Origin of the sequence: Mesorhizobium sp. BR115XR7A, from assembly GCF_020165315.1 — a bacterium.
In the GTDB taxonomy this organism is placed as follows: Bacteria; Pseudomonadota; Alphaproteobacteria; order Rhizobiales; family Rhizobiaceae; genus Mesorhizobium; species Mesorhizobium australicum.
In genome coordinates, this window is the sequence record NZ_JAIUHW010000005.1 from 389871 (window position 1) to 445359 (window position 55489).

At 63.8% G+C, this 55489-nt stretch carries 58 protein-coding genes, 1 tRNA gene and 1 other RNA gene (2 of these 60 only partly in view); 19 read left to right on the forward strand and 41 right to left on the reverse strand.

All coding sequences use genetic code 11. From position 1 onward, the window contains the following. A protein-coding gene (locus LB557_RS13675) for a DUF1772 domain-containing protein (RefSeq protein WP_224530937.1) crosses the window boundary here: on the forward strand, positions 1-294 show its 3' portion. It extends 183 nt beyond the left edge of the window; the window shows 294 of its 477 coding nt (coding positions 184-477); its start codon lies beyond the left edge, outside the window; its stop codon occupies positions 292-294. A 31-nt stretch (positions 295-325) separates the two neighbouring features. Here LB557_RS13675 and LB557_RS13680 read toward each other — a convergent pair whose 3' ends face one another. The 3 genes from LB557_RS13680 to LB557_RS13690 form a co-directional block, all read right to left on the reverse strand. Next, entirely contained in the window at positions 326-646 is a 321-nt protein-coding gene (locus tag LB557_RS13680) for a SelT/SelW/SelH family protein (RefSeq protein ID WP_140662620.1), read from the reverse strand. A gap of 16 nt (positions 647-662) precedes the next feature. Further along, positions 663-1412 (reverse strand): YebC/PmpR family DNA-binding transcriptional regulator, encoded by a 750-nt coding sequence (locus tag LB557_RS13685; protein ID WP_015315237.1) that lies wholly within the window; start codon positions 1410-1412, stop codon positions 663-665. Between the two features lie 220 nt (positions 1413-1632). Further along, complete coding sequence (locus LB557_RS13690; RefSeq protein ID WP_140616621.1) at positions 1633-1956, reverse strand: ArsR/SmtB family transcription factor; 324 nt, start codon at positions 1954-1956, stop codon at positions 1633-1635. Positions 1957-2007: 51 nt separating this feature from the next. Between LB557_RS13690 and LB557_RS13695 the strand changes: the two genes are divergently transcribed. Genes LB557_RS13695 through LB557_RS13705 form a run of 3 tightly spaced genes read left to right on the forward strand, consistent with a single transcriptional unit; the run spans position 2008 to position 3361 of the window. After that, a complete protein-coding gene (locus tag LB557_RS13695) occupies positions 2008-2490 on the forward strand; it encodes an SRPBCC domain-containing protein (RefSeq protein ID WP_224642153.1) in 483 nt (160 codons plus the stop codon). A gap of 16 nt (positions 2491-2506) precedes the next feature. Beyond that, positions 2507-2869, forward strand: coding sequence for a hypothetical protein (locus tag LB557_RS13700; protein WP_224642152.1), 363 nt, complete (start codon positions 2507-2509; stop codon positions 2867-2869). A gap of 24 nt (positions 2870-2893) precedes the next feature. After that, the gene (locus LB557_RS13705; protein ID WP_140662614.1) at positions 2894-3361 is read left to right on the forward strand and encodes an SRPBCC family protein; all 468 of its coding nucleotides are present in this window, start codon (positions 2894-2896) and stop codon (positions 3359-3361) included. Positions 3362-3382: 21 nt separating this feature from the next. On the opposite strand, the gene LB557_RS13710 is transcribed toward LB557_RS13705, so the two are convergent. From LB557_RS13710 to ssrS, 4 genes are all read right to left on the reverse strand, one after another. Beyond that, positions 3383-4150, reverse strand: coding sequence for a TerC family protein (locus LB557_RS13710; RefSeq protein ID WP_140712561.1), 768 nt, complete (start codon positions 4148-4150; stop codon positions 3383-3385). A gap of 68 nt (positions 4151-4218) precedes the next feature. After that, the gene (locus LB557_RS13715) at positions 4219-5043 is read right to left on the reverse strand and encodes a YmdB family metallophosphoesterase (protein ID WP_015315231.1); all 825 of its coding nucleotides are present in this window, start codon (positions 5041-5043) and stop codon (positions 4219-4221) included. Between the two features lie 63 nt (positions 5044-5106). Further along, positions 5107-5694 carry a 5-formyltetrahydrofolate cyclo-ligase gene (locus LB557_RS13720; protein ID WP_041163649.1) on the reverse strand — a complete coding sequence of 196 codons (588 nt, stop codon included), beginning with the start codon at positions 5692-5694 and terminating at the stop codon, positions 5107-5109. A gap of 96 nt (positions 5695-5790) precedes the next feature. Beyond that, positions 5791-5946: non-coding RNA, 6S RNA (gene ssrS / locus LB557_RS13725), on the reverse strand. Between the two features lie 136 nt (positions 5947-6082). Here ssrS and LB557_RS13730 point away from each other — a divergent pair. From LB557_RS13730 to msrB, 4 genes are all read left to right on the forward strand, one after another. Further along, complete coding sequence (locus LB557_RS13730; RefSeq protein ID WP_224642151.1) at positions 6083-6922, forward strand: AAA family ATPase; 840 nt, start codon at positions 6083-6085, stop codon at positions 6920-6922. An 82-nt stretch (positions 6923-7004) separates the two neighbouring features. Then, a complete protein-coding gene (locus LB557_RS13735) occupies positions 7005-7451 on the forward strand; it encodes a GNAT family N-acetyltransferase (RefSeq protein ID WP_015315228.1) in 447 nt (148 codons plus the stop codon). Between the two features lie 6 nt (positions 7452-7457). Continuing rightward, a complete protein-coding gene (locus LB557_RS13740; protein ID WP_224642150.1) occupies positions 7458-8648 on the forward strand; it encodes a vWA domain-containing protein in 1191 nt (396 codons plus the stop codon). Positions 8649-8751: 103 nt separating this feature from the next. Then, entirely contained in the window at positions 8752-9156 is a 405-nt protein-coding gene (gene msrB, locus LB557_RS13745; RefSeq protein ID WP_015315226.1) for a peptide-methionine (R)-S-oxide reductase MsrB, read from the forward strand. 63 nt (positions 9157-9219) lie between these two features. On the opposite strand, the gene LB557_RS13750 is transcribed toward msrB, so the two are convergent. The 13 genes from LB557_RS13750 to LB557_RS13810 all read right to left on the reverse strand — a co-directional run bounded on the left by LB557_RS13750 (position 9220) and on the right by LB557_RS13810 (position 24107). Next, complete coding sequence (locus LB557_RS13750; protein WP_140616614.1) at positions 9220-9519, reverse strand: hypothetical protein; 300 nt, start codon at positions 9517-9519, stop codon at positions 9220-9222. After that, a complete protein-coding gene (locus LB557_RS13755; protein ID WP_140719970.1) occupies positions 9520-9960 on the reverse strand; it encodes a hypothetical protein in 441 nt (146 codons plus the stop codon). It lies immediately after the preceding gene. A gap of 49 nt (positions 9961-10009) precedes the next feature. Then, the gene (locus tag LB557_RS13760) at positions 10010-10270 is read right to left on the reverse strand and encodes a DUF2312 domain-containing protein (RefSeq protein ID WP_015315223.1); all 261 of its coding nucleotides are present in this window, start codon (positions 10268-10270) and stop codon (positions 10010-10012) included. A gap of 159 nt (positions 10271-10429) precedes the next feature. Continuing rightward, positions 10430-13888, reverse strand: coding sequence for a pyruvate carboxylase (gene pyc / locus LB557_RS13765; RefSeq protein WP_224642149.1), 3459 nt, complete (start codon positions 13886-13888; stop codon positions 10430-10432). A 285-nt stretch (positions 13889-14173) separates the two neighbouring features. Next, positions 14174-15292: a branched-chain amino acid ABC transporter substrate-binding protein gene (locus LB557_RS13770; protein ID WP_015315221.1), complete on the reverse strand. Its 1119-nt coding sequence runs from the start codon at positions 15290-15292 to the stop codon at positions 14174-14176. Positions 15293-15429: 137 nt separating this feature from the next. Next, positions 15430-15777: a DUF6867 family protein gene (locus LB557_RS13775; protein ID WP_140697456.1), complete on the reverse strand. Its 348-nt coding sequence runs from the start codon at positions 15775-15777 to the stop codon at positions 15430-15432. Positions 15778-15793: 16 nt separating this feature from the next. Further along, positions 15794-16522, reverse strand: coding sequence for an ABC transporter ATP-binding protein (locus LB557_RS13780; protein WP_015315220.1), 729 nt, complete (start codon positions 16520-16522; stop codon positions 15794-15796). Beyond that, on the reverse strand, positions 16522-18003 hold the full coding sequence (locus tag LB557_RS13785) for an ATP-binding cassette domain-containing protein (protein WP_140793061.1): 1482 nt from the start codon (positions 18001-18003) through the stop codon (positions 16522-16524). The genes LB557_RS13780 and LB557_RS13785 overlap by 1 nt, the downstream gene beginning before the upstream one ends. Next, the gene (gene livM / locus LB557_RS13790) at positions 18003-19598 is read right to left on the reverse strand and encodes a high-affinity branched-chain amino acid ABC transporter permease LivM (protein WP_140712547.1); all 1596 of its coding nucleotides are present in this window, start codon (positions 19596-19598) and stop codon (positions 18003-18005) included. The genes LB557_RS13785 and livM overlap by 1 nt, the downstream gene beginning before the upstream one ends. Before the next feature lie 4 nt (positions 19599-19602). Then, positions 19603-20505, reverse strand: a complete 903-nt coding sequence (locus LB557_RS13795; RefSeq protein ID WP_015315217.1) for a branched-chain amino acid ABC transporter permease — start codon at positions 20503-20505, stop codon at positions 19603-19605. 335 nt (positions 20506-20840) lie between these two features. Further along, entirely contained in the window at positions 20841-21842 is a 1002-nt protein-coding gene (locus LB557_RS13800; RefSeq protein ID WP_224642148.1) for a 4-hydroxyproline epimerase, read from the reverse strand. A 14-nt stretch (positions 21843-21856) separates the two neighbouring features. Further along, positions 21857-23194: an NAD(P)/FAD-dependent oxidoreductase gene (locus LB557_RS13805; protein WP_224642147.1), complete on the reverse strand. Its 1338-nt coding sequence runs from the start codon at positions 23192-23194 to the stop codon at positions 21857-21859. Between the two features lie 19 nt (positions 23195-23213). Beyond that, complete coding sequence (locus LB557_RS13810) at positions 23214-24107, reverse strand: dihydrodipicolinate synthase family protein (RefSeq protein ID WP_224642145.1); 894 nt, start codon at positions 24105-24107, stop codon at positions 23214-23216. Positions 24108-24176: 69 nt separating this feature from the next. Here LB557_RS13810 and LB557_RS13815 point away from each other — a divergent pair, with 69 nt between their 5' ends. Continuing rightward, on the forward strand, positions 24177-24869 hold the full coding sequence (locus LB557_RS13815) for a GntR family transcriptional regulator (RefSeq protein WP_224642143.1): 693 nt from the start codon (positions 24177-24179) through the stop codon (positions 24867-24869). 25 nt (positions 24870-24894) lie between these two features. Here the strand turns inward: LB557_RS13815 and LB557_RS13820 are convergent, their stop codons facing one another. Together LB557_RS13820 and LB557_RS13825 are read right to left on the reverse strand one after the other, a co-directional pair. Further along, on the reverse strand, positions 24895-25200 hold the full coding sequence (locus LB557_RS13820; RefSeq protein WP_015315212.1) for a hypothetical protein: 306 nt from the start codon (positions 25198-25200) through the stop codon (positions 24895-24897). Positions 25201-25436: 236 nt separating this feature from the next. Further along, entirely contained in the window at positions 25437-26933 is a 1497-nt protein-coding gene (locus LB557_RS13825) for a CoA-acylating methylmalonate-semialdehyde dehydrogenase (RefSeq protein WP_015315211.1), read from the reverse strand. A gap of 159 nt (positions 26934-27092) precedes the next feature. Between LB557_RS13825 and LB557_RS13830 the strand changes: the two genes are divergently transcribed. From LB557_RS13830 to LB557_RS13840, 3 genes are all read left to right on the forward strand, one after another. Beyond that, positions 27093-27974 carry a LysR family transcriptional regulator gene (locus tag LB557_RS13830; RefSeq protein ID WP_140662594.1) on the forward strand — a complete coding sequence of 294 codons (882 nt, stop codon included), beginning with the start codon at positions 27093-27095 and terminating at the stop codon, positions 27972-27974. 189 nt (positions 27975-28163) lie between these two features. Continuing rightward, on the forward strand, positions 28164-28607 hold the full coding sequence (locus LB557_RS13835; RefSeq protein ID WP_140662592.1) for a hypothetical protein: 444 nt from the start codon (positions 28164-28166) through the stop codon (positions 28605-28607). After that, the gene (locus LB557_RS13840) at positions 28604-30748 is read left to right on the forward strand and encodes a phospholipase D-like domain-containing protein (protein WP_140662591.1); all 2145 of its coding nucleotides are present in this window, start codon (positions 28604-28606) and stop codon (positions 30746-30748) included. The genes LB557_RS13835 and LB557_RS13840 overlap by 4 nt, the downstream gene beginning before the upstream one ends. Before the next feature lie 60 nt (positions 30749-30808). Here the strand turns inward: LB557_RS13840 and LB557_RS13845 are convergent, their stop codons facing one another. From LB557_RS13845 to rsfS, 10 genes are all read right to left on the reverse strand, one after another. Further along, positions 30809-32065 carry a D-amino acid dehydrogenase gene (locus LB557_RS13845; RefSeq protein WP_140662589.1) on the reverse strand — a complete coding sequence of 419 codons (1257 nt, stop codon included), beginning with the start codon at positions 32063-32065 and terminating at the stop codon, positions 30809-30811. Between the two features lie 123 nt (positions 32066-32188). Next, positions 32189-32731: a nucleoside-diphosphate kinase gene (locus LB557_RS13850; protein ID WP_140790032.1), complete on the reverse strand. Its 543-nt coding sequence runs from the start codon at positions 32729-32731 to the stop codon at positions 32189-32191. A 14-nt stretch (positions 32732-32745) separates the two neighbouring features. Beyond that, entirely contained in the window at positions 32746-33168 is a 423-nt protein-coding gene (gene rnk, locus LB557_RS13855) for a nucleoside diphosphate kinase regulator (RefSeq protein WP_140662585.1), read from the reverse strand. Between the two features lie 272 nt (positions 33169-33440). Next, a complete protein-coding gene (alr, locus tag LB557_RS13860; protein WP_140662584.1) occupies positions 33441-34580 on the reverse strand; it encodes an alanine racemase in 1140 nt (379 codons plus the stop codon). A gap of 97 nt (positions 34581-34677) precedes the next feature. Continuing rightward, on the reverse strand, positions 34678-35199 hold the full coding sequence (locus LB557_RS13865; RefSeq protein ID WP_140662582.1) for an RNA pyrophosphohydrolase: 522 nt from the start codon (positions 35197-35199) through the stop codon (positions 34678-34680). A gap of 45 nt (positions 35200-35244) precedes the next feature. Continuing rightward, positions 35245-36417, reverse strand: coding sequence for a divergent polysaccharide deacetylase family protein (locus LB557_RS13870; protein ID WP_224642141.1), 1173 nt, complete (start codon positions 36415-36417; stop codon positions 35245-35247). Positions 36418-36599: 182 nt separating this feature from the next. Continuing rightward, positions 36600-37931, reverse strand: a complete 1332-nt coding sequence (locus LB557_RS13875) for a S41 family peptidase (RefSeq protein WP_015315201.1) — start codon at positions 37929-37931, stop codon at positions 36600-36602. A gap of 1 nt (position 37932) precedes the next feature. Then, positions 37933-39282, reverse strand: a complete 1350-nt coding sequence (locus tag LB557_RS13880) for a murein hydrolase activator EnvC family protein (RefSeq protein ID WP_224642139.1) — start codon at positions 39280-39282, stop codon at positions 37933-37935. 157 nt (positions 39283-39439) lie between these two features. After that, positions 39440-39922: a 23S rRNA (pseudouridine(1915)-N(3))-methyltransferase RlmH gene (gene rlmH, locus LB557_RS13885; protein ID WP_224642137.1), complete on the reverse strand. Its 483-nt coding sequence runs from the start codon at positions 39920-39922 to the stop codon at positions 39440-39442. Between the two features lie 27 nt (positions 39923-39949). Next, on the reverse strand, positions 39950-40327 hold the full coding sequence (rsfS, locus tag LB557_RS13890; RefSeq protein ID WP_015315198.1) for a ribosome silencing factor: 378 nt from the start codon (positions 40325-40327) through the stop codon (positions 39950-39952). A gap of 242 nt (positions 40328-40569) precedes the next feature. On the opposite strand from rsfS, the gene LB557_RS13895 reads away from it, so the two are divergent. Beyond that, the gene (locus tag LB557_RS13895) at positions 40570-41421 is read left to right on the forward strand and encodes a mechanosensitive ion channel family protein (RefSeq protein WP_224642134.1); all 852 of its coding nucleotides are present in this window, start codon (positions 40570-40572) and stop codon (positions 41419-41421) included. Here the strand turns inward: LB557_RS13895 and LB557_RS13900 are convergent, their stop codons facing one another. From LB557_RS13900 to obgE, 5 genes are all read right to left on the reverse strand, one after another. Next, positions 41422-42720 (reverse strand): MFS transporter, encoded by a 1299-nt coding sequence (locus LB557_RS13900; RefSeq protein ID WP_015315196.1) that lies wholly within the window; start codon positions 42718-42720, stop codon positions 41422-41424. 71 nt (positions 42721-42791) lie between these two features. Further along, positions 42792-43379, reverse strand: a complete 588-nt coding sequence (locus LB557_RS13905) for a nicotinate-nucleotide adenylyltransferase (RefSeq protein ID WP_411909941.1) — start codon at positions 43377-43379, stop codon at positions 42792-42794. A gap of 72 nt (positions 43380-43451) precedes the next feature. Beyond that, positions 43452-44738, reverse strand: a complete 1287-nt coding sequence (locus tag LB557_RS13910; protein ID WP_224642132.1) for a glutamate-5-semialdehyde dehydrogenase — start codon at positions 44736-44738, stop codon at positions 43452-43454. Between the two features lie 3 nt (positions 44739-44741). Next, complete coding sequence (proB, locus tag LB557_RS13915) at positions 44742-45878, reverse strand: glutamate 5-kinase (RefSeq protein ID WP_224642129.1); 1137 nt, start codon at positions 45876-45878, stop codon at positions 44742-44744. Between the two features lie 4 nt (positions 45879-45882). After that, entirely contained in the window at positions 45883-46914 is a 1032-nt protein-coding gene (gene obgE / locus LB557_RS13920; protein WP_140616594.1) for a GTPase ObgE, read from the reverse strand. A 132-nt stretch (positions 46915-47046) separates the two neighbouring features. Between obgE and LB557_RS13925 the strand changes: the two genes are divergently transcribed. Beyond that, entirely contained in the window at positions 47047-47916 is an 870-nt protein-coding gene (locus tag LB557_RS13925; protein WP_015315191.1) for an endonuclease/exonuclease/phosphatase family protein, read from the forward strand. Positions 47917-48015: 99 nt separating this feature from the next. Here the strand turns inward: LB557_RS13925 and LB557_RS13930 are convergent, their stop codons facing one another. The 3 genes from LB557_RS13930 to LB557_RS13940 form a co-directional block, all read right to left on the reverse strand. Next, positions 48016-48603 (reverse strand): GNAT family N-acetyltransferase, encoded by a 588-nt coding sequence (locus tag LB557_RS13930; RefSeq protein ID WP_140712513.1) that lies wholly within the window; start codon positions 48601-48603, stop codon positions 48016-48018. A gap of 118 nt (positions 48604-48721) precedes the next feature. Beyond that, positions 48722-48991 (reverse strand): 50S ribosomal protein L27, encoded by a 270-nt coding sequence (rpmA, locus tag LB557_RS13935; RefSeq protein ID WP_015315190.1) that lies wholly within the window; start codon positions 48989-48991, stop codon positions 48722-48724. A 100-nt stretch (positions 48992-49091) separates the two neighbouring features. Further along, a complete protein-coding gene (locus tag LB557_RS13940; protein ID WP_224642128.1) occupies positions 49092-49763 on the reverse strand; it encodes a 50S ribosomal protein L21 in 672 nt (223 codons plus the stop codon). Positions 49764-50089: 326 nt separating this feature from the next. Here LB557_RS13940 and LB557_RS13945 point away from each other — a divergent pair. From LB557_RS13945 to LB557_RS13960, 4 genes are all read left to right on the forward strand, one after another. Next, a tRNA-Ser gene (locus LB557_RS13945) sits at positions 50090-50179 on the forward strand. 161 nt (positions 50180-50340) lie between these two features. Next, on the forward strand, positions 50341-50664 hold the full coding sequence (locus LB557_RS13950; RefSeq protein ID WP_224642126.1) for a hypothetical protein: 324 nt from the start codon (positions 50341-50343) through the stop codon (positions 50662-50664). 139 nt (positions 50665-50803) lie between these two features. After that, on the forward strand, positions 50804-51130 hold the full coding sequence (locus LB557_RS13955) for a low affinity iron permease family protein (protein ID WP_015315187.1): 327 nt from the start codon (positions 50804-50806) through the stop codon (positions 51128-51130). A 1-nt stretch (position 51131) separates the two neighbouring features. After that, positions 51132-52475: a phospholipase D-like domain-containing protein gene (locus LB557_RS13960; RefSeq protein ID WP_224642124.1), complete on the forward strand. Its 1344-nt coding sequence runs from the start codon at positions 51132-51134 to the stop codon at positions 52473-52475. Positions 52476-52537: 62 nt separating this feature from the next. Here LB557_RS13960 and recQ read toward each other — a convergent pair whose 3' ends face one another. After that, positions 52538-54370 carry a DNA helicase RecQ gene (gene recQ / locus LB557_RS13965; protein ID WP_224642122.1) on the reverse strand — a complete coding sequence of 611 codons (1833 nt, stop codon included), beginning with the start codon at positions 54368-54370 and terminating at the stop codon, positions 52538-52540. A 237-nt stretch (positions 54371-54607) separates the two neighbouring features. Here recQ and LB557_RS13970 point away from each other — a divergent pair, with 237 nt between their 5' ends. After that, positions 54608-55489, forward strand: the 5' portion of a protein-coding gene (locus LB557_RS13970) for a coniferyl aldehyde dehydrogenase (protein ID WP_224642120.1). 540 nt of this gene lie beyond the right edge of the window; 882 of the gene's 1422 nt are visible here — the first part of the coding sequence; the start codon lies at positions 54608-54610; its stop codon lies beyond the right edge, outside the window.

Genomic DNA, 55489 nt, shown 5'->3' on the forward strand with positions numbered 1-55489 from the left:
CTGTTCGGCACCGGCCTCATCTGCCTCGTCCTCATTGCCGCCGCTCTCTTGGGCTGGAGCCAGTCGGGCACCTACTGGTTGCTTGCCGGCGCGGTGATCTATCTGGTCGGCAACCCTATCGTGACCATGGTCTTCAACGTGCCGCTCAACGATGCGCTCGCCGCCGTCGATCCGGCCAGCAGCAACGGCGCCGCCGTGTGGGCAAACCACCTGAGCCAATGGGTGGTGTGGAACCACGTCCGTACCATTACCGCCATCGTGGCGATGGCGTGCTTTATCTTCGCATTGCTCTGAAGAGGTCTAACGAGACGCAGAAAAACTCCGCTCAGGCGGGGTTTTTCTGCGTGTCACCCTTGTGGCCTTTGCGGTCGGCGTGACCGAGATCCCGATCCGGATCGATCACGTCGCGGACCAGTTGCTTGAGTTTGGCCGCGTCAGGGAAGCCGCCGTCGCGCTTGCGATCCCAGACCAGCACTTCATTGCAGGAGATGGTGAAGATGCCGCCGGTGCCCGGCACCAGCGTCACCTCGCCGAGATCGGTGCCGAAGGTGGAGAGCAGCTCCTGCGCCATCCAGCCGGCACGCAGCAGCCACTGGCACTGCGTGCAATAGGTGATGCGGACGGCCGGCAACTCAGCTTTGCTCATGTCGGACGACCTTCGCTCACGCCGCGCTGAGCTTGGCCATCGTCTCGTCGTCGACTTCGAAGTTGGCGTACACGCTTTGCACGTCGTCATCGTCCTCGAGCGTGGCAACCAGCTTCATCAGCGACTGCGCCCGCTCTTCGTCGACCGGGACATTGTTCTGCGGCTTCCAGATCGCCTTGACCGATTCGGCCTCGCCGAGCGAGGTTTCAAGCGCCTTGGACACCTCGCCGAGAGTCTCGAAGGAGCAATAGATCGTGTGGCCTTCCTCGTCCGATTCGACATCGTCGGCGCCGGCTTCGATCGCCGCATCCATGATCTTGTCGGCGCTGCCGGCCGAGGCCGGATAGTAGATTTCGCCGGCGCGGTCCCACATGAACGACACCGATCCGGTTTCGCCGAGCGCGCCGCCGGCCTTGGTGAAGGCGGCGCGCACATTGGACGCCGAACGGTTGCGGTTGTCGGTCAGCGCCTCGACGATCACGGCGACGCCACCAGGCCCATACCCTTCGTAGCGCACCGCTTCGTAGTTTTCGGCGTCGCCCATCGAGGCCTTGTTGATGGCGCGCTGGATGTTGTCCTTGGGCATCGACACCGCCTTGGCGTTCTGGATCGCCAGGCGCAGGCGCGGGTTCATCGATGGGTCCGGCGTTCCGCTCTTGGCGGCGACGGTGATTTCGCGCGCCAGCTTGGAAAACATTTTCGACCGCACCGCGTCCTGACGGCCCTTGCGGTGCATGATGTTCTTGAACTGTGAATGGCCAGCCATGGCACCCCTGTCGTGTTCGGCTAGAGCGTCTTGCCGCGAGATGCGTCATCTCGCCTTTGCAAAAGGCTCGAATTCAATTTCAGAGCGTCCCGATGCGTCCGGGTGAACGTACGGCGCCCTGTGTCGGAATGGCCGGCTTATAGATAAATCGGCTCAATTCGTCCAGCCGCGCCGCGTTGCCGGGGCACTCGGCATGCGGCGGCCCGGCAAGCAGGCTGTCCTACCCTTCCAGATCGGACTTCAGCCGGTCAATGATGCTGAGCGCATGGCCGGCATACTGGCTGATCCAGCGGTCGTGAATCTGCTTGATTGGCAACGCATTGAGATGGTTCCAGCGCTCGCGTCCGTCGCGGCGCGCGACGATCAGGTCCGCCTCCTCCAGCACCTTGAGATGCAGCATGACCGTGCAGCGGTCGATGTCGGGAAAGGCTTCGCACAGCATGCCGGTGGTCTTTGGCTCGTCTTTCAACCGATCCAGCATTTCGCGCCGGCGCGGATGCGCCAGCGCCTTGAAAACATTGTCGTCCTGCGATCGGCTTGACATGTTATGTTTCTATAACATATCGTCGCCTCATTCAAGCAAGGAGCTGTGGATATGTCTCTTGGATTCAGCGTTGCAGGGCGCATCGGCAAACCGGTCGCCGAAGTCTTCGACGCGGTCGTCAACCCGAAGAAGCTGAGCGGCTATTTCACCACCATCGGCGGTACCAGCGCGCCATTGGTCGCCGGTTCGGGTGTCGTCTGGTGGGGCAAGGTGCCGGTCGAGGTCGACGAAGTGGTCAAGGACAGCCGCATCGTGCTGCGCTGGGATGCCACCGATGCCAACGGCAAGCCCGCCTACAAGACCCGCATCGAGATGAATTTCGAGCCGCTCGACGATGGCGGCACCTTCGTCACCATCGCCGAGAGCGGCTGGCAGGAAGGCGCGGTCGGCCTGAAGAAGTCCTACCTGAATTGCGAAGGCTGGTCGCAGATGCTGGCCTGCATGAAGGCCTATGTCGAATACGGCATCAATCTGCGCGACGGCTATTACCGCAGCGAGATGAAGGGCGAACCCGCCAGCGAAAACAACATTTGAAAAACGGGGTCCAGCCATGACCGCGAAGATCACCGGCGGCATCAACATCGCCATAAAGGTGCCATCGCACCAGTACGAAGCGACGATCGCCTTCTACCGCGATGTCGTCGGCCTCAAGCCGTTCACAGCCAAGGCGCCGGCCATCGGCTTCGAACTCGGCCCCAACAGGCTTTGGATCGACGAGGCGCCGACGATGAGCCAGGCCGAGATCTGGCTGGAGCTTTTCACGCGGGATTTTCCGGGCGCCGCGGATCATCTGGCCAAGGCAGGAATTGTGCGTTGCGATGCCGTCGAGCCCTTGGACGCGGGTTTCCGAGGTGGTTGGATCACCAATCCGGCCAACATCATCCATATGGTGCGCGAACCCGACGCCTGGTGAGGGCGTATTCGAAAGGAGATCGCCATGGAAATCCGTGAGACACCGACAGCCGAAGCCGCCATGCTGATCCGGCGGCCGGTCGCTGAGGTTTTCGAAGCCGTCGTCGATCCGGCGATCACGACCAAATTCTGGTTCACCCATGGCAGCGGCCGGCTTGATGGCGGCAAACCGGTTCAGTGGGAGTGGCGCATGTATGGGGTCTCGACGACAGTCGAGGTCAGCGAGATCGTCAGGGACAAGAAGATCGTCATGACGTGGAGCGATCCGCCGACCACGGTGGTCTGGACCTTCACCGAAATGCCTGGCGAAGCGACATTCCTCGAGGTCCACAATTTCGGCTTTGCCGGCAATGGCGACGAGCAGGTGAAACAAGCGGTCGGCTCAACCGACGGCTTTGCGCTTGTGCTCGCCGGCGCCAAGGCCTGGCTGGAACAGGGCCTGACGCTCGGCTTGATGGGTGACCGCCATCCGAAGGGTGTTCCGGGGCACTAGGCTCGCCCCGGCCGACCAGTATCAGTGGCCGTCGCCGGTTTTCGCTTTCTTGCGCCGCCGCGCCAGCATGTTGAGCCCCTCGACCAGCGCCGAAAAACCCATCGCCGCATAGATGTAGCCCTTGGGCACATGATAGCCCATGCCGTCGGCGATCAGCGTCATGCCGATCATCAGCAGGAAGCCCAGCGCCAGCATGACGATGCTGGGGTTCTTGGCGATGAAGTCCGCCAGCGGTCCGGCCGCCAGCATCATCACGGTCACGGCCGCGATGACCGCGATATACATGATGGCGATCTCGTCGGTCATGCCGACGGCGGTGATGATGGAATCGATGGAGAAGACGAGGTCGAGCAGCAGTATCTGGAAGATCGCGCCGGCAAGCGATATCTTGAGCGTTTCGCCCAGCATCGTGTCCTGATGGTCGTCGGGATCGACCGTGTGGTGGATCTCCTTGGTCGCCTTCCACACCAGGAACAGACCGCCGGCTATCAGGATCAGGTCGCGCCAGGAGAAGCCGTGGCCGAACGCCGTGAAGACCGGCGTCGTCAGTTGGACGATGACGGAAATGGTGGCGAGCAGCACCAGGCGCATGACCAGCGCCGCCGAGATGCCAAGACGCCGCGCGCGAGCCCTCTGCTCCACGGGCAGCTTGTTGGTGAGGATCGAGATGAAGATCAGGTTGTCGATGCCGAGCACGATCTCGAGCACCACCAGCGTCAGCAGCGCGACCCAGGCGGTCGGGTCGGAAACGAATTGAAAATGCGGCGCCAGGAATTCGATAAGCTGCATGGAGGTCGTCCCCTACGATCTAGAGCAGTGTCGCCGGCAATTAGGTACTGCGACCCCCTATATCAATGTCACGCCCAGAAGGACGGAGCCGTTTCTTCCAGCCTTGGCCCGCGACGAAACGGCGCGATCTTCTCGGTCAGCCCCGTGCGGTCGGAAATATCGACGCCGACGCCGCACAACGTCGCCGGTCCCGTCGCTGCCTCGAAACGCCCTTTCGGCACTTTCGACAGGAACCGGTTGAGCGGTTCTTCCTTGTCCATGCCGAGCGAGGAATCATAGTCACCGCACATGCCGGCATCCGACAGGTACCCGGTGCCGCCGTTGAGGATCTGGTGGTCGGCGGTGGGCTGGTGCGTGTGGGTGCCGACGACGAGACTGGCGCGGCCATCGACAAAATGCGCGAAGCACATTTTTTCCGAGGTTGCCTCGGCATGGAAGTCGATCACCACCGCATCCGCCTGCTCGCCGAGCGGACAGGCGGCAAGCTCGCGTTCGCCGGCCTGGAAGGGATCGTCGAGTTCCGGGTGCATGAACACCCGGCCCATAATGTTGGCGACCAGCACGCGCGCGCCGTTTTTGGCGATGTAGACACCGGAGCCGCGCCCGGGCGTGCCTTTGGGGAAATTGGAAGGCCGCAGGAACCGCTGCTCGCGCGGCGCGAAGGCCAGAGCGTCGCGCTGGTCCCAAACATGGTTGCCGGTGGTCACGACATCGCAGCCCGCCGCGATCGTCTCACGCAAGATCTCTTCGGTGATGCCGAAGCCGCCGGCCGCGTTCTCGCCGTTGACGATGACGAAATCGAGCTTGAAGTCGGAGATCAGGCCAGGCAGTTGTTCCCATACCGCGGTGCGGCCCGTCTTGCCGACCATGTCCCCGAGGAAAAGAAGTCGCATCTATGCCTGATCCCGAAAAGTTGCATGACTTTTCGGCAAAGATCATGCGTTTCAAAGAACTATCTACAATTTTGGCGCAAAGCGGCGCAACCCGCTCTCGGTGAGTATTTCCGGGATGACCACGTCATGGGGTTCGTCTGGAACTTGCGAAACTTCTTGGCAGTCGAAGGCGATGCCGATCAGCCGGGGCGCGAGCCCCTTGTCGACGAGCTTCGCGATCGCCCGGTCGTAATAGCCAGCGCCATATCCGATGCGGTGACCGCGCGCGTCGAAGGCGGCGAGCGGCACCAGCACGACCGAAGGGTCGAGAACTTCGGCCTCGGCATGCGGCCCGACCGTGCCAAAGCCCATGTCGACCATCGGCGCGCCGCGAACCAGTTCGCGAAAGACGATGGTGGTCTTGTCGAGAATGGCAGGCAGGCAGAGCCGTGCGCCCTTCTCTCGCAAGGCGAACATCAGCGGCCTGACATCGACCTCCGAGCGCATCGGCCAGAAGCCGGAGACGATCTGACCGGGCCCGATCTCCAGATGGTCGCGCGCCGTCTCAGCCATTTCGAGCGCAGCCTCCACCCGCCAGAATGCATCGAGGCCGTCGCGGCGGGCGAGTGCCTCGAGACGCAGCTTTTTCTTCAGGTCTTTGGGAGAGGTCATGCGGCCAAGGTAGAAAAGGTCAGAGCTGTGGGGGGTCTCAAGTGCGACGTTTTCCACCGCATCATCCACCAAGATGCGTGGATACGTCGCGGCAAGTGACGATCCACACAACCGGTGGAGAGAGCGATCCCGGGAACCTACAAAGTAGGTGGGCGCCGTGTGAGAAAACCCACGAGTCTTCCCAGGGACAGCTCCCTAAGGATCGTTAAGGCCCCGGGGAAAATGTTCTCCTGCCGGGAAGCACAGACCGTCCTGCCCAATATAGGCCGCTGGTGGCTCAAGCGCCAGTGACGCAGGCAGTCACGGCGGCTTTATTCGCCATCCGGCGCAACCCTTGCACAGCCGCGGCGGCGTCCTTACGGTCGCGACGACCAACCAAGGAGCAAAAATGCGTTTCGAAGGCACGGCGGCCTATGTCGCCGACAAGGATCTGATGGTGGCGGTCAACGCGGCGATCGCGCTGGAGCGGCCCTTGCTGGTCAAGGGCGAGCCCGGCACCGGCAAGACGGAACTCGCCCGCCAGGTGGCGGCGGCACTCGGCCTCGACCTGATCGAGTGGCACGTCAAATCGACGACGCGGGCGCAGCAAGGCCTCTACGAATACGATGCGGTGTCACGGCTGCGCGACAGCCAGCTCGGCGATGTCAGGTTCAACGACATCAAGAACTACATCAAGCGAGGCAAGCTTTGGGAGGCATTCGCGGCCGGCAAGAAGGTGGTGCTTCTGATCGACGAGATCGACAAGGCCGACATCGAATTCCCCAACGACCTGCTGCAGGAACTCGATCAGATGGAGTTCTTCGTCTACGAGACCGGCGAGACCATCCGTGCCGCCGTTCGCCCGATCGTCATCATCACCTCCAACAACGAGAAGGAGTTGCCGGACGCTTTCCTGCGCCGCTGCTTCTTCCACTACATCCGCTTCCCCGACGTCGACACGCTGCACAGAATCGTCGACGTGCACTATCCCGGCATCAAGCAGAACCTGGTGCGCGCGGCCCTCACCCAGTTCTATGAAATCCGCGACGTGCCAGGCTTGAAGAAGAAGCCATCGACCTCCGAGGCGCTCGACTGGATCCGCCTGCTGGTCGCCGACGACATCGCGCCGGAGGATTTGCGCGCCGACCCGAAGAACGCATTGCCCAGACTGCATGGCGCCCTGTTGAAGAACGAGCAGGACGTGCATCTGTTCGAGCGGCTGGCCTTCATGGCGAGAAGACAGCAATAGGGCAGCGCTTTCCCGGCTGTGGACCGTTGCCGCGGGCCGAAGAGAAGGTCAGCTTCGGCCAGAACCCTTCGGAGGAGATAAAATGTCTGAGATCGTTGTCCGCCCGCTCGCGCAATCCGACCACGCCGACTGGCACCGCCTGTGGACCGATTATCTGACCTTCTACGAAACCAAGCTGCCGGAAGAGGTCTATGCCATCACCTGGAAACGGTTATTCACCGAAGGCGAGTTCGAGCCGAAGGGTTTTATCGCCACATCGGGCGGCAAGGCCGTCGGCCTCACCCATTATCTCTACCATCGCTCCGGCTGGTCGGAGAAAAACAACTGCTACCTGCAGGATCTGTTCGCCGACCCGGATGTGCGCGGAAAGGGCATCGGCGCGGCCCTCATCGAGGCGGTGAAGCAGGAGGCCGGCAAAATCGGCGTGAAGAACGTCTATTGGATGACGCACGAAACCAATGCCACCGCCCGCAAGCTCTACGACCATGTCGCGCGCAGGACGGGCTTTATCGAGTATGATTTGCTGTAACCGGCCATGTTCATCCCCTTCTTCCTCGAGCTGAAGGCAGCGCGCGTTCCCGTCTCGCTCAGGGAATACCTCTCTCTGCTGGAGGGGCTGGCCGCCGGGCTGGTCGATTACGACGTCGAGGGTTTTTATTATCTCGCCCGTGCCGCTTTGGTGAAGGACGAGCGCCATATCGACCGCTTCGACCAGGTCTTCGCGCATGTCTTCAAGGGCGTCGAGGCACTGGGCGGGCCGGATGCGGTCCACGTCGCCAATATTCCCGAGGAATGGCTGCGCCGGCTCGCCGAAAAGCACCTGACCGAGGAAGAGAAAAAGCTGGTCGAGGCGCTGGGCGGTTTCGACAGGCTGATGGAGACGCTAAAGCAGCGGCTCGAGGAACAGAAGGGCCGCCACCAGGGCGGTTCGAAATGGATCGGCACCGGCGGCACCTCTCCCTTCGGCGCCTATGGCTACAACCCCGAAGGCGTGCGCATCGGCCAGAACGAAAGCCGCAACCGTCGCGCGGTGAAAGTCTGGGACAAGCGCGAGTTCCGGAATCTCGACGATGCGGTCGAACTCGGCACCCGCAACATCAAGATCGCGCTGAAGCGCCTGCGCCGCTGGGTGCGCGAGGGCGCCGAGGAAGAATTCGACCTGCCCGGTACCATCCACGCCACCGCCGAGCACGGCTATCTCGACGTCCAGACACGGCCCGAGCGCCGCAATGCGGTGAAGCTCCTGATGTTCTTCGATGTCGGCGGCTCGATGGACGATCATATCAAGAGCGTCGAGGAGCTGTTTTCCGCCGCCCGCGCCGAATTCCGCCAGCTCGAATATTTCTATTTCCACAACTGCCTCTACGAAGGCGTGTGGAAGGACAATCGCCGCCGCCATGCCGAGACGATCTCGACCTTCGATCTCATCCACAAATATGGCCCCGACTACAAGGTCATCGTCGTCGGTGATGCCTCGATGAGCCCATACGAGATCGCCCACCCAGGCGGCTCGGTGGAACACTGGAACCCCGAGGCCGGAGCCGTCTGGCTCGGCCGGCTGCTGCGGCAATGGCCGAACGCGGTGTGGCTTAACCCCGAGAACGAGAAGAACTGGGGCTTTACTCATTCGATCGCGATAATCCGTGACATCTTCGGCGGCCGCATGTTCCCGTTGACACTGGCCGGACTGGAGGGCGCCACGAGGCAATTGTCGCGCAAACATTGAGATATCCGGAGCGGTCGGACTGGGCAGGTCTGTAACAAACCCCTATCTTGTTGCGAATATCCGGTTGCAACCAAGAACGAGCCGCCAAGGCTGAGGAGATCAAATGGACACCCACACCTACCCCGTCACCCGCACCGACGCCGAATGGCGCGCCCGGCTGACGCCGGAGCAATACGCCGTCATGCGCAACCATGGCACCGAGCGGCCGGGAAGCTGTGCCCTGCTGTACGAGAAGCGCGCCGGTACTTTTTCCTGCGTCGGCTGCGACCAGCCGCTGTTCCAATCCACGCTGAAATTCGAGAGCGGCACCGGCTGGCCGAGCTTCAACGATCCCGTGCCGGGCTCGGTCGAGAACACCGTCGATCGCAGCTACGGCATGGTCCGCACCGAATGCCATTGTGCCCGTTGCGGCAGCCATCTCGGCCATGTCTTCGAGGACGGCCCGCCGCCGACCGGCCTGCGCTACTGCATCAATGGCGTGGCGCTGAAATTCGAGCCGGCCGGCTGAACAACGCGTCGTGAATGCTTGCCAAGGGCGGCTCCGGCCGCCTTTTTCGTGCGGGCAGCTTCGTCAGACGACGATCGTGGCGATCAGCCAGAGCGCTGATCCCAGCATGAAGAGGGAAGCCCTGGCACCACCGGCCTTCTCAGCCGTGCGCCAGACCGCCAAAGCCAGGAAGATGCTGTAGGGCACCGGTGCGAAATGCACCGCAAGGACAAGGCCGAGCGGCATCTTCAGCCCAAGCAAGATCAGCGCCCCGGCAGACGACGCAATATTGATCGCGGTTCCGACAAGCATCATGTCGCGCCAGAACAGCCGGTCGATCGGCACCTCGCCAAGCCAACGCGAGCGGAAGAAATCCGCGATCACTTACCCCTGCCTCAGCACTTCGGTCACGGCGCACTCGACCCGCGAGCATTCCGTCACCAGCCAGTCGGTCATGGCAGGCCAGTTGTCCTCGGCAAAGCAGTTGACGCGCCACATCGAATTGATGCCAAGGCCTTCGCAGCTTTGTTCCGGCCTGAGCTTCAGCCTGTCTTCGATCGCTGGTCGGAACGGCTTCAGCCGCGACCAGCTTTGCGTGGCGCCGAACTTCTCGTTGCGGCCGAAGAAGACACCGACATGGTTCTGCGCCGGCGCGACATACATGGAAAGCACCAGAGCGAAATCGGGCAGTCCGCGCTGCCAGAACCAGGGCCCGCGCCGCGCCAGCCGGGCTCTTTCTTCCGGATGCCGTTCGGCAAACAGCAACCAGAAGCCGCGATGGCGGAATTCCGAGGCGCGGCGGCCGCCGAAGTCGAATTCGCTCATGGTTCGAACCGTATCACCGGCAACCGCGTCGGGCACCGGCCGGTTAGTCTTACACCATGCCGAGGGCGGCCATGTACAGATCGAGGATGGCGTCCTCCTCCTGGCGCTCGGCCTGGTCCTTCTTGCGCAGACGGATGATGGTGCGGATTGCCTTGGTGTCGAAGCCGGTGCCCTTGGCTTCGGCGAAGACTTCCTTGATGTCGTCGGAGATCGTCTTCTTTTCTTCCTCGAGCCGCTCGATGCGCTCGATCAAGGCACGCAGCTGGCCGGCGGCAACAGTCTGGCTGGTCTCGGTGATATCGTCGGCCATGTTTTCTCCAAATCGGTTCCGCGCCGCGACTCGGGGAACGTGCCGCGACGAATTTCAGCGGTTCGATGCCCGACCGGAGCCGGCGGGTCAAGCCGTTATCGAACAGCTCGCCAAGGCCTGCCGTCATGAGCCGACAGCCTGCCCGTTCCTTGCGAGCTCTCAGTTGAAGGCGATCAGGAGATCCTTCGCATCGATCTGGTCGCCGGCCTTCACCAGCACCTCGGCGACCGTCCCGTCGCGCTCGGCGTGCAGCGCCGTCTCCATCTTCATCGCTTCGATGGAGAGCAGCACGTCGCCGGCCTTGACCGCCTGGCCGGCGGCGACCGAAAGTGCGGAGACCACACCCGGCATCGGCGCCCCGACATGCGCCTCGTTGCCGGGCTCCGCCTTGCGACGCGCCTTGGCCGCCGACGCGCCATGCGCGCGATCGGGCACCTTCACGCGCCGCGGCTGGCCGTTGAGCTCGAAGAACACCGTGACCATGCCCTTGTCGTCGACATCGCCGAACGCCTGGCAGCGCACGACCAAGGTCTTGCCCCTTTCGATATCGACGAAAATCTCGTCTTCCGATTTCATGCCGTAGAAATAGGTCGGCGTCGGCAGAACGCTGACCGGGCCGTAGGTCTCCTGCGCGGCGACGAAGTCGGAAAACACCTTCGGATACATCAGCCACGAGGCGAACTCGTATTCCGACAGCTTGCGCTCGAGCTTGTCCTCGATCTCCTTGCGGCTCTTCTCGAGGTCGGCCGGCTTGAGCAATGAGCCGGGCCGCGCCGTGATCGGCTTGTCGCCCTTGAGTGCCTTCCTCTGCAACGCCTGCGGCCAGCCGCCAGGGGATTGGCCAAGATCGCCGCGCAGCATCGAAACCACCGAGTCCGGGAAGGCGATGTCGCGGGCCGGGTTCTCGACATCGGCAACGGTCAGGTCCTGGCTCACCATCATCAGCGCCATGTCGCCCACGACCTTGGAGGACGGCGTCACCTTGACGATGTCGCCGAACATCAGGTTGACGTCGTGATAGGTCTGCGCCACCTCGTGCCAGCGTGTCTCCAGCCCCAGCGAACGCGCCTGTTCCTTCAAATTGGTGAACTGCCCCCCCGGCATTTCGTGCAGATAGACCTCGGAAGCCGGGCCTTTCAGGTCGCTCTCGAAAGCAGCGTACTGATTGCGAACGGCTTCCCAGTAGAACGAGATCTTGCGGATCCACAGCGGGTCGAGGCCTGGATCGCGTTCGGTGCCTTTCAGCGCTTCGACGATTGAACCCAGGCACGGCTGCGAGGTGTTGCCGGAGAAGGCGTCCATCGCCGCGTCGATGGCGTCGACACCGCTTTCCACGGCCGCCAGCACGGTTGCCGCCGACAGACCCGATGTGTCGTGGGTGTGAAAATGGATCGGCAGGTCGGTCGCCTCGCGCAGCGCCTTGAACAGCACGCGGGCAGCACTCGGCTTCAACAGGCCGGCCATGTCCTTGACCGCGATGATATGGGCGCCGGCGGCCTGCAATTCCCTGGCGAGCCCGACATAGTATTTCAGGTCGTACTTGGCCCTCGCCGGATCGAGAATGTCGCCGGTATAGCACATCGCCGCTTCGATCAGCTTGCCCTCTGCGCCGACCGCGTCCATGGCGACGCGCATGTTCTCGACCCAGTTCAGGCAGTCGAAGACGCGGAACAGGTCGACGCCGCCGGACGCCGCCTGCTTGACGAAATGCTGCACGACATTGTCGGGATAATTGGTGTAGCCAACACCGTTGGCGCCGCGCAGCAGCATCTGCAGCAACAGGTTGGGGGCGGCTTCCCGCACCAGCGACAGCCGCTCCCATGGATCCTCGGTGAGGAAGCGCATGGCGACGTCGAAAGTGGCCCCACCCCAGCATTCGAGCGACAGCAACTGCGGCAAGGCGCGCGCATAGGTGCCGGCGATGCCGGCAATGTCATGCGTGCGCACACGGGTGGCGAGCAGCGACTGGTGGCCGTCGCGCATCGTCGTGTCGGTGACCAGCACTTCCTTTTGCTCGCGCATCCAGGCGGCGAACTTTTCCGGCCCGAGCACGTCGAGCTTCTGCTTGCTGCCGCTCGGCACATTGCCGTTGAGATAGGGCACCACGGGCGGAGCCGCGTCGGCCTTTGGCGTCGGTCGGCCGCGCGTTTCGGGATGGCCGTTGACGCTGACGTCGGCCAGGTAATTGAGCAGCTTGGTGGCGCGGTCCTGGCGCTTGACCTGCTGGAACAGCTCCGGCGTCGTGTCGATGAACCTGGTCGTATAGGAATTGTCGGCGAAGCTCGGGTGATTGATGATCGCTTCGAGGAAGGTGAGGTTGGTGGCGACGCCGCGGATGCGGAACTCGCGCAGCGCGCGGTTCATGCGGGCGATCGTCTCGGCCGGCGTCGGCGCCCAGGCCGTGACCTTCTCCAGCAGCGGATCGTAGAAGCGGGTGATGACCGCGCCGGAATAGGCCGTGCCGCCATCGAGGCGGATGCCGAAGCCGGTGGCGCCGCGATAGGCGGTGATGCGGCCGTAGTCCGGAATGAAATTGTGTTCGGGATCTTCCGTGGTGATGCGGCACTGCAAGGCATGGCCGTTCAGCCGGATGTCCCTCTGCGCCGGCACACCCGATTCCGGCGTGCCGATGGCGAAACCGTCGAGGATGTGGATCTGCGCCTTCACAATGTCGATGCCGGTCACCATTTCGGTGACGGTGTGCTCGACCTGGATCCGCGGATTGACCTCGATGAAGTAGAACTTGCCGGTATCCGCGTCCTGCAGGAATTCGACGGTGCCAGCGCCGATATAGCTGGTCTCGCGCGCGATCTTCAGCGCGTAGCCGCAAAGTTCCTGGCGCAGGTCCTCGCTAAGATAGGGCGCCGGCGCGCGCTCGACGACCTTCTGGTTGCGGCGCTGGATCGAGCAGTCGCGCTCGAACAGGTGCACTGCATTGCCGTGTGTGTCGCCAAGCACCTGCACCTCGACATGGCGGGCGCGCTCGATCAGCTTTTCGAGATAGACCTCGTCCTTTCCGAAGGCGGCCTTCGCCTCGCGCTTGCCTTCCATGACCTCGCGGGCGAGGTCGGCCTCGGAGCGAATGGCGCGCATGCCGCGGCCACCGCCACCCCACGAGGCTTTCAGCATGACCGGATAACCGACCGTCTTCGCGAGTTCCTTGACCGCCTCCATATCGTCCGGCAACGGATCGGTCGCCGGCACCACGGGCACGCCGACCTCGATGGCCAGATTGCGCGCCGCGACCTTGTTGCCCAGCCGGCGCATCGTGTCGGGCTTCGGACCGATGAAGGTGATGCCTGCTTGAGCGCAGGCTTCGGCGAATTCGGGGCTTTCCGACAGCAGCCCGTAGCCGGGGTGGATGGCATCGGCGCCTGAAAGTCTGGCGACGCGGATCACCTCCTCGATCGACAGATAGCTCTCGATCGGACCCATGTCCTTGCCGAGATGCGGGCCGCGCCCGACCTGGTAGCTCTCATCGGCCTTGAAGCGGTGCAGCGAGTATTTGTCTTCCTCGGCCCAGATCGCCACGGTTTTGAGGCCCAGCTCGTTGGCCGCGCGAAAGACGCGGATGGCGATTTCTGACCGGTTGGCGACGAGGATCTTCGTGATGGCCAAGGACTGGGCTCCAGCAGCGGAAGGAACGGGAAATCGGGGCAATGATTAGCGCGAAAATGCTGCAGTGCAAACAAAATCGACGCTGATTTAAACCGATTTAGATCGATTATCCGGCCAACACTCGCACGCATCGGTTCGAACGGACGGAACAATGGCGACAATTTCGATCCTGGATGCGATCTTCGTAAGGAAGGCTCGCCGTGACGTAACCCGGCTGCCGGGGCGCATCAAAAGAAAATGCCCGGCGCGAGACGCCGGGCATCGTTGGTTTCGGATCCGAATGAATTACGACTTCGGGAACCAGGAATACTTCCCGTCGTCCTTCTTCTTCCATTCGTACATGATGTAGCCCGGCAGCTTCGGATCGCCCTTGGCGTCATAGGCGAGATCGCCCAGAACGGTCGGGAACGGGCCGCTTTCATGCATCGCCTTGGCGACGGCCTGCGGATCGTTCGTCTTGGCGGCAGCGGCCGCCTCGGCGACCACCTGCACGGCGGCATAGGCGTAGAGCGTGTAGGCTTCCGGCTCGAAACCCTGCGCGCGGAACTTCTCGACGAGTTCCTTATTGGCCGGGATCAGACGCGGATCGGGGCCGAACGTGTTGAGGGTGCCGGCGACAGCGTCGCCCGCGATGGCGGCGAGTTCGTCCGTCACGATGCCGTCACCCGACATCATCGGGGCCTTGAGGCCCTGGTCCGCCGATTGACGGATGATCAGACCGGCTTCGGTATGCAGGCCACCCCAGTAGATCAGGGTGACGCCGGCTTCCTTCATCTTGGCGATCAGCGCCGAGAAGTCTTTGTCGCCGACATTGACGCCTTCATACATCACTTCCTTGATGCCGGCGGCGTTCATCGCCTTCTTGGTTTCGTCCGCGAGGCCCTGGCCATAAGGGGTCTTGTCATGGATCACGGCGACTTTGGCATCCTTGAAGTTCGCGGCGATATAGGCGCCAGCGATGCTGCCCTGCTGGTCGTCGCGTCCGCAGGTACGGAACACATTCCACAAGCCGCGCTCGGTAAACTTCGGGTTGGTTGCGGCCGGCGTGATTTCGACGATGTTGTTTTCGGCGTACACTTCGGAGGCCGGGATCGACACGCCCGAGTTGAAGTGGCCAATCACGAACTTGACGCCGTCGCCGACGAACTTGTTGGCGACCGAGATGCCCTGCTTCGGATCGGAGACATCGTCGCCGACTTCGAGCTTGATCTGCTCGCCATTGATGCCGCCCTTGGCATTGATCTCGGCGACCGCCGCTTCGGCGCCCTTCTGCAACTGTGCGCCGAAGGCCGCGTTCGGACCGGTGATCGGCCCGGCGACGGCGAACATTACATCAGCCCACGCGTTGCCGCCGAACGCGACGAGCGCGGTCAGGGCCACGGCGGACAAAAGTGACTTTTTCATTTAAACGCTCCCATTAACGGAGTGGGCGTGGATGAAGCTTTCATGCGATGCCCACCCTTATCGCAGAAAGCATAGTTTGCCGATTTTCAGGCACTTGTCACGCCGATTCATCCCTGACGCGGCGTTAATGATGAACGTCAACCTTTCGGCTTCCAGCTTAAGATTGAAGCTCTTTCGTAGAGCCAATTATACTGTGTGACCATCTGGTTGGTTCGTGTGTATTGATAGCCTATGAAGCCTAGTATCATCAGCACGATGGTGTCGACGATATAGTAATGCAGCGAGAACATCGTGCCGTCGAACAGCGCGTGATGGATGAAGCGGATTCCGATGCCGAGCCCGAGCAGATAGGCAAACAGCTGGATGAAGCTGCGCCATGTCTGGGCACTGGCTTTGCCGGTCATCCAGGCCGCCCATCCGCCGAGCAGGCAGGTGACGAAGAAGAACTGCCAGATCGACGGTTCCTCGTAGAGAATGCCTTGCATGGGAAGTCTCCTGAACTCAGTGATGTCCGCCTTCGAGATAGGCGGCGCGCACTTCCGGATTGGCGAGCAGCTCCTTGCCGGTGCCGCTCATCGTCACATTGCCGTTGACCATGACATAGCCGCGCGTGGCGAGCTTGAGTGCGCCGAACGCGTTCTGCTCGACCAGGAATACGGTCAGCCCTTGGGTGCGGTTCAACTCACGAATGGCATCGAAGATCTGCTTGACGATCAGCGGCGCCAGGCCCAGCGACGGCTCGTCGAGCAGAAGCAGTTTCGGCCGCGCCATCAGTGCGCGTCCGATCGACAGCATCTGCTGTTCGCCGCCCGACAGCGTACCGCCACGCTGGGCGATGCGCTCCTTCAGCCTGGGGAACAGCGTGAACACCTTCTCGACGTCCTCGCCATAATATTTGAGGTTGTCGAGGCTGGCGCCCATTTGCAGGTTTTCCATCACCGTCATGCGCGGAAAGATGCGCCGGCCCTCCGGTGACTGGGCAATGCGCATGCGCGCGATTTCGTGTGTCGGCAACTGGGTGATATCGGTCCCGTTGAAGGTGATGGTGCCCGTGCGGGCGCGTGGAGCCCCGAAGATGGTCATCATCAGCGTCGACTTGCCGGCGCCGTTGGCGCCGATCAGCGCCACGATCTCACCTTGCTTGACACTGACATTGACGCCGTTCAGCGCACGGATGTTGCCGTAATAAGTCTCTACGCCCTTGATATCGAGCAGCGTTGTCGTGGCCATCACTTGCCCCCTCCACGCTTGCCCTGCACGGGCTTGGCTGTGCTCGCCTTGGCTTTGCCGGACACATGACTGGTCGCCACCTTGCCTGCATCGACGCGGCGCGAGAATTCCGTATCCTTGCCTTGGCCGAGCAGCTTGGCCTGCTTGACCCACTCCTCGCGCGCGATGCGTCCGTCAAAGGCCAGGTAGGCCTCGACCGCCTCGACGTCTGCCTTCTTCCAGGCGCCGATCTGGTCGAAGTGGAAGATGCCGTGTTCGTTGAGCTTCTTCTCGTTGACCGTGCCAATGCCCTTGATGCGGGTCAGATTGTCGGCCTTGCCGCCACGGGGGGCAGCGAGGCGGTTCGAAACGCCTTCGGCCTTCGCGGCAGGCGCCTTGGCGGCCGTTTTCCGTGGTTCCGCTTTCTTCGCGGCGGGCTTGGCCGGCGCCGGTGTCGGGGCAACAGGCCTGCTTGCCACGCTGGCGCCGCGGGCATCGACCTGCGCTGCCTTCGAGGCGCCTTTCGACACGGTTACGCGTTCGCCTTGGCTATGGCCGACGGTGTCGCTCACCGGCCCGGCCAGATACGATGACGATGTCCCCGGGCCATGCGCGGAATCGGGGCCGATGTCGAGCTGTTCGATGACGTCCTCGTCGCCGACTTCGGTAAGTACGGTCTCGACCTCCTCGTCGTCGACGCCAAGATAGGCAGCGATGACGCGCGGGTCGGTGCGCACCGACTGCGGATTGCCGTCGGAGATCTTGCGGCCATATTCCAGCACCACGACATGGTCGGAGATCTGCATGACCACCGACATGTCGTGCTCGATCAGGAGGATCGAGGTGCCTGTCGTGTGCTTGATCCCCATCAGCAGTTCGTTGAGAGCCGCCGATTCCTTCGGGTTGAGACCGGCCGCCGGTTCGTCGAGGCACAGAAGCTCGGGACCGGTGCACATGGCGCGCGCGATCTCGAGCCGCCGCTGTGCGCCGTAGGGCAAGTCGCCGGCCGGATCGTCGGCGCGATCGACGAGATCGGCCTTTTCCAGCCAGTGCTTGGCAAGCTCCACCGATTCGGCCGAGGCCTTGCGGTAGCCGCTGAAGCCGAACAGGCCCAGGATCGTATACCCGGAGGCCTTCATCAGCTTGTTGTGCTGGGCGACGAGCAGGTTCTCCAGCAGCGTCATGCCCGAGAACAGGCGGATGTTCTGGAAGGTGCGCGCCACCTTGGCGCGCGCCGGGATCTCATGGTTGGGCAGCCGTTCCAGCAGGTAGCTGGAGCCATCGGCCCGGTTGAGCGTGATCATGCCTTCCGACGGCTTGTAGAAGCCGGTGATGCAATTGAACACGGTGGTCTTGCCAGCGCCGTTGGGGCCGATCAGCGCGGTGATTTCGCCGCGCCTGGCAGTGAAGGACAGGTCGCCGATGGCGACCAGGCCGCCGAACTTCATCGACAGATGATCGACCTGCAGGATGGCGTCGTTCATTTGTGCGTTCGCATTCATCAGCCGTGACCCTCCTTGGTGAAGGAGCTTGAGACAGCCCTTCGCTCCTTGAGGAAGGCTGTCGGTTCACGACTGCCGACAAAGCCCCGTGGCTTCCACAGCATGACGATGACCATGGCCATGCCGAACAGAAGCATGCGGTAGAGTTCGGGGGTGAAATCTTGCCCGAAGACCTGTTTGAGGAAGTCGAGCTCGCGCAGCGCCTCGGTGCCGCCGATCATCACCATCGCGGCGACGGCGATGCCGACCAGCGACCCCATGCCGCCAAGGACGACGATGGCCAGGATGATGGCCGATTCCAGGAAGACGAAGGATTCCGGGCTGACGAAGCCTTGCCGCGCGGCGAAGAATGCCCCGGCAAAACCGCCGAACATGGCACCGGTGGCAAAGGCCGTCAGCTTGGTCGTGGTGGTGTTGATGCCGAGCGAGCGGCAGGCGATCTCGTCCTCGCGCAGCGCTTCCCAGGCACGCCCGACGGGCATGCGCCTCAGCCTGATGGTGACGAAGGCGGTGAGCATGCAAAGCGCCAGGATCAGGTAATAGAGGAAGATCTTGTAGTAGGCGCTCGAGGTCGCGAGGTGCAGGACCTTGGCGATGTAGTTGGGGTCCGAGACGTTGAAGGTCATCAAGCCGAAAAAGGTGACTTTCGGGATGCCGGAGATACCGGCCGAACCGTTGGTCACATCGCGCCAGTTGATCAGCACCAGGCGGATGATCTCCCCGAAGGCAAGGGTGACGATCGCCAGGTAATCGCCGCGCAGGCGCAGCACCGGAAAGCCGAGCAGCACGCCCCAGAACGCGGCCATGGCGCCGGCCGCCGGAAGCAGGATCCAGAACGACAGGCCGTAGGTTGTGCCAAGCAGCGCATAGGCGTAGGCCCCGACGGCGTAGAAGGCGACGTAGCCCAGATCGAGCAGGCCGGCGAGGCCGACGACGATGTTCAGCCCCCAGGCCAGCATCACGTAGATCAGGATCTGGATGCCGAAATTGTCGACCCATTTCAGCGAGCCCTGCAATCCGGTGGCGACCGACCACGACATCAGCGACAGCACGACGATGACAAGGATCGGATAGAGCACCAGCGCGGCAATGCCGAGCTTGGTGAAGTTGGCGTGGATGAAGCCGCGGTAATAGTAGATCACACAGGCCAGCGCATAGATGATTGCGAGCGCGCGCAGGAACTGCAGATAGCCGGCCGCCTCTGCTCCTATCCATCCGGGAAGCGAGCCGTTGAACACGAACAGCAGCACCACCGCGATGATCGCCACGATAAACGCCGGCAACAGGAAGAAGCGCGACGCCGCACTGGCCGGCAACAGGCCGGTGGCGACATCGGCGATCTTCTGGTTGGCCATGAAGGGTTGACCATAGGCGACATAAAGGAAACGGCCGATAGCCGTTGCGATCACCACGGAGGCCAAGAGGCCCCAGCGCTTCACCAAGACCAGTTCATTGGAGATGTTCTGGTCTGTCTTGAGGCCGATGAACAGCACGAACAGGCCAAGCGAGATGGCGCCGGCATAGAAGCCCTCGCGCAGCGCGCGCTGCATGGGGCTGGCGACAGTGTCGCGCTCTGGAGATACGGTCACGGCCATGGTCTCAGACCTTTTCGACTTCTGGCCGGCCCAATATGCCGGAAGGCAGGAAGATCAGCACGATTGCCAGGATCGAGAACGCGGCGACGTCCTTGTAATCGATCGAGAAATAGGCCGACCACATGCTCTCGATGAAGCCGATCAGGAGGCCGCCCAGCACCGCACCTGGCAATGAACCGATGCCGCCAAGAACCGCCGCCGTGAATGCTTTGACCCCGGGGGTAAAGCCGTCCGAGAAGGCGATGACGCCGTAGTACATCAGGAACAGCGTGCCGGCGACGGCGGCAAGAGCGGCGCCCATGATGAAGGTGATCGAGATGGTGCGGTCGACGTCGATGCCCAGCAGGGCGGCCATCTTGCGGTCCTGCTCGCAAGCGCGTTGCGCCCGGCCAAGCGAGGTCTTGTTGACCAGGTACCAGAACAGCGCCAACAGCAAAGCGGTGACGATGACGATGATGATCTGCTTCAGCGAAACGCTGACGCCGTTGATGTTGTAAACTTGGCTGACCATCGGCGGGATCGGCTTGTTGCGCGGGCCTTGCGTCACCTGGACGAAGTTCGACAGCGCGATCGACATGCCGATGGCGGTGATCAGCGGCGCCAGCCGGAACGAACCGCGCAGCGGCCGGTAGGCCACTTTCTCGATCGTCCAGTTGTAGAGGCTGGTGAGCAGCATCGCCACGATCATCATGACCAGCAGCGCGATGACCACGGGCACCGAATAAAACAGCGCGCCGAGGATGAGGAAGACGATCAGCGCCGTGAAAGCGCCCACCATGAAGATGTCGCCATGGGCGAAATTGATCATGCCGATGATGCCGTAGACCATCGTGTAGCCGATCGCGATCAGCCCATAGATCGATCCCAGCGTCAGCCCATTGATAAGCTGCTGGACAAAGTACTGCATGTGTACATGGCTCCCCTGGAATGTCGCCCATGCAGACGCATTCCTTTTCGTATTTCCCCTAGTCGTAAAGTTTCGAGCCCGGATTGCAACGTGATTTTTTTGACCGCTCCGCGTGTTTGCAAGTCACGTCTTCCCGATCGCCCGTTTTTCGCACCCAGCCCCTGGACTATCGCGGACCCTATCATTGGCATAACGCAATGTCTTTGACGATTGAGCCGCATCATGCGTTCCGTTTCGAAGAAATCACCGTCAAAATTAGGTGATGAGGGGAATCGTTGCGTTCCTGACACGGTTCGTTTTTTCGTCACACTCCTTTCCGCAGGGTCAGGATTCTCCTACTTGACCACGAAACCGTGCGCGAACGGATCGCGGTCGTCGATGAAGATCGTGTTCAGTCCAGTCATGCGGGCCCAGCCGCCGATCGAAGGGATGATGGCCGGCTTGCCGGCGACGGTGACGTCCTTTTCAACCTTGCCCTTGAACAGCGAGCCGATGATCGATTCATGGACGAACGCATCCCCCGCCTTGAGCTTGCCCTTGGCATGGAGTTGCGCCATGCGTGCCGAGGTGCCGGTGCCGCAGGGCGAGCGGTCGATCGCCTTGTCGCCGTAGAAGACGGCATTGCGGGCATCGGCTCCCTCGACCGTCGGCTTGCCGGTCCACAGCATGTGCGACAACCCGGTGATCCCGGGATTCTCCGGATGCACGAAGGAATACTTCTCGTTGAGCCGCTGCCGCACCACCGGGCTCCAGGCGATGAGGTCGCCGGCGGAATAGTCGGCCATATCGCGATAGTTCGCCTGCGGCTCCACGATGGCGTAGAAATTGCCGCCATAGGCGACATCGACGGTGATCTCGCCGAGCCCCGGACATTCAACCTTCAACCCTTCGGCATAAAGGAAGGACGGCACGTTGGTGATGCGCACCTCCTCGACATACTCGCCGACCTGCTTGTATTCCGCGATGACCAGGCCGGCGGGCGTGTCGAGCCGCAGAACACCTGGCGTCTTCGGCTTGATCAGCCCATGCTCGATCGCCATCGTCACCGTGCCGATGGTGCCGTGGCCGCACATCGGCAGGCAGCCCGACGTCTCGATGAACAGGATGGCGATATCGCAATCCTCGCGGGTCGGCGGGTAGAGGATCGAGCCGGACATCACGTCATGGCCGCGCGGTTCGAACATCAGGCCGGTGCGGACCCAGTCGTATTCGGCTAGGAAATGCGCCCGCCGCTCCATCATCGTCGAGCCCTGCAGCAGCGGCCCGCCGCCGGCGACCAGCCGCACCGGGTTGCCGCAAGTGTGGCCGTCGATGCAGAAGAAGGATTTCTTGGCCATGTCGCTCCTCGAGATCAAAACCGTTGTGGACTGAAGGGGGCCAGATCAACGGATGAAGTCTGCCCCAGAACGAATTCCCTGATCAACCGCCCGGTTGCCGCGGCCTGCGTCAGGCCGAGATGGCCGTGGCCGAAGGCGTAGATCACGGACTGGCTTCGCGCCGCCTTGCCGATGACGGGCACCGAATCCGGCAGGGAGGGCCGGAACCCCATCCATTCGCGCCCGCCCGAGGGATCGAGCCCCGGCAGGAATTCCCGCGCCTTCCGCAAGAGCGCTTTCGACCTGTTGAAATTGGGCGGCCGCTCGATGCCGCCGAGTTCCACGGCACCGCCGACACGCAGGCCGGTTTCGAGCGGGGTGATGACGAAGCCATGGCCGGAAAAGGTCAACTGTCGCCTCACGTCGAAGGCGCTCGTCGGCAGCGTCGTGTTGTAGCCGCGTTCGGTCTCCAGCGGAATGCGATCGCCGAGTTGCCGCGCCAGCAGATGCGACCAGGCGCCCGCGGCAATGACTATGTGACTGGCTTGCCTCGTCGTGCCGTCGGCCAACGTCAGTGTCGCACCATCCTGATCCGCCGCGACGCGGTCGATGCGGGCCATCTCGAAGCGGGCGCCCTTGGACTGCGCGTACGCCCACACCGCCTTGCCGAGCAGTTTTGGATCGGCGACGGTCTTCCATCCAGGCACGAAAGTGCCTTTGACGAAGCGCGGTGACAGCCCCGGCTGCAGGTCCGTTAGGTTCTCGCCCTCGACATGGCGGAAGCCGATGCCGAAGCGCTCGCGCGCCGCCCAGCCCGACAGCGAGGCGCGGAACTCGGCCTCGCCTTCGTAGAGTTCGAGCGAACCGTCCTCGCGCAGCATCGGCCGGGTGCCGGAACGATCGAGCAGATCCATCCATTCGGCCTCGGCAAGCTTCATCATGCCGGCCTGCGCCGTCAGGCTCGCCTCATATTTTCCAGGCGCGCCGGCGCGCCAGAACCGGATCAGCCAGGGCAGCAGCTTCGGCAGGTAGGCGGGCGGAATGCTGAGCGGGCCGAGTGGATCGGCGAGCCATTTTGGCAGCTGCCGGATCATGCCCTTGTGCGCCAGCGGCAGCACGTCGGAGAAGGCAAAGGCGGCCGCGTTGCCGGAGCTCGTCTCCTCGCAGATGCCCGTGCGGTCGAAGAGCGTGACGTCCAGTCCCGCCTCGGCAAGGAAGGCAGCCGCGCAAATGCCGATGATGCCGCCACCGACGATGGCGATGTCTCTCCCTTCTCCCCGTTCACGGGGAGAAGGTGCCCGCAGGGCGGATGAGGAGCGCCGCCCCTTATCTGTCGATTTGGACTTTCCTTGCACCTGGGCGCTGCCTCTCATCTGGCTGTCGCCACCCTCTTTAGAACTGCGGCAGTGTCGGCCGCGCCGCCAGCGCATCCTTGATGATCTTCTCGACAGCCTTGCGGCGTTCGCCCGACAGCGGCATGCGCGGCATGCGCACGCGGTCATTGGTGTTGATTGCGAACACTTCGGCAAGCTTGATGTTCTGCACCAGATAGGTCGAGACATCGAGGTCGAGCAGCGGCCGGAACCAGCGGTAGATGGCGAGCGCCTCTTCGCGGCGCCCCTGCTTCATCAGCTGGTAGATGGCGACGGTCTCGCGCGGGAAAGCGGTGACCAGACCGGCCACCCAGCCGATGGCACCCACGGACAGCGCCTCGAAGGCCAGATTGTCAACGCCGGTGAACAGGTCGTAGCGGCTGCCCAGGCGGTTGATGATCTCGGTCGAGCGGCGGATGTCGTCAGAGGATTCCTTGATGGCGACGAAGCGCTTGTCCGACGCCAGCTCCTCCATTTGGTCGACGCTTACATCGACGCGGTAGGCGAGTCGGTTGGAATAGATCATGACCGGCAAGTCGCCGGCTTCCGCCACCGCGCGCAGCGCCGCCACCGTCTCTTCCGCGTTGGTGTGGTAGATCGGGCTCGGCACCACCATCAGGCCATCGGCGCCTTCGTCGGCGGCGCGCTTGGCGATACTGGCGGCCTCGCGGGTGCCGGCCTCGTTGACCGTCAGCAGCACCGGCTTCTTGCCAGCGATCTTCTGCGCGGTCTTCAGCACCTCGATCTTCTCGTCAAGCGACAGCATCGGCCCCTCGCCCAGCGAGCCGCAGACGATGATGCCATCGCAGCCGGCATCCATTTGCAGGCCGAAGCAGCGCTCCATCTCGGCGTGATCGAGCCGGTCGTCGGCGGTGAATTTGGTCGTGACGGCGGGGAAAACTCCGGTCCACATAGCTATCTCTCCATCTGATATATCAGCCGTATATCTGTTAGGAAAGCTGCTGTCAATGCGGAATCTGTTATGATATATTCTAGATATATCAGGAGAGAGCCTTTGATATCCATGGAAGCAAGCATCGTGTCGGAGCCCGCGGCGGCCAAGGCCTATCGCGTCCTCGAAAACATGATCGTCACGCTCGAACTGGCCCCGGCGAGTTTTGTCACCGAGGGGTCCCTGATCGAGCGGCTGGCGCTCGGCCGCACGCCGGTACGCGAGGCGATCCAGCGGCTGGCCTGGGAGGGATTGCTAGACGTCAGGCCCCGCGCCGGCATCGCGATCGCGCCACTGCACCCCGGCGACTGGCTGCGTGTGCTCGACGCAAGGCGCGGCGTCGAGGTGGTGCTCGCCCGTTCGGCCGCACGCTTCGTCACCCGCGAGGCCGCCGACCTGTTCCACGAGGCGGCGCTCGCCATGCAGAAAGCAGTGATATCAGGCAATGTGCTCGCCTTCATCCAGGCCGACAAGGCGCTCGACGAGGCGCTGGCGCTGGCCGCCGACAACCCGTTCGCCGCCCGGCTGGCCGCCCCCCTGCAGACCCACAGCCGCCGCTTCTGGTTCCGCTACAAGGCCGACACCGGGCTGGCGGAGTCCGCCGAGCACCATGTTGCATTGATCCGCTCGATCCTGGACGGCGATGAGGAAGGCGCCGCCAAGGACGCCAAGAAACTGATGGCACTGCTGCGTGGCCATGCCGAGGTCGCCGCCACGCGCTAGTTGCAAGAGCGCGAAGGCAAATCGCTCAGGCGCCCGGCAAGGCCGCCTTGAGTGTCGGGCTGTCCCAGCCTTCGCCAACCGACAGGATACAACTCTGGCCTTTCGTATCGGAAGCCAAGACCGTCCAGCTGCCTTGTTCCGAAACGAAGACCTCGAGGACCACATTGGGGTTGATCAGGCCGCGCCCGGCTTCGCTTTCGTGGAAGTTCTCGCCGAGCGCCTTCACGATATCGGCGCGTGGCGCGCATTGCCCAGCTGCATTTGCCTGAGCAGCGCACGAGCACATCGCCATCGCCGCAACGAACATTGTCGCCGTAAGACGTCGTGTCATTTGACACCTCCTTGCGCCGGACGATGCAATGCCACCGGCCCGCCGTCGGCGCCCTGGTTGTCTGCCGCGCCTCCTCCACGGCAGGATTGCAGCCCTAAGTCGCGCAATCCCCCACCGGTTCCATCACATTAGCGTTTGCAAAAACAAAAGGCCTAAGTCCGGGGACTTAGGCCTCAGGTTCAATCGATCTTCTCATCCGCCCTGCAGCGAGGAAGACCAGATAAAAAAGCGTCCGGTCAATTCATCGTCGGGATAACGAACTCAGCGCCGTCCTTGATGCCGGACGGCCAGCGCGAGGTAACCGTCTTGGTCTTGGTGTAGAAGCGGAACGCGTCCGGGCCATGCTGGTTGAGGTCGCCGAAGGAAGACGCCTTCCAGCCGCCGAAAGTGTAATAGGCGATCGGCACCGGGATCGGTACGTTGACGCCGACCATGCCGACCTGGACACGGCTGGCGAAGTCGCGCGCGGCGTCGCCATCGCGGGTGAAGATGGCGACGCCATTGCCCATCTCATGATCGTTGGCGAGTTTGATGGCGTTCTCATAGGTCGGCGCGCGCACCACCGAGAGCACCGGCCCAAAGATCTCTTCCTTGTAGATGCGCATATCGGCCGTGACATTGTCGAAAAGGCAACCACCCATATAGTAGCCGTTCTCATAGCCCTGCATCTTGAAGCCGCGGCCGTCGACGACAAGCTTGGCGCCTTCCTTGACACCGGTGTCGACGTAACCCTTGACGCGCTCCAGCGCCTGAGCGGTAACCAGCGGGCCGAAATCCGCTGCCGAATCCGTCGAGGGACCGACCTTCAGGCTTTCGACGCGCGGGATCAGCTTTTCCATCAGCCGGTTGGCGGTGTCGTTGCCGACCGGAACGGCCACCGAGATAGCCATGCAGCGCTCGCCGGCCGAGCCGTAGCCGGCGCCGATCAGTGCGTCGACGGTCTGGTCCATGTCGGCGTCGGGCATGATGATCATGTGGTTCTTGGCGCCGCCGAAGCACTGCACGCGCTTGCCGGCCGCCGTGCCGCGCGAATAGATGTAGTGCGCGATCGGCGTCGAGCCGACAAAACCGATGGCCTTGATGTCGGGATCGTCGAGGATGGCGTCGACGACATCCTTGTCGCCGTTGACGACATTGAGGATGCCGGCCGGCAGACCGGCCTCGATGAACAGTTCGGCAATGCGCATCGGCACACCCGGATCACGCTCCGAAGGCTTCAGGATGAAGGCGTTGCCGCAGGCGATCGCCGGCGCGATCTTCCACAGCGGGATCATCGCCGGGAAATTAAACGGCGTGATGCCGGCGACGACGCCGAGCGGCTGGCGCATCGAATAGACATCGATGCCGGGGCCTGCACCGTCGGTGAACTCGCCCTTCATCATGTGCGGAGCGCCGATGCAGACCTCGACCACTTCCAGGCCGCGCTGGATGTCGCCCTTGGCGTCGGCGATGGTCTTGCCATGTTCGCGCGCAAGGATCTCGGCCAGTTCGTCATAGTCGCGGGCGACCAGTTCGAGGAACTTCATCAGCACGCGCACGCGGCGCTGCGGATTGGTCGCGGCCCATTTGGGCTGTGCGGCCTTGGCGTTCTCGACCGCCGCGCGCAATTCCGCCTGCGAGGCCAGCGCCACCGTGCCGCGCACCGTGCCGTCCATCGGCTGCATGACGTCCTGCTTGCGGCCGCTGGTGCCGGCGACACGCTTGCCGCCGATGAAATGACCGTAGTCGATCATGATTTCTCTCCCTGGGTTGTGATGTCGCATTGTCCGCCTTTGGCCGGCCGATGGCAACGCGAGGGAGAACGCAACCGTTGTGCATAAAATAGATATCGATTGACGCGTGAGCATCAATTCTCGCAAATACTCGCCCGAGATCTCCATCAGGGGAACGCCATGAACTGGGATGACGTCCGCATCTTTCTCGCCGTGGCGCGGGCCGGCCAGATCCTTGGCGCCGCCAGGCGGTTGGAGCTGAACCACGCCACGGTCTCGCGCCGCATCGCGGCCCTTGAAGACGCGTTACGCACGAAACTCTTCCGCCGGCTGACCACCGGCAGCGAACTGACCCCGGCCGGCGAGCGCTTCCTCGACATCGCCGAGCGCATGGAGGGCGACATGATCGCCGCCCGCTCGACCATATCGGGCGAAGGCGACGACGTGTCCGGAACCGTGCGCATCGGCGCGCCTGACGGCTTCGGCGTCGCTTTCCTGGCCAAGCGGCTGGGCGAACTCACCGCCCAGCACCGCGAACTCACCATCCAGCTCGTCCCGGTGCCGCGCTCCTTCTCCCTGTCGCGACGCGAGGCCGACATTGCCATAACCGTCGAGCGGCCGACCGAAGGCCGGCTGGTGGCGGGAAAACTGGTCGACTACTCGCTCGGGCTGTTTGCCTCCCGCGGCTATGTCGACGCGCATGGCCTGCCCAAAACCGCCGCCGAACTTGGCCAGCACACCCTCATCGGCTATGTGCCTGACCTGATCGTCAGCCCGTCGCTCGACTACGCCGCCGAATTCAGCGCCGATTGGCGGACCAGCTTTGCCATCTCCTCCGCACTTGGTCAGGCCGAAGCGGTGCGCTCGAGCGCCGGCATCGGCATCCTGCACACCTTCGTCGCCCGCTCGATGCCGGAGTTGGTCGCCGTCGATGTGGTCGCGCCCATCCGCCGCGCCTACTGGCTGGTCTATCACGAATCGGTGAGACCGCTGCGCCGCGTCCAGATCGTTGCCTCCTTCATCACCAAGGCGGTGGAACGGGAGCGGGGGTTGTTTACCTGATTTCGCCCAGATGCCTGCGGGTTTCGCGCCCTTAAGGCAGGGTGCCGACATCACAATAACGCGGGGCCTGGATCACGCACGGCGCCTTTTCCTTGCCACAAAACCGACCAGTGTGGCATCAGGCGTGCGGTCGCCGGCCATGGGACAGCTCGGGTGGGGAAATCTTTCATAAAGCTGGCGCGGATAGACATGCGAGCCGTTCTTGCCATCCTGCCGCTGCTGATCGTCTCCGCATGCGCCAACCCATGGACAAAAGTTCCGGAAGCCGAATTGCCGAAACCGATCCGCTACGCCATGGCGCGTCCCTCGCCTTTCGTCATCGGCAATTACTGCGGTCCCGGCACCCGCACCGGCGATCTGTCGGCCCGGCCTGTCGATCGCCTCGACGCCGTTTGCCGAACCCATGATGCCTGCTACATCGCCCGCCGCAACCATTGCGACTGCGACGGCGCCCTTGTCGCCTCGGCGAGGGCGATCCGCGATGACATGACGGCGCCCCGCAAGATGCGCGGCGAGGCGGACCTGCTAATCGCCACCTTCGCCATCCCTGTCTGCAAGGTTTTCCCGCAAGGTTTCATGCCGCCCCGCGACCCGGCGCAGTTGAGCGTCATGAAGGCCGGGGCGACGGGGTGAACATCCGCACGGCCATCCTCGCCCTGTTCGGGCTGGCCGCCCTTGCCGGCTGCGGTGCGGGCCGCAATGCCTGCGAACTATCGGCCGGGCAGGAGGCTTGCGCACGGCCCTCGCTGTCGGCTGGCACGCCCGGGTCGCGGGTCGCGGCTGAGCAGTTCTTCGGCAATGACGGCGGCAGCGACTATGAAAGACGGTTCCTGGCACTGCTCGCCCACAACCAGCTCGGCGCCATGGACCGTGCCAACGGCACCGGCCCCTTCGGGCGCAACCGCCTCGATGTCCAGAACCGCGATTTCCAGGCGACCTATTCGACGCTCCAGCACCTGGCCGGACCAGTCGCCAACGCTCATCTGCCGCCGGTCGGTGGGGGCAGCGGCGACGGTCATTTCGACGGCCGCTGGCGGGTGTCGCGGCAGACGCTCTATATCGATGCGGCGGCGCGGCCCTCGGCCCCCAGGATTTTCGATTTCTCCGGCTTGCAGGCACGCAGCACCGAGATCGTCGTGCGACAGGCGGGCAAACAGCCGGCCGACATCGAAGGCAATTGCGACGGCGCGTTGGCGCTCCGCGCTGGCGGAGCCTCACGCACCATCGCCGCCGGCGCGGCATTCCGCTTTCACCTCTCCGGCGAGGACGACACGGTCAGCCTGTTCCCGGGCGACGGCCTAAACCGGTGCACGGCGAGGATCCGCTCCAGCCTTGCGCCCACCGGTACACCGCTCACCATCCGGCGCGAAGAAACCGCGGATCCGGCGCTTGCCAGCTTGGACAGCCGCTACCAGCGCTGCCCAGTCCCCGGCGGTGCCGGCCTCGATGCGCTCGAGCGCGCCTTCTATGCCAGCCGCTGGCTGTCGCAGACCTGCGCCATGCCGATCGGCGAGCCCAGGCTGCTGCGCAAGTCGCGCGACGGCTTCAACGCCAAGGTCGAGGCGCTGATGGGCGCGCCGCTGCCCGATGCGGCAATAGACAGGGGCGATCCGGAACTGCCGCTCGATTTCTCGAAGGCGCCAAGGCTGAAGCTGATCTATCTGTCCTCGCTGGAATTCAAGGCCGACTTTTCCGGGCGCGTCATCGAACGGCTGATCCGCCATCATGCAGCGCTTGGCGCCAAGGTGCGCATCATAGTCACCGACGTGCTGGAGCGCGAAAAGGACGACGCCATGCTGCACCGGCTGGCCGCCGAATTCCCCAATGTGGAGCTGCAGGAATATCGCTGGCGGGCGGACCACGGCGCGCCGATCGACGAGCAGATTTCACAACTGCACAAGGTCCATCATGTCAAGATGCTGGCCACGCTGGCGCAGGACCCCGCGCGCTCGCGCGTCATCATCGGCGGCCGCAACATCCATGACGGTTTCCTGTTCCACCAGCCGATCGATCTGTCGCGCTATCCGGACCTCGAGCAATACGGCAAGACCGACGGGTTTTCGCTGAATTACTACTCGAACTGGAGCGACTTCGACATCGAGTTCGCCGACCGGGCGACGGTCGAGACGCTCGCCGCGCAGCTGTCGACGATATGGCTGCGCGACGCCGACACCAACCTGGCGCGCCCCTTCTCCATCCCGGTCCGCGGAGATGGCCCCCGGGGCAATGCCCGGCATTTCATCTCGATGCCCTATGAGGATGACCATGCGCTGGAGGCCTATTTCGTCGAACTGGTCGATGCCGCCCGGCACCATATCCAGATCGTCAACCCCTACCTCAATCTGACGCCGAGCCTCGCCAAGGCTTTTGACCGGGCGCTCGCCCGCGGCGTCAGGATCGACGTTGTCGGCCGCATCGACCTCAAGGGCGATATCGGGGGCAGGTTTCTCACCGCGCTCAACAAGCTGTTCGTCGAGAAATATGGCGACCGTATCGATATCCGCGAGTTCAAGGCGCCTGACGTGGTGCTGCATTCCAAAATCATGATGATCGATGAAAGGCTGGTTGCCATCTCCTCGGTCAACCTCAACAACCGCAGCTTCTTCCACGATTCGGAGAACGGCATGATGGTGCTCGACCCCGCCTTCTACGCCAGGATGAAGCCGGTCTATGACGACTACCTCGTCCACTCGAACCCGGTCGCCACCAATGTGACGATCCCGTGGGCCTACCGGCTGCTGTTCGACGAGGCGTGGGTCAGGCAGGCGTTCTGATATCGCCCCGGTTCCGGGGCAACGACATAAGCAAAGAATAAAGCGCGAGACGCGCGGCGGCTATTTCAGGTAACGCTCCTGGGCCAAGGCACGCACGTCGATATCGGGCACCCGGTTGGAGATGATGTCGGCCAGAACCTTGGCCGAGCCGCAGGCCATGGTCCAGCCGAGCGTGCCATGGCCGGTGTTGAGATAGAGGTTGGACAGCTCCGTGCGGCCGATCAACGGCGGTCCGTCAGGCGTCATCGGCCGCAGCCCGCACCAGAACGTCGCATCGCGCATCGCGCCGGCTCCCGGAAACAGGTCGCCGACCGAGTGTTCGAGCGTGCGCCGGCGCGATTCATGCAGCCTGAGGTCGAAGCCGGAAATCTCGGCCGTGCCGCCGACGCGAATGCGGTCGCCGAGCCGGGTGATCGCGACCTTGTAGGTTTCGTCCATCACGGTCGACACGGGCGCGGCGGCGGCGTCCTTGATCGGCACCGTGATCGAATAGCCCTTGACCGGATAGACCGGGATCGGTCGCTTCATCCGGCGCATGAAGCCAGCCGAATAGCTGCCCAGCGCCATCACATAGGCGTCGGCGGTCAGCCAGCCCTTGCTGGTGCTCATATTGTTGACGCGGTTGCGGCTGCGGATGACGCGCCATATCGTCGTGTCGTATTCGAACTTGACGCCGCGCGCCACGCAGAGCTCGGCCAGCCTGTCGGTGAACATCTTGCAGTCGCCGGTCTCGTCGCCCGGCAGTCTCAGGCCGCCGACGAATTTTTCACGCACCCCCGCCAGCGCCGGTTCCGCCGCGATGCAGCCGTTGGGATCAAGGACCTCATAGGGCACGCCATATTTCTTCAGCACCTCGACATCGCCTCCGGTGCCGTCGAGCTGCTTTTGCGTCCGGAACAGCTGCAGCGTGCCCTGCGTCCGCTCGTCATAGGCGATGCCGGTCGCCTCGCGCAGCGCCTTCAGCGTGTCGCGGCTGTATTCCGCCAGCGGCACCATGCGCGATTTGTTGATCGCGTAGCGCTCGGCGGTGCAGTTGCGCAGCATCTTGACCAGCCACGTCCACATGTGCGGATCGAAGGCCGGCCGCACCACCAGCGGACCATGCTTCATCAAGAGCCACTTGATCGCCTTGAGCGGGATGCCGGGGCCGGCCCAGGGCGAGGCATAGCCGGGCGAAATCTCGCCGGCATTGGCAAAGCTGGTTTCCAGCCCCGGCCCTTTCTGGCGGTCGATCACCGTCACCTCGTGGCCGGCCTCGGCGAGATAGTAGGCCGTGGTCACCCCGATCACGCCACTGCCCAGCACCATGATTTTCATCATTCACTCCTTGCCGCGCCGAGCGTCCTCAGGACGCCCGTGGACGCAGCCGTATTTTTCGATTTGCGCATGATCCCGAGCGAAAATCGATGCCGATCTTCGAGACCACGCGCTGTTGCCCATTCACGCCGCCGAGGGACCGGGGTCGTCGTCTTCTGTCTGCCGCATTCCGGCCGTCTCGCCAAGAGGCCTCCAATCGGCTGCGGCACTGTAGACGAGCCTGAGCCCGTGCGGTCGCTGCGCGTCAGCCTGGTGTTTCTGCCTGACCGTGCGCCGGGCAGCCTCCGGCTGGTAAAGCACGGCCCGGATCAGGATCGACTCCCGCCGGCCGTCGGCGTGTTCGACCATTGCAGTCTGGCCTTGCGCCATGCCAAGCATGCAGAGCCCGCGCCTCGTTGCGACCGACAGGCTGGAGCCGACCGGCCCGCGCACCTCGTGCTGCACCAGGGTTCGCGTCTCCGCGGGACCGGTATCGACGCCGAACACTACCCTGCTGTTCAGCGTGACGATGTCGGGGCCGACCGAATCGATCGGCACGACATCGGCGCGTGAAAGCTTGTGTTCGAGCATGCGCACGATCGGATCCGCGAATGCCCGCCGGCGCTCCAGCATGACTTCGAGAACGGCAAAGTCCTTCGTCGTCAGGCAGCAATTCGTGCTCGTCATCACCGCCTCCGCCATCAAGCTCGTTGCGGGCCGGAAGCCGGCGTATCGACGGCTTCGACGGTCACGGACAGTTCCCGACCACCACGACCGTTCCAGCAAACCGCCTGCCCAACGCTCGCGCCGATGAGCGCGGTTCCCATCGGCGTCAGCACCGAGATCCGGTTCTCGGCTATGTCGGCCTCGCCCGGGTAGACCAGCATGATGCGCTGGGTGTCCCCGCTTTCGCCGCGCACCATAACCGTCGAGCCCATTCGCACCACACCGGCCGGCATCGCCGCCGCGTTCGTGACGACGGCCCGGTCCATTTCCGAAAGCAGCTCCTCGGCCGTCTCGGGCGCGCGATCGAGCAACGCCCTCGCCAGGCCGGTCAGCCTGTCATGGTCGGCTTCGCTGATCAGAATATGGCTGTTTGGACGCAGTTCTTTTGCATGTTGCATGGCAAACCTCATGGGATCGGCGCATCGAACGGATGCGCGCCTGCCGCCGCACTGGCGGCGGCGTGATGAAAGGCCGGCAGCCGCGAAGGGCTGTTCGGCTTGCGCTTGTGGATGTATGGATGCCCCGGTACGGACGGACGCCAGAAGGCGGCCGCGCCGGGGCTACGATCCCGCGATCGGGCAGACCCTGAACAAGGTTGTGCTATAAGCGAGGTTGCTCATGCGCCGAACCTTGCCGACAGGCGTCCGCTTGTCAAGCGCGGCCAAACCGCTCAGCCGCCAACATAGCGCCGGTGAAACCGCGTTCCGAAGCTGGCCAGGATTTCGTAGCCGATCGTGCCGGCATGGCCGGCGGCATCGTCGACGCTCTGTGAAGGGCCGAGCAGTTCGACGAGATCCCCTTCGCGGAGCCTGCCGGGCGGCAAGGCCGAGATGTCGAGAATGATCGAATCCATCGACACGCGTCCGAGGAAGGGCAGGCGCGCGCCCTCGAACCAGGCGGCCGACGCGGACCGGCGCAGCCAGCCATCCGCGTAGCCGAACGAGATCGTCGCCAGGCTGAGCGGCCCTTCCGCGTGGTAGGTGTGGCCATAGCCGATGCCGGTGCCCTTTTCGACGCCGCGCGTCTGCGCCACCTTGGCCTGCAGCCGCACCACGGGCAGCATCGGGTTGGGTTCGGCAGGCGTCGGATTGATGCCGTAGAGCGCGGCGCCAGGGCGGGCGAGATCATAATGGTAGGACGGTCCCAGAAAGATGCCGGAGGAATTGGCGAGCGAGGCGGGCGCCCCGGGCAGCATGGCACGCAACCGCTCGAAGGCCCGCCGCTGCTGTTCGTTGGCGGGATGGTGCGGCTCGTCGGCGCAGGCCAGGTGGCTCATTACATACCTGATGGCGATGCCATCGAACGCGGCGGTGTCGCCGGCCATGGCTTCGACTTCGGGCGGCGCCATGCCAAGTCGCGACATGCCGCTGTCGACCTGGATCGCGGCCGGAAGTCTTTGGCCAACGCGATGTGCCGCCGCGCGCCAGGCTCTCAACTGTGCGCCACTGTTGATGACCGCGCAGAGACCAGACGCGACCGCTTCCCCCTCGGAGCCTGGCGGCAGACCGTTCAGCACATAGATCTCGGGTCCTGCCCCGATCGCCTTGCGGAGCGCGATTCCTTCGGCCAGCAGAGCGACGAAGAAGATGTCGCAGCCTTCTTTCATCAGCGTCGATGCCACTTGGCTCGCACCCAGACCGTAGCCGTCGGCCTTGACCACGCCCGCGCAGCGCACGCCGCCCAGCCGCGCCTTCAGTCGCCGGTAATTTTCACGGATCGCGCCAAGATCGATGGTGAGGATGGCCCCGGCAGCAGCCTCGCTCGGGGCGTCGGCTTCCTCGGACAGTGATCTTTTGGGGGCGTCGTACATGGCGGCCCTTCTTGTGACGGACAGACATCAAATCAATAAGGCGGTCGAACCGGCGCGGCAACCGCGGGCGTTTGAACCGCGGCCGGAGCCCGTCCAGCTATGGCACAAGGTGACGGAACGCCCCCACCACCTCTTCATAGACCTTGCGCTTGAACGGCACGATCAGGTCGGGCAGGTCTTGCATCGGCCGCCATGACCATTTGTCGAATTCGGCTGTGTGGCCGCCCGGCGGCGGATTGATCTGGATCTCGCTGGCATCGCCATGGAAGCGGAAGGCGTACCATTTCTGCGTCTGGCCGCGATACCGCCCCTTGAAGGCGATACCGACCAGATGGTCCGGCAGGTCATAGTTGATCCAGTCCGGCGCTTCTGCCAACAGCGAGACGCTGCGCATGCCGGTCTCCTCGTAGAGCTCGCGCTCGGCGGCCTGCAACGGCTCCTCGCCCTTGTCGATGCCGCCTTGCGGCATCTGCCAGAGCTGCGTCGTGCCGGCGAACTCGCTGTCGGGTTCGGCAATGCGATGCCCGACCCAGACCAGCCCCTCGCCATTGAGGATCATCAGCCCGACACAGGGTCGGTAGGGCAGCGTTTCGCGGTCGACTTTTTTCGTCTGCGGCATCACTCAGTCTCTCCAGTCGCCTTCCGAAGGCCTTGGCTAACCCTTTTACGGATCGACGGCCACCGCTGAAATCGGCACGATCTCGATGCCGCGCTTCTTGGCCTCGGCCACCCATGACGAGACCGTGTCGACCGTCAGGTCGAAAGCCGAGCCGATGCCGACGGCCGTGCCTTTGGCACGCGCGGTCGCTTCGAGACTGTCGAGCTTCTTCAGGATGGCGCCGCGATCCTGCACCGCATCGATCGCCGTGTCGCCGGCGACGAAAGGGACGCCATTCCTCAGCGCCATGTCCGGAGCCAAGCTGCGCGCCGACGAGCCGTCGTCGATATAGGCGAGGCCCCTTTTGCCAAGTTCGGCCATGAACGGCTCCATCGCCGCGGAGTCGGCGGAAAACCGCGCGCCCATATAGTTCATGACACCGGTATAGTTCGTCGTCCGCGACAGCGCCCAGTGCAGATTCTTCAGGTTTTCTTCCGCGCTCGCCGCCACCGTCAGCGTGTTGCGGCCGGGGTTGACTTTGGGATAGTCGAACGGCTCGAGCGGCACCTGCATGACGATTTCGTGGCCGCTCTGCCTTGCAGCCTGCATCCAGCGGCCGATGCTGTTGCCCTGTGGCGCGAAGGCCAGCGTCACTTCCGCCGGCAGCTTGGCGATCGCCGCCTGGGTACCAGTCTGTGAAACCGCGAGCCCGCCGATGATGATCGCCACACGCGCGCCACGCGTGCCGGACCATGGCCGCGCATAGACGTCGAACGGTCGCCTTCCGTCGGCGGAGCGCATCGGCAAGGGCCCGGTTTCACTGGTTTCGATCAGCGCCTTGTCGGGAATATGCGCGATCTTGAGGTTCTGGCCGACGGTCGATGGATCGCGAATGACGATTGCCGCCTTTGGCGGGCCATCGCCTTCTTCGGTCTGCACATGAATGATCTGCGGACCGCCCGTCTTGGCCGGCATCTCCACCTTTGGCGTCGCCGCCGGGGCCAATGCGGGAGGCGACGCGGCGGGCTCGGCCGCCGCAGTCACTTTCGGCGTCGAGACGGCGACTTCCTGCGGCTTTCGAAACGGCTTTTCCCTGAACGCGATCGCGGCCGAGACGCCGACCACGGCAAGCACGATCGCGCTCGCCGCGATCACACCGACGCTGATCTTGCCGGCGCCGCGAGGCGCTCGGACGGCCTGTCCAAGCGGGCGTTCGATGTCCTTGCCGATATCAGCCAAGCCCTGTCCCCGATGCAAGGTTCCGAAGGCGACCTCCTTCGGCAACACATGCACGAATTCATCAATCCTGGCGCCTGGGCGCCATATCTGGAGGCCTGGTCCTGCCCCCCGAATCAAACTGCCGGAACCTTTCGGTCCCGGCAGCATCGCATTGCTTCGTTCAACCGGCCAGACCGGTTGCCTTACTGGTTGAGCACGGCCTTTTCCGGATTGGGCGGGAAGGCCGGATCGGTCTTCTGGCCGCGCAGCAGCTGCTCGGCATAGATGAGCTGCAGGTCGTCCTTCGGATCCGGCGGCACATAGGCCGCGGAACCCGAGCCGGTCTTGCTCTCGTCGGCGCCCTTGATATGGCCCTTGAGATCGGATTCGCCGCGCGTCAGGTCCCTGCCCTGCAGTTCGGGCGGCAGGGGCTGGTCGACCTTGATGTCGGGCGTGATGCCCTTGCCCTGGATCGATTTGCCCGATGGCGTGTAATAGAGCGCCGTCGTCAGCCTGAGCGCGCCATTCTCGCCGAGCGGGATGATGGTCTGGACCGAGCCCTTGCCGAAGGACTGCGTGCCGACCACCGTGACGCGGCGCAGGTCCTGCAGCGCGCCGGCGACGATTTCCGAAGCGCTGGCCGAGCCGCCATTGACGAGCACGATCATCGGCTTGCCGTTGATATCGTCGGTCTGCTTGGGCTTGGCGTCGAAGCGGGTGACGTCCTTTGGATCGCGTCCGCGCGTCGAGACGATCTCGCCGCGCTTGAGGAAGGCGTCCGACACGCTCACCGCCTGGTCGAGCAGGCCACCCGGATTGAGGCGCAGGTCGAGCACATAGCCCTTCAGCTTGTCGTCCGGCACCTGCTTCTTGATGGTCTCGATAGCGTTCTCGAGGTCGTCATAGGTCTTTTCGGTAAAGGAGGTGATCTTCATGTAGCCGATATCGTTCTCGACCCGGAACTTGACCGCCTTGACCTTGATGATGTCGCGCACCACAGTCAGCTCGATCGGCTTGTCGGCGCCCTGGCGCAGGATGGTCAGCTTGATCGGCGTGTTGACCAGGCCTCGCATCTTGTCGACCGCGTCGTTGAGCGTCAGGCCGCGAACCTCCTCGCCGTCGATCTTGGCGATATAGTCGCCGGCCAGCACGCCAGCCTTGGCGGCCGGCGTGTCGTCGATCGGCGTGATCACCTTGACCAGGTCGTTCTCCATGGTGACCTCGATGCCGAGCCCGCCGAACTCGCCCTTGGTCTGCACGCGCATGTCCTGCGCCTGTTCGGCGTTCATGTAGGAGGAGTGCGGGTCGAGCGAGGAAAGCATGCCGTTAATGGCGTTCTCGACCAGCGACTTGTCGTCGGGCGGGGTCACATACTGCGCCCGCACCCGCTCGAAGATGTCGCCGAAGATCGCCAGTTGCTTGTAGGTCTCCGATCCCGCAGCGTTCGCCGCCGAGCCGGGTGCGCCATAGACAAGGCTCATGGCGGACGCGCCCATCAGCGCACCGGCAAACAGAAGCGACAGTTTCCGCATCATTTCACGTCCTTCCAGAAAAACGGTCCGCCCACCATGGGGCCGGATCGACGGGTTTTCCATCCTTGCGGAACTCGACATAGAGCTCCGGCGTGGCATTTCCATTCTTCGAAACCGAGGTGCTTGCCACCCGGGCTTCTCCCATCGCGCCGACCGGCTCTCCTGCAAGCACCGACTGGCCAGTCGCGACGCTGATTCTGCTCATCCCAGCCAAGACGACATGATAACCGTCGCCGGCATTGAGGATCAAGAGTTGACCGTAGGAGCGAAACGGCCCCGCATAAAGCACATTCCCATCCGCCGGCGCGGTAACGATGGCTCCCGATTGTGTCGCAACCATGTCCCCAAGCATCAAGGCGCCGTTACCGTCGTCGGCGCCAAACCTGAGTTTGATGCGGCCGGTGACCGGCAGGGCGACCTGCCCTTGCAGCGCCGAGAAAGGCGCCGCGGCGGTCAACCTGTTGCCTTCGGGGACCGGCAGCGATGCCGTCTGGTCGCCACCGGGGTCGGTGCCGCCGGCCTGGCCAGCGGCGGCTGCCTTTGCGGCGTCCGCGGCCTTGCGGTTCTTGTCCGCCTGCGCTTCGAGCGAGGCGATCAGATCCTTCAGGCTGCTGGCTCTGGCCGCCAATTGCTCGGAACGCTGCTGTTCGGCCGCCATCTGCGCCTTGGTGTCGGTCTCGAGCTTCTGCTTGGCTTCGAGCAGCATGCCGAGCCGCTTCTTTTCCGCCGTCTGATCGCCGACCGCCGCCGTCAGCCGCGCCCGTTCGGCTTCGATCGAAGCCGTCACCCGGGTCTGCTCCTTGAGATCGGCCAGCAGGCTGTCGGTCTGCTGGCGCAGTTCCGGCACCACGGCGCCGAGCAGGATGGCGCTGCGCACCGACGACAGCGCATCTTCCGGCTTGACCAGGATCGCCGGGGGCGGGTTGAGCCCCATGCGCTGCAGGGCGCCCAGCACTTCGGCCAGCACGTCGCGCCGCGCCGCCAGCGAAGTACGGATCTTCTGTTGCTGGCCCTTCAGCCCTTCCAGCTTGGCGCCGATGTCCTCGATGTCCTGGCCGAGCTTCTGCTCGGTCATCGCCGACTGGATGAGTGCCGCGGTGATCGAGGCGTGGTCCTTCTTGACCGTTGCGATATCGGCGGCGAGCTTGGCCAGCCGTTCGGACGACAGCGTTATTTCCTTCGAAACCTGCTCGTATTCGGCACGGCTCTGGTCCGGATCGGGCGCCATGTCGAGCGTGTTTTCGGCCCGCACCGCATGCAACGACAGAAGCGCCGCCACCGCCGCGACACCGCAGCGCATGCGCCAGGAGCCTCCCGTCGATGGGCCCGTCGTCGATTTCCAGCCTTCAGACATTCGCGATCGATTCTATCCGCGCCTTCGTTAACGAATCATCAACCATGTTAGCGCCTGTCGCCCAAAGGGTTCGCAATAACGCAATGCAACGGAAAAACAGGCCCACGTCGAATCTTGCGCGGCATTTGGGGCCAAATTCGGTGCGATCCGGCGGCTTTCAGGACCTGTGGTAGGGATGACCCGACAGGATCGTCGCCACCCTGTAGAGTTGTTCACCCAGCATCACCCGCACCAGCTGATGCGGCCAGGTGAGCGCCCCGAACGACATCACCAGCTCGGCCTGGCCGCGCAGCGACGGATCGTGGCCGTCGGCGCCACCAATGGCGAGGACCAGCGCCTTGCGTCCGCCGTCGCGCAACTGTCCCAGACGGCCGGCGAAATCCTGTGAAGACAGGCTCTTGCCTCGCTCGTCGAGCAGGATGAGGGCCGTGCCTGGCTGCAGCTGTGCCTGCAGCCGCGAACCCTCGTCGCGCTGGCGCTCGGTGGCGCTCTGCGCGCGGCCCTCGACGATCTCGGTGATCCCGGCGAATTCGAGCCCCACGCCGGGGCCGCTCTTGGCGAACCGCTCGAAATAGCGGTCGGCCAACTCCCGCTCGGGGCCGGCTTTCATGCGGCCCACGGCATGAACTGAAATCTTCATCCCGCCTCTATAAGCCCCGCGAAGGGCTTAGTGGAGGGTCTCTTCCTCGAGATCCGGCGCCTGCCACATCTTTTCGAGATTGTAGAATTCGCGGACTTCGGGGCGGAAGACATGGACGATGATATCGCCAGAATCGATCAGGACCCAGTCGGCGCCTGACAGTCCCTCGACGCGCGCGGTGCCGAGACCGGCATCCTTGAGCGCCTTGAGGAGATGGTCGGCGACAGCCGCGACATGACGGTGCGATCGGCCCGACGCAACGACCATGTAGTCGCCGAGGCTCGATTTTCCCTGAATGTCGATTGAGACAATGTTTTCGGCCTTGGAGTCTTCCAGACTGGCAAGGACTGTCTTGATGGCACGGGACACGGCGTCGTCTACGCTGATCCTGGCCGGCGAAGGCACGATGTCGGCCTTCTTCCGCAGTGCTGTTCTCAGTGTATTTCCTTTCGCAGCAAGAACAACCAAATCACCCCTTAAAGCAGGTGACACCACTTAGATAGGCAGAGTTCCGTTGCAGTTTCAAGACGGAGCCCCGATGGACGCGAACTCGCCGAGTGGAATGTTGTTCCACAGGTGACGCAAAAACATCGGAACCCAGGCCTTCTACAGCGGTTACCGGCTGACCGACCAACCGGAATCCCGCCATGCCGATCGACCCGCAAAACACCCTTCTCACCGTCCAGACCGGCCTCGCGCAGCTGAGTACGCTGATCGTCTCCTATTCCTTTTCCGCCATCGGCGCCGTCATCCTCCTGGTGGTCGGCTACATCGTTGCCAACCTTGCCGAGCGCTCGATCTCGGCTGGCCTCGGCCATATCCATGGTTTCGACGCGACGCTGCGGCATTTCTTTTCAAAGATCGCGCGCTACGCCATTCTGATCCTCGTCGTCATCATGGTGCTCGGCCAGTTCGGCGTGCAGACTGCATCGATCATCGCCGCGATCGGCGCCATCGGCCTCGCCATCGGTCTCGCCCTGCAAGGCACGCTGCAGAACATCGCCGCCGGCATCATGCTGCTCGCGTTGCGGCCATTCCGCATTGGCGAATCGGTCGAGGTCGGTTCCATTGCCGGCTCGGTCGAGGAAATCGGCCTTTTCGCCACCAAGCTCAGGACCGCCGACGGCATCTACATATTGGCGCCGAATTCGACGCTGTGGAACCAGCCGGTGCGCAATTTCACCCGCAACGGCGTGCGCCGCACCGACATCACGCTCAGCATCGGCTCCTGGAACGACATAGACGGCGCCCAGAAGACATTGCTTGCCATTGCCGGTGCCGAGAAGCGCATCCGCCGCGAACCGGCGCCGATCGCCTTCGTGGCCGGGCTCGGCGATACGACCGTTTCGCTCACCTTGCGCTACTGGACCGCGGCGGCGGACCATTTCGCCACCCAGATCGACATGACGAAACGCGCCAAGCAGGTCTTCGACAGCGAAGGCATCTCGATCCCGCAGCCGCCTCCGGAAGCATCGCCACCCGAGGCCCGCAAGCAGTAATCAGTCGCCCCTGTGGCGGACCACTTCGTCCGGCGCGAAGGCGAGTTCGACCGGCAAGGGTGCTTGCGCCGACATCGGCGCGAAACTGCCCGTGGCGGCCGCCGGGACGCGGCCCGCCGCGATCACCCGCCACAGCACGAAAAGGCAGAATACCGAGGCGATGACGATGCCGACATAGATGAAGGTTGCCGTGCCGAAGACGGCGGAAAGCGCCGTGACGATGCCCGGCACGATGAAGCCGGCGAGCGACCAGGCAAACAGCATCGAGCTCGACAGCGCCAGCAGTTCATCCTTCCTGGCGCGGTCGGCGGCATGCGCGCTGGAGAGCGCGTAGATCGATTCCGCCGCCCCGTCCCAGATCAGATAGATCACCACCAGCACCATCAGCGCACCGCCGTCGAAGGCGATGGCGAGCACGCTGGCAACGACCGCCAGCGCCGCGGCGCCGGCAAGCACGTAGCGCCGATCAGTACGGTCGGAGAGCCAGCCGAGCGGTATCTGCAGGATCAGCGTGCCGACCGGCATTGCCGACAGCAGCAGCGCAACATCGGCTTGGCTGTAGCCCTTGGCCGTGGCGTGGATGGGGGCGAAGCCGGAAATGATCATCGACAGGCCGCCGACCGCCAGCATGCCGGCGACGCCGACCGGCGAAATCCGCCAGGCTTGGCGCAGCGCCACCGAAGCCGCCTGCGGCGCCGGCGGCTGGGCAAGGCGTGTCATGCCGACGGGCAGGATCGACAGAGCGGTAAAGGCGATGCCGATCAGTGAGGCGGCCGCCGTGTGGATGTCGATCACGGCAAGCGTCGCATAACCAACGCCAAGACCGGCAATGTAGGCGACGTAGAACACGGCCATCACCCGGCCGCGTACGGCGTTCGGCAGCGCGTCGTTGAGCCAGCTCTGCGCGACGATGAACAGGCCGCATATGGCAAAGCCGTAAAGCGCGCGCGCCACGATCCACAGCAGCGGGTGCGGTCCAGCGCCGATGGCGGCATTGGACAGCGCGATCAGCGCCGACAGCACCATGAAGGCGCGGGCGTGGCCGACCCGGCGCACCAGCGGACCGGTCAGGATACAGCCGGCGAGGCCGCCGGCCGACAGGCCGGTGACGATCAGCCCTGCCCAGACCGGATCGAACCCTTCGACGCCGAGCCGGACGGGGATATAGGCGAACATCAGCCCGTTGCCGATGGCAATCAGCGCCATCGACACGATGACACTGGCAATCGCGATCAGCGGCGCAGGCGTGCTGCCCTGGTCGGGATCGATCGTGGGATGGGTTTTCTTGTGAATCGCCATGGCTGGTCAGCATCGCCCATGGGTCGGGCGGACGCCGCTGTAAAAACGACATGGCCGGATGGACGAGACGCTCAACCCTTCGCCATTTTCCGGATCGCGCTCGACGACAGCGAGGAACGCGGACCGTGGATGAAGGTCCAGGCCGGCGCCTTCATCCGCGCAAGCCTTGGCGCGTCGCCTTCGTCGATGCGGGCGTAATCGAAGGTCTTGGCGACAACCGACGATAGAAAGGACAGTGTCGCGCCGGGTCGGTCGATGACCGCGATCGGAAAGGTCATGACGATCTCGCGCCAGCGCTGCCAGCGATGGAAATCCCGCAGGGAATCGGCGCCCATGATCCAGACGAAGTCGACGCCGGGATTGCGTGCCTTGACCAGCGCCAGCGTGTCGGCGGTGTAGCGCACATTGTGTGCCGCCTCGAAGGCGGTGACCTTGATCTTCGGGTTCTTGGCGATCTTCTCGGAAAGCGCGATGCGCTCGCCCAGCGGCGCCAGTTCGCGCGTGCTCTTCAGCGGATTGCCTGGGGTCACCATCCACCAAAGCTGGTCCAGCGCCAGACGCCGCAAAGCGATTTCGGCGACCAGCGCGTGGCCGGCATGCGGCGGGTTGAACGAACCGCCGAACAGTCCGACGGCCAGCCCCTTCTCGGCATGCGGCATCTTCAGATAGCTGGAGGGTGTCGCCGGTTCGGAAGAGGCCAGCATCGCTTCAGGCTCTGGCGATCAAAAGCTTCAAGGCCTCACCTGTCCCGACCCGCGCACGCGATATTTGAACGAGGTCAACTGCTCGACGCCGACCGGCCCGCGCGCGTGCATCTTGCCGGTGGCGATGCCGATCTCGGCGCCCATGCCGAACTCGCCGCCATCGGCGAACTGCGTCGAGGCGTTGTGCAGCAGGATCGCCGAATCGATCTCGTTGAAGAACCGTTCGACCGCCTTCGCGTCCTCGGCGACGATCGCCTCGGTATGATGCGAGGAGAAGGTTTCGATGTGATCGATCGCACCAGCGATCCCGTCGACCAGCTTCACCGCGATGATCGCATCGAGATATTCGGTCACCCAGTCGGCGTCGGTCGCCGGCTTGGCGTCGAAGAACATTTTCATCACTTCTTGATCGGCATGGATCTCGCAGCCGGCGGCGCGCAGCGCGTCGAGGATCGGCACCAGATGGGTGGCCGCGACAGCACGGTCGACCAGCAGCGTTTCGGCGGCACCGCAGACGCCGGTGCGCCGCATCTTGGCGTTGACGGCGATCCGCACCGCCATGTCGAGCTCGGCGGAGCGGTCGATATAGAGATGGCAGATGCCTTCGAGATGGGCGAAGACCGGCACCCGCGCCTCGCTCTGCACCCGCCCGACCAGGCTTTTGCCGCCGCGCGGAATGATGACGTCGAGATTGCCGCCAAGCCCCTTGAGCATCTCGCCGACCGCGGCGCGGTCGGTGGTCGGCACCAGCTGGATGGCATCCCCGGGCAGACCGGCCGCCTTCAGTCCCTCGACCAGGCAGGCATGGATCGCCGAGGAGGAATTGAGTGAATCCGAGCCGCCGCGCAAGATGACCGGATTGCCGGCCTTGAGGCAGAGAGCGCCGGCATCCGCCGTCACGTTCGGCCGGCTTTCATAGATGACGCCGACGACACCGAGCGGCGTACGTACGCGCTCTATGCGCAGACCGTTCGGCCGCTCCCACGCGGCGATGACATCACCGACCGGATCGGGCAGGGCAGCGATTTCGCGAATACCGTCCGCCATGGCGCGGATGCGTGCCGGATCGAGCTTCAGCCGATCCATGAAAGAGCCGGAAAGTCCGGATTCGTGGCCATTCGAGACATCGATGGCGTTGGCGTCGAGAATGTCCCGCTCGCGGGAAATGATCGCGTCGGCCATGGCGCCAAGCGCGGCGTTCTTGGCGCCGGCGGTGGCGATGGCCAGCGGTCGGGCGGCAGCGCGGGCGCGCCGCCCGATATCGGCCATCAGCGCCACGGTGTCGTCCCCGGATCTTTCATGCAGCTTCAGCATGGCTCATCCTTCGCTTATGTCGCTTCCGGCGTGACTTACGACGAGATCGTCGCGGTGGATCATCGCCGAACGCGCCTCGTAACCGAGCACGGTCTCGATCTCGGCCGTCTTCAGGCCTGCGATCCTTACGGCATCGGCGGCATCGTAGGCAACCAGCCCGCGCGCGATCTCGCGGCCTTCGGGCGACAGGATCGCCACCGTGTCGCCGCGGGAGAAATTGCCGCTGACCAGCTTGACGCCGGCCGGCAGCAGCGACTTGCCCGAAATGAGCGCGCCGATGGCGCCGGCATCGACGGTCAGCCGCCCGGCCGGTTCGAGCTGGCCGGCGATCCAGGTCTTGTAGCCTTTCACGGGATTGGCGCTGGGCTTGAAGAACGTCGCGCGCTCGCCGCGCTCGATCGCCATCAGCGGCGACAGCCTTGTGCCGGAGGTGATGATCATCGCCGTGCCCGCCGCATTGGCGATCTTGCCCGCATCGAGCTTGGTACGCATGCCGCCGCGCGACAGCTCGGACGCGGCGGCTCCCGCCATCGCTTCGATGTCTGGTGTGATGCGATCGACCACCGGAATGAACTTTGCACCGGGGTCCAACGCTGGCGGCGCGGTGTAGAGCCCGTCAATGTCGGAGAGCAGCACCAGCAGGTCCGCGCCCATCATGGTGGCGACGCGGGCCGCCAGCCGGTCATTGTCGCCATAGCGGATTTCGGAGGTCGCCACCGTGTCGTTCTCGTTGATGACCGGCACCGCCTTCATCTTGAGCAGCGTCGATATGGTGGCCCGCGCGTTGAGATAACGCCGGCGCTCCTCGGTATCGCCGAGCGTCAAAAGGATCTGGCCCGATTTCAAGGCACCCTTGCCGAGCGCGTCAGACCATGCGCCGGCGAGCGCGATCTGCCCGACGGCGGCGGCGGCCTGGCTCTCCTCGAGCTTCAGGGCGCGCTTGCCAAGGCCAAGAATGGTGCGGCCGAGCGCGATGGCGCCCGACGACACGACGAGGATTTCGGCTCCTCCCTGGGCAAGCACCGCGATGTCGTCGGCGAGCGAGGCCAGCCAGTCGCGCTTCAGGCCGCTCGCGCGATCGACGAGCAATGCCGAGCCGATCTTGACGGTGATGCGCCGGTATTTCCTGAGCGGCTGCATGACCTTACTTTTCCCAGCGCGACTCGACCGGCGCGACGATCCGCGCACGCGCCTCCGCGATGACAGCCATCAACGCGCGCTGCACCGCCTCGACGCCCTCGCCGGTGACCGCCGACAGCAGCATCGGCGCGCGGCCGGCGGCACGCTTCAGCGAAGCAACCTTCTTCTTGCGCGCGTCTGCGTCGAGCGTGTCGACCTGGCTCAGCGCCAGGATCTCGGCCTTGTCGGTCAAGCCGTGGCCATAGGCCTCGAGCTCGGCCCGCACGGTCTTGTAGGCCTTGCCCGGGTTCTCTTCCTGCGCGGAGACCAGGTGCAGCAGCACGCGCGTGCGCTCGACATGGCCGAGGAAGCGGTCGCCGATGCCGACGCCTTCATGCGCGCCTTCGATCAGACCTGGAATGTCGGCGATGACGAATTCGCGCGCATCGATGCGGGCGACACCGAGGCCCGGATGCAGGGTCGTGAACGGATAGTCGGCGATCTTCGGCTTGGCCGCGGTGACGGCGGCAAGGAATGTCGACTTGCCGGCATTCGGCAGCCCGACCAGCCCGGCGTCGGCGATCAGCTTCAGCCTGAGCCAGATATTGAGTTCTTCGCCGGGAAGGCCGGGATTGGCGCGGCGCGGCGCCTGGTTGGTCGAGGTCTTGAAATGCTGGTTGCCGAAGCCGCCATTGCCGCCCTTGGCCAGGAGGAAGCGCTGGCCGACGACGGTCAGGTCGCAGATCAGCGTCTCATTGTCCTCTTCGAAGACCTGCGTTCCGGCCGGCACCTTCAGCGTGACATCGGCGCCCTTGGCGCCGGTCATGTTGCGGCCCATGCCGTGGACTCCGGTCTTGGCCTTGAAATGCTGCTGATAGCGATAGTCGATCAGCGTGTTCAGCCCGTCGACCGCTTCCAGCCAGACATCGCCGCCGCGGCCGCCATCGCCGCCATCCGGGCCACCGAACTCGATGAACTTCTCGCGCCGGAACGACACCGAACCGGCGCCCCCGTCACCGGAGCGGACATAGACCTTGGCTTGATCGAGAAATTTCATGGGACTGCAGTTTCTTTTATTGGCCTTGCGGCATTGCTCTAAACCTTGGGCCTTGCTCTAAACCAAGGCGCGGCGAAGGGCGAGGCCGTTTTGTGACGATGGCCGCGCGGGGTTGGCCGGAGAGACGTCGGAATGAAGCTTGTAACCTACAACATCCAGTACGGCATCGGTCTCGATGGACGCTACGATCTCGGGCGCATCGCCGACGCGGTGCGCGGCGCCGACGTAATCGCGCTGCAGGAGGTCACCCGCAACAATCCCCGGAACGGCAGCCGCGACATGGTGGCCGAGATCGGCGAGGCGCTGCCCGATTATTTCGCCGTCTATGGCAGCAATTTCGAGGCCAATATCGGCTCGCGCATCGAGGACGGCCGCGCCATCACCACGACCTTCCAGCTCGGCAACATGGTCTTGTCGAAAACACCCATTCATCTGTCGCGCAACCTGCTTCTGCCGCGCAGCCGCAGCTTCGAGATGATGAACTTCCAGCGCGGCGCGCTGGAAGCCCTGATCGAGACGCCGCTTGGTTTCATCCGCTTCTATTCCATCCATCTCGATCACCGCAGCCCGGTCGAACGCGCCAGCCAGATCCAGTTCCTGCGCCAGCGCCTGTTGAACTATGCGCTCGAAGGCGGTGCGCTGTCCGGCGTCGCCGAGATCGGCCTGCCGGAACTGCCGCATCCGGAAGCCTTTGTCGGCATGGGCGATTTCAACATGCTGGCCGGCTCGCCCGAATATGTCGAACTCGCCGGCCGGCCGGACCATGAATTCGGCATGCCGCTGACCGCCGACTTCGCCGTCGATGCCGCCCTGCGCCTCGATGTCGCCGGCGACGATCTCGTCTCCTGGGTCGATCCCAACGACCCCACCAACGCCAGCCGCCACAAGCGCATCGACTATATCTTCACCAGCGCCTCGCTTGCCCGGTCGCTGAAGCGCCTGTGGGTCGACAGACAATCAGTCGGTTCCGACCACCGGCCGGTCTGGGTCGAACTGGGCTAAGCCCAAGTCCGGTCCCGAGCTGATTTGTACTGTTTCGCCCCACGCGCCAAGGTTTGCCGATATTCAGGTCAGGCCGGCCTCACCTGAATATCGACGCACCTAGAAGTGGATCCAATTGCGCAGGCTCGTCCAGGTTTTCCTGTCGAGCCGGTAACGTTCGACCGGCACCTGGCCGGCGACGATCGAATTCAGCATGCCCTGGCCGGCATATTGGAAGCCGCATTTGTGGATGACGCGGCGTGAAGCCGGATTGATGACCCTGGTCGAGGCCTGCAGCACCTGGATCGACGTCTTCTGGAAGGCGAGGTCGACCAGCGCGTGCGCGGCTTCCGTGGCGTAGCCCTTCTTCCAGTAGGGCTCGCCGATCCAGTAGCCGAGCTCAAGGCCGCGATCGGTGGTGTTCAGCCCGGCGCAGCCGACGAAAGTGTCGGTGCCGGCCAGCGTCAAGGCATAGGCGATGCCGGCGCGCCGCGCCTTGGTCATGGCGAGGAAAGCACGTCCCTCGGCCTCCCCATAGGGGTGCGGCATGCGCGCCAGCATCTCGGCAACGTGACGGTTGTCGGCAAGTTCGACCAGTTGCGCGATATCCCGCTCATCGGGAGCGCGCATCACCAGCCGCTCGGTGACCAGCACCGGGCAATCTATCGCGTAACTTTCGTCTTCTGAATCTTCCGCTTCGGCAACCATTTGAAGTCCTCCAGGCACAAGAAAAAGGGGAGATGGAAACCCATCTCCCCTGATCCTTTTCCTGGTTTTGCCAGACACCGGTCCCGAGATGGGCGCCGGTGTTCTAGTGCGGAACCGGCTACTCCGCGGCTTTGGTAATCGGGTTGACCGATACGTAGGTTCGGCCGTTGGCTTTTTTGTTGAACGTCACGGCGCCGGTTTCGAGCGCGAAAAGGGTGTGGTCCGTGCCCATGCCGACATTGACGCCGGGATGCCAGGTGGTGCCGCGTTGACGAATGATGATGTTGCCCGGGATGACGGCTTCGCCGCCGAACTTCTTCACGCCCAGACGCTTGGAATGCGAGTCGCGACCGTTGCGCGACGAGCCGCCAGCTTTCTTGTGTGCCATCTAACTAACTCCGATGCGCCCATGGGCGCTTGAATGGTCTTATGAACGCGTTCGCGTTCCGTTTCAAGTCCGATCCAGCGACGTTTCGCGCCGGTTCGCCTTACTTCTTGGCCAGTTCCTTGGCCTGCTCGCGCCAGTCCTTGATCTGGTCGGCGCTGAACGGCATGTTCTCGTCGATCTTGGCAACGTCCTTCTCGGTCAGCTTGGCGAGCTGCGCGAAGGTGATGATGCCCTGCTCGGCGAGATCCTTGGCGGCGACCGGGCCGATGCCCTTGATCACGGTCAGGTCGTCCGGCTCGCCCTTCGGCGCCTTGAACAGCGGCGCGGCGGCGGCCTCGGCCTTCGCGTCTTCCTTGGGGGCGGCGTCCTTCTTGGCCTTGGCTTCCTTCGGCGCGGCCTCGGGAGCGACCTCAGCCTTGGCTTCCGCCTTGACGGCCGCCTTCTTGGCGGGCTTGGCGCCACCCAGCAGGATCTCGGAGATCCGCACGGTGGTCAAGAGCTGGCGATGGCCGATCTTGCGGCGCGAATTCTGGCGGCGACGCTTCTTGAAAGCGATGACCGTGCGGTTCTTGCCCTGCTCGACGACTTCGGCGGTCACCAGGGCGCCATCGACGAACGGCGCGCCGAACGTGACATTCTCGCCCTCGCCATGAGCGAGCACGTGGCCGATCTCGACGATGTCACCGACATTGGCTTCGACTTTTTCGATCTTCAGGAGATCGTTGGCGGCAACGCGATACTGCTTACCGCCCGTTTTAATGACTGCGAACATTTTTTGCCTTTCGCTGTTCGGTCGGCCTTGATGAACCGCCTCTGGCGGTTCGGCCGTCTTTTTGTCAGTCTGCGGGTTCAAAAAACAAGCGGCGCGGAAGAACCCTCCACGCCGATTGCGCGCTGTCCCTAACCGAAGGTTGCGTGGGAGTCAAGGCAAACGGGCCGGGTTCCCTGCCATGCGGGCGAGACTCCTGCCCAGGACGGAGCGTGGCACTCCGAACGAGGCCTGGACAGGAAGCTGAATTTCCGGTGGATTTGGCCTTGTAACCTGCCCGTTCAGCCGTTATCTAGTGCGCCGCGCCGGCAACGGCCGACCATGACCGCGGAGAGGTGGCAGAGTGGTCGAATGCACCGCACTCGAAATGCGGCATGGGTGCAAGCCCATCGGGGGTTCGAATCCCTCCCTCTCCGCCATTCCCCAAATTGAAGATGCCGGCGGCATCGGCTCACGCCAATTCGCTGGCTCGGCCCCACCCTCGGCGATAATGATCGCCGACAGGCGCCGGCATGCACGCGGCGGGACGCGACCGGCTGTCGCGGATGGGAAATAAGAAGCGATGCCGAGGAACCAAAGCATGTCCCTCAAGTTCGATATCCGTTTTCCAGGGGAGATCGAGTTCAGCATGCAAGGTCGAGCGCCAATCAAGGCAGCACTTCGAGCACAGGCCGATGAGGTACGCATCCGCATCGGCATCCTCCAGCAGGAGCTGACCACCAACCGCAAAAGCATGGGAGGCACATTGCGGTTGGGGTACGAGATAAAGTCGAGGAAAGTCCTTCTGGCGCGTCTGGAAAGGGTATTGGCGCAGTACTCGCCGGGCTGCCTGCGTGACGACGTCCCGACGCTGCGGCGCTCCGAGACAGGCCCGCGATCGCAAGGCTCCCATTGCAGCCTCTGACGCTGCAGCCGTTCGAGACAACGCCCAACCCAGACGGATGGTCAGGGCCTGACGGCGCTTTCTGCAGACAACTGTGCCGCACGGCAGCCTTCGCCGACGCGCTCGCGGGAACCTGCGTTACCGTGGAAAGTTCCTGCTGATGGCAAATCACCCCATTACCGGCGCGCTCACCTCGATCGGCACGTGGACCTCTCGTCCGGCAGCATTCCTGGTCCTGCTGGCCTATGCGATCTTCTGGATCGTTTTCGACCGGCAAAGCTTGAACTGGCATGGCGCGGCCACGCTCCTCACCTGGGCCATGACGCTCTTCATTCAGCGGGCTGAACATCGCGATACCCAGGCCATTCATGCCAAGTTGGACGAAATGCTGAGATCAAACAGTTCGGCTTCGACCATCACCCGCATCGACGATGAAGAGCCCGAGGACATCGAGAAACATCGCGATCGCAAGCAGCAGGGCGACTGATATGCGCGCTGCCGGTCTCGTGGCGTTGCTGAGGGGCGCGAAGGCAACGCGGTTGGGTCGAAAATTCAGCCCGCTGCTCAAGGGATTAAGCTATGTGGCCGTTGCGGTTGTCGCCGGTCTGGCCACGTTGGCTGCCATAAACCTGACCCCTGAACCGCGGGTTTTGCGGACGATTGTCCCGCATCGCTTCGACGCATCGGATCCGCAGTTCGCGAGGTCGATGAGCAGCTACTCGCTGGGACAGATGTCCGACGCGAACGCGGTGCAGACCCTTGTGAACGGCGACGAGATTTTTCCTTCGATGCTCCAGGCGATCGGCGCGGCCCGGTCCACCATCGATTTTGAGACCTATATCTATTGGTCTGGGGCCGTCGGATATGAATTCGCACAAGCCTTGGCGGCCAAGGCGCGGCAAGGTGTCGAGGTCCGGGTGCTCGTCGACTGGGTCGGCAGCCTGCCTTTCGATGAAAACCTGATCCATATCATGACAGGAGCCGGCGTGAGGTTCCAGCGCTACCGGCCGATCCATTGGTATACGTTGGACCGCGTGAACAACCGGACCCACCGCAAACTGCTCATTGTCGACGGACGGGTGGCCTTTACGGGCGGCGTCGGCATCGCCGACAAATGGCGGGGAGACGCCCGCAATCCGGATGAATGGCGCGATACGCACTATCGGATCGAAGGGACCGCCGTACCTGCTTTCCAGGCAGCCTTTGCCGAAAATTGGTTGGAGACGACCGGTGAGACATTGCAGGGTCAGAAGTTCTACCCTCCGCCCGAACCGGCGGGGTCGCTCGGCGCCCAGCTGATACTTTCTTCGCAGCCAAATGGCTCGGAGGACATGGAATTGATGATGCTGGCCGCGATAGCCGCCGCCAGGGATCACCTGCGAATCGGAATGGCTTATTTCGTCCCCGACGACATCGCCCTCCAGCAGATCCTGGACGCCAGGAAGCGAGGCGTGTCTGTCGATGTGATCGTTCCGAACGCGCTCACCGACGTGCCTTTGGTTCGGAAGGGCTCGCGCTATTTCTGGGGCGACTTGCTTATGGCTGGGGTGCGCATCTACGAGTTTCAGCCCACCATGTATCATCCCAAGCTGCTGATCGTTGACGACGTCTGGACGAGCTTTGGTTCCACCAATCTGGACGAACGCTCCTTGCGGCTGAACGATGAAGCCAGTCTGAACGTCTACGGCAGGGATTTCGCAAACACGCAGATCGACCTGTTCAACCAGGACCTTGGGAGATCCCGGCAGATCACCCTGGCTGAATGGGAAGCGCGTCCCCTGCGGGAAAAAATTTCGGACTGGCTGGCCAGCAGGCTGCGCTCCCAACTTTGATGACCTGGCTTTTACTGCTCATTCGACCAGCCTGATCAGCCCTACCGCTCGCCATCAGGCTTTCAGCCAGCCTGATGAGCCGCGATCGCGGCCAGGAAAACCGCGCCAAACTCCTTGAGCTTCGCCCCTCCCACGCCATTTACTTCGGCAAACGCGTCGAGGTCGAGCGGGCGGCGGTCGGCCATGTCGATGAGAGTGCGGTCGGAAAACACCACATAGGCCGGCACCTGGCGCTCCTTGGCGAGCCGTAGCCGCAGCGACTTGAGCGCCGCCAGCAGCGAAGCATCGACGCCCTCGGCTCCGGCGGCGCCTTCCCCGGAACGCTTCCTGCCGCGCGCCAGAGGGTCCCGCGTCTCGACGCGATACTGGAATGCAATCTCGCCACGGCCGAGCGCGCGGCCGCTTTCGGAGATGGCGAGACCGCCATGGCCCTCGGGATCCGGCATCAGGAACCCGCCGGCCACCAGTTGCCGGACCAGCGACAGCCACACTGTCTTCCTGTGCGCGGCGCCGGTGCCGAAACTGCCGAGTGTTTGATGAGCTCTCGCCAGCACCTTCTCGGTCTCGTGGCCAAGCAGGATATCGATGATATGGGCCGCGCCGAAGCGCTCGCCGCTCTCTGCAACCGCCGCGAGGATCTTCCGCGCTTCGGCACTGCCATCGGCGCGCGGCGCCTGGTCGAGGCAGTTGTCGCAATTGCCGCAGGCCTGGGCCTCTTCGCCGAAATAACCGAGCAGCACCTGGCGGCGGCATTGCGCGGTCTCGCAATAGCCGATCAGCGTGTCGAGCCGGCGGTGCGACCGCCTCTTGTGCTCTGACGAGGCATCCTCGTCGTCGATGAACAGCCGGCGCATGCGGATGTCGCCAAGGCCGTAAAGCATATGCGCCTCGGCCTCGCGTCCGTCGCGGCCGGCACGGCCGATTTCCTGATAATAGGCTTCCAGGCTGCCCGGCATATCGGTGTGGAAGACAAAGGCGACATCAGGCTTGTCGATGCCCATGCCGAACGCGATGGTTCCCACCATGACGACGCCGGACAAGGTCATGAAGGCGTTTTGATTGGCTTCACGCGCCTCCTTGCTCATGCCGGCGTGGTAGGCGAGCGCGGTGACGCCGTTGCGCTTCAGAAAGGCCGCCATCTCTTCGGTCTTCTTGCGCGACAAGCAATAGACGATGCCGCTCTTGCCCGCATGGCGCTCGATGAAGCCGAGCAGCTGGCGCTTGCTGTCCTGCTTGGGCGCGATGGCCAGCTTGATGTTGGGCCGGTCGAAACCGAGCACCAGCGTTTCGACCTGCTCGGCGAACAGGCGGGCGGCGATGTCGGTGCGCGTGCTCTCATCGGCAGTCGCCGTCACCGCGATGATCGGCACATTGGCAAAGATACCGCGCAACCGGGACAGATCCTCATATTCGGGCCGGAACGCCGGACCCCATTGCGAGATGCAATGCGCCTCGTCGATGGCGATCAGGCTGACGTGGAGCCTGGAAAGGGCGTCCAGCATGCGCTCGGTCATCAGCCGCTCCGGCGCCAGATAGAGCAGCCGCGTCTGGCCAGATGCCACACGGCGCCAGGCCGCGACATTGGCCTCGCGGTCGAGCGAGGAATTGATCGTATCGGCCGCCACGCCGGCAAGCCGCAGCGCCGCGACCTGGTCCTGCATCAGAGCCACCAGCGGCGAGACGACGAGGGTGAGCCCGCCCAGAACCAGCGCCGGAACCTGGTAGCAGAGCGATTTGCCCGCGCCCGTCGGCATGACGGCCAGCACATGGCGCCCGCCAAGCAGTGTATCCATCACGTCGGCCTGGCCGGGGCGAAAATCGTCGAAGCCGAACACCTCCTTCAGGACGCGCCGCTTGGGATCCCCGGCCCTGATACCCGCCGCCTGCGCCGGCATCAGACAGCCGCCTGGCGGCAAGCGATGTTTCGCGTACGGGAGAGATCGGGCAAGATGGTCAAGGGCGACTCCTTGTGAGGCCTTGGAGTAGCCCACCGCTCATCCCATCACAACCGCCCTGTCAATGCCCTCGGCAACACCGCCGGCGACGCCTTCCCCTGCGGCACACGCACCCCTGATGGATTCCGCCGCGTTGCGATGTAAGCTTGCCCTCGCCGATACGCCACGGAGGGCGCGATGCTGCAGGTGAGACAGGATTTGCTGGGCGAGCGGTTCCGGCTGCAGCGCGCCGCCTTCAAGGCACAACCCTTTCCCGACCTTGGCGTCCGCAAGGACCGGCTGAGGCGCCTGCTGGCGCTGACCGAGCGGCACGAGACTGAAATCTGCGCTGCGATCGATGCCGACTTCGGCGGCCGCTCGGCGCATGAGACCCGCCTGGCCGAATTGTTCGTCGTGCGCGCCGGCATTCGCCATGCGCTCGCCCATGTCGGCGGCTGGATGCGGGAGCGCCGCGTTGCCACCACCTTGCCGTTCCTGCCGGGCCGGAATCGCCTCGTCCCGCAGCCGCTCGGCGTCGTCGGCATCGTCTCGCCCTGGAACTACCCTTTTCAGCTCGCCGTCGCGCCGGTTACGGCCGCGCTTGCCGCCGGCAACCGCGTGCTGGTCAAGCCTTCCGAACTGACGCCGGCTTTTTCCGGGCTGCTGACCAGGCTGGCTGGCGAACATTTCGCCCCGGATGAACTCAGCGTCATCGCCGGCGATGCCGATACGGGGAAAGCCTTCGTCTCGATGCCGTTCGATCATCTGCTGTTCACCGGTTCGACGGCGGTCGGACGCCAGGTTGCGATCGCCGCCGCCGCCAACCTGACCCCGGTCACGCTCGAACTCGGCGGGAAGTCGCCGGCGATCCTCGACCCCTCCTGCGATCTTGACACCGCGGTTGCCAGCGTCGCCTATGGCAAGCTGTTGAATGCCGGGCAGACCTGCATCGCGCCGGACTATTTGCTGGTGCCGAAGGGACAAGCAGGTACGGTCGCCGCGAAGCTCGCAATCGCCATGGCGCGGCTCTACCCCTCGCTGCGCGACAACCCCGACTATACCGCCATCATCAGCGATCGG

Coding starts and splice junctions, on each gene's coding strand:
- LB557_RS13680 (WP_140662620.1), bottom strand. CDS start 646: ATGAGCAAAGCTGAGTTGCCGGCCGTCCGCATCACCTATTGCACGCAG.
- LB557_RS13685 (WP_015315237.1), bottom strand. CDS start 1,412: ATGGCTGGCCATTCACAGTTCAAGAACATCATGCACCGCAAGGGCCGT.
- LB557_RS13690 (WP_140616621.1), bottom strand. CDS start 1,956: ATGTCAAGCCGATCGCAGGACGACAATGTTTTCAAGGCGCTGGCGCAT.
- LB557_RS13695 (WP_224642153.1), top strand. CDS start 2,008: ATGTCTCTTGGATTCAGCGTTGCAGGGCGCATCGGCAAACCGGTCGCC.
- LB557_RS13700 (WP_224642152.1), top strand. CDS start 2,507: ATGACCGCGAAGATCACCGGCGGCATCAACATCGCCATAAAGGTGCCA.
- LB557_RS13705 (WP_140662614.1), top strand. CDS start 2,894: ATGGAAATCCGTGAGACACCGACAGCCGAAGCCGCCATGCTGATCCGG.
- LB557_RS13710 (WP_140712561.1), bottom strand. CDS start 4,150: ATGCAGCTTATCGAATTCCTGGCGCCGCATTTTCAATTCGTTTCCGAC.
- LB557_RS13715 (WP_015315231.1), bottom strand. CDS start 5,043: ATGCGACTTCTTTTCCTCGGGGACATGGTCGGCAAGACGGGCCGCACC.
- LB557_RS13720 (WP_041163649.1), bottom strand. CDS start 5,694: ATGACCTCTCCCAAAGACCTGAAGAAAAAGCTGCGTCTCGAGGCACTC.
- LB557_RS13730 (WP_224642151.1), top strand. CDS start 6,083: ATGCGTTTCGAAGGCACGGCGGCCTATGTCGCCGACAAGGATCTGATG.
- LB557_RS13735 (WP_015315228.1), top strand. CDS start 7,005: ATGTCTGAGATCGTTGTCCGCCCGCTCGCGCAATCCGACCACGCCGAC.
- LB557_RS13740 (WP_224642150.1), top strand. CDS start 7,458: ATGTTCATCCCCTTCTTCCTCGAGCTGAAGGCAGCGCGCGTTCCCGTC.
- msrB (WP_015315226.1), top strand. CDS start 8,752: ATGGACACCCACACCTACCCCGTCACCCGCACCGACGCCGAATGGCGC.
- LB557_RS13755 (WP_140719970.1), bottom strand. CDS start 9,960: ATGAGCGAATTCGACTTCGGCGGCCGCCGCGCCTCGGAATTCCGCCAT.
- LB557_RS13760 (WP_015315223.1), bottom strand. CDS start 10,270: ATGGCCGACGATATCACCGAGACCAGCCAGACTGTTGCCGCCGGCCAG.
- LB557_RS13770 (WP_015315221.1), bottom strand. CDS start 15,292: ATGAAAAAGTCACTTTTGTCCGCCGTGGCCCTGACCGCGCTCGTCGCG.
- LB557_RS13775 (WP_140697456.1), bottom strand. CDS start 15,777: ATGCAAGGCATTCTCTACGAGGAACCGTCGATCTGGCAGTTCTTCTTC.
- LB557_RS13780 (WP_015315220.1), bottom strand. CDS start 16,522: ATGGCCACGACAACGCTGCTCGATATCAAGGGCGTAGAGACTTATTAC.
- LB557_RS13785 (WP_140793061.1), bottom strand. CDS start 18,003: ATGAATGCGAACGCACAAATGAACGACGCCATCCTGCAGGTCGATCAT.
- livM (WP_140712547.1), bottom strand. CDS start 19,598: ATGGCCGTGACCGTATCTCCAGAGCGCGACACTGTCGCCAGCCCCATG.
- LB557_RS13795 (WP_015315217.1), bottom strand. CDS start 20,505: ATGCAGTACTTTGTCCAGCAGCTTATCAATGGGCTGACGCTGGGATCG.
- LB557_RS13800 (WP_224642148.1), bottom strand. CDS start 21,842: ATGGCCAAGAAATCCTTCTTCTGCATCGACGGCCACACTTGCGGCAAC.
- LB557_RS13805 (WP_224642147.1), bottom strand. CDS start 23,194: ATGAGAGGCAGCGCCCAGGTGCAAGGAAAGTCCAAATCGACAGATAAG.
- LB557_RS13810 (WP_224642145.1), bottom strand. CDS start 24,107: ATGTGGACCGGAGTTTTCCCCGCCGTCACGACCAAATTCACCGCCGAC.
- LB557_RS13815 (WP_224642143.1), top strand. CDS start 24,177: ATGATATATTCTAGATATATCAGGAGAGAGCCTTTGATATCCATGGAA.
- LB557_RS13820 (WP_015315212.1), bottom strand. CDS start 25,200: ATGACACGACGTCTTACGGCGACAATGTTCGTTGCGGCGATGGCGATG.
- LB557_RS13825 (WP_015315211.1), bottom strand. CDS start 26,933: ATGATCGACTACGGTCATTTCATCGGCGGCAAGCGTGTCGCCGGCACC.
- LB557_RS13830 (WP_140662594.1), top strand. CDS start 27,093: ATGAACTGGGATGACGTCCGCATCTTTCTCGCCGTGGCGCGGGCCGGC.
- LB557_RS13835 (WP_140662592.1), top strand. CDS start 28,164: ATGCGAGCCGTTCTTGCCATCCTGCCGCTGCTGATCGTCTCCGCATGC.
- LB557_RS13845 (WP_140662589.1), bottom strand. CDS start 32,065: ATGAAAATCATGGTGCTGGGCAGTGGCGTGATCGGGGTGACCACGGCC.
- LB557_RS13850 (WP_140790032.1), bottom strand. CDS start 32,731: ATGACGAGCACGAATTGCTGCCTGACGACGAAGGACTTTGCCGTTCTC.
- rnk (WP_140662585.1), bottom strand. CDS start 33,168: ATGCAACATGCAAAAGAACTGCGTCCAAACAGCCATATTCTGATCAGC.
- alr (WP_140662584.1), bottom strand. CDS start 34,580: ATGTACGACGCCCCCAAAAGATCACTGTCCGAGGAAGCCGACGCCCCG.
- LB557_RS13865 (WP_140662582.1), bottom strand. CDS start 35,199: ATGCCGCAGACGAAAAAAGTCGACCGCGAAACGCTGCCCTACCGACCC.
- LB557_RS13875 (WP_015315201.1), bottom strand. CDS start 37,931: ATGATGCGGAAACTGTCGCTTCTGTTTGCCGGTGCGCTGATGGGCGCG.
- LB557_RS13880 (WP_224642139.1), bottom strand. CDS start 39,282: ATGTCTGAAGGCTGGAAATCGACGACGGGCCCATCGACGGGAGGCTCC.
- rlmH (WP_224642137.1), bottom strand. CDS start 39,922: ATGAAGATTTCAGTTCATGCCGTGGGCCGCATGAAAGCCGGCCCCGAG.
- LB557_RS13895 (WP_224642134.1), top strand. CDS start 40,570: ATGCCGATCGACCCGCAAAACACCCTTCTCACCGTCCAGACCGGCCTC.
- LB557_RS13900 (WP_015315196.1), bottom strand. CDS start 42,720: ATGGCGATTCACAAGAAAACCCATCCCACGATCGATCCCGACCAGGGC.
- LB557_RS13905 (WP_411909941.1), bottom strand. CDS start 43,379: ATGCCGCATGCCGAGAAGGGGCTGGCCGTCGGACTGTTCGGCGGTTCG.
- LB557_RS13910 (WP_224642132.1), bottom strand. CDS start 44,738: ATGCTGAAGCTGCATGAAAGATCCGGGGACGACACCGTGGCGCTGATG.
- proB (WP_224642129.1), bottom strand. CDS start 45,878: ATGCAGCCGCTCAGGAAATACCGGCGCATCACCGTCAAGATCGGCTCG.
- obgE (WP_140616594.1), bottom strand. CDS start 46,914: ATGAAATTTCTCGATCAAGCCAAGGTCTATGTCCGCTCCGGTGACGGG.
- LB557_RS13925 (WP_015315191.1), top strand. CDS start 47,047: ATGAAGCTTGTAACCTACAACATCCAGTACGGCATCGGTCTCGATGGA.
- LB557_RS13930 (WP_140712513.1), bottom strand. CDS start 48,603: ATGGTTGCCGAAGCGGAAGATTCAGAAGACGAAAGTTACGCGATAGAT.
- rpmA (WP_015315190.1), bottom strand. CDS start 48,991: ATGGCACACAAGAAAGCTGGCGGCTCGTCGCGCAACGGTCGCGACTCG.
- LB557_RS13940 (WP_224642128.1), bottom strand. CDS start 49,763: ATGTTCGCAGTCATTAAAACGGGCGGTAAGCAGTATCGCGTTGCCGCC.
- LB557_RS13950 (WP_224642126.1), top strand. CDS start 50,341: ATGTCCCTCAAGTTCGATATCCGTTTTCCAGGGGAGATCGAGTTCAGC.
- LB557_RS13955 (WP_015315187.1), top strand. CDS start 50,804: ATGGCAAATCACCCCATTACCGGCGCGCTCACCTCGATCGGCACGTGG.
- LB557_RS13960 (WP_224642124.1), top strand. CDS start 51,132: ATGCGCGCTGCCGGTCTCGTGGCGTTGCTGAGGGGCGCGAAGGCAACG.
- recQ (WP_224642122.1), bottom strand. CDS start 54,370: ATGCCGGCGCAGGCGGCGGGTATCAGGGCCGGGGATCCCAAGCGGCGC.